Origin of the sequence: Amycolatopsis sp. NPDC005232, from assembly GCF_040607795.1 — a bacterium.
GTDB lineage: Bacteria > Actinomycetota > Actinomycetes > Mycobacteriales > Pseudonocardiaceae > Amycolatopsis.
In genome coordinates, this window is record NZ_JBEXHL010000001.1 from 618,259 (window position 1) to 674,382 (window position 56,124).

At 70.5% G+C, this 56,124-nt stretch carries 54 protein-coding genes and 1 riboswitch (2 of these 55 cut by a window edge); of the genes, 31 read left to right on the plus strand and 23 right to left on the minus strand.

What is annotated here, in order from left to right:
- Positions 1-91: the start of a hypothetical protein gene (locus tag ABZU76_RS03040; protein ID WP_354864475.1), read on the minus strand. It extends 101 nt beyond the left edge of the window; only the first 91 of its 192 coding nucleotides appear in the window; it begins with the start codon at positions 89-91; the stop codon falls past the left edge of the window.
- A gap of 342 nt (positions 92-433) precedes the next feature.
- Between ABZU76_RS03040 and ABZU76_RS03045 the strand changes: the two genes are divergently transcribed.
- Positions 434-754, plus strand: coding sequence for a hypothetical protein (locus ABZU76_RS03045; protein ID WP_354864477.1), 321 nt, complete (start codon positions 434-436; stop codon positions 752-754).
- A 7-nt stretch (positions 755-761) separates the two neighbouring features.
- On the opposite strand, the gene ABZU76_RS03050 is transcribed toward ABZU76_RS03045, so the two are convergent.
- On the minus strand, positions 762-1,196 hold the full coding sequence (locus tag ABZU76_RS03050) for a hypothetical protein (RefSeq protein WP_354864479.1): 435 nt from the start codon (positions 1,194-1,196) through the stop codon (positions 762-764).
- 421 nt (positions 1,197-1,617) lie between these two features.
- Positions 1,618-1,905, minus strand: coding sequence for a 4a-hydroxytetrahydrobiopterin dehydratase (locus ABZU76_RS03055; protein ID WP_354864481.1), 288 nt, complete (start codon positions 1,903-1,905; stop codon positions 1,618-1,620).
- Between the two features lie 33 nt (positions 1,906-1,938).
- A riboswitch (TPP riboswitch) is annotated at positions 1,939-2,052 on the plus strand.
- A 23-nt stretch (positions 2,053-2,075) separates the two neighbouring features.
- On the opposite strand from ABZU76_RS03055, the gene ABZU76_RS03060 reads away from it, so the two are divergent.
- From ABZU76_RS03060 to ABZU76_RS03070, 3 genes are read left to right on the plus strand one after another with little or no spacing between them, the layout of a single operon-like run.
- On the plus strand, positions 2,076-3,134 hold the full coding sequence (locus tag ABZU76_RS03060) for a thiamine ABC transporter substrate-binding protein (RefSeq protein ID WP_354864483.1): 1,059 nt from the start codon (positions 2,076-2,078) through the stop codon (positions 3,132-3,134).
- Positions 3,110-4,750, plus strand: a complete 1,641-nt coding sequence (locus tag ABZU76_RS03065; RefSeq protein WP_354864485.1) for an iron ABC transporter permease — start codon at positions 3,110-3,112, stop codon at positions 4,748-4,750. Before ABZU76_RS03060 ends, ABZU76_RS03065 begins: the two co-directional genes overlap by 25 nt.
- Positions 4,751-5,761 (plus strand): ABC transporter ATP-binding protein, encoded by a 1,011-nt coding sequence (locus ABZU76_RS03070; protein WP_354864487.1) that lies wholly within the window; start codon positions 4,751-4,753, stop codon positions 5,759-5,761.
- A 12-nt stretch (positions 5,762-5,773) separates the two neighbouring features.
- Here the strand turns inward: ABZU76_RS03070 and ABZU76_RS03075 are convergent, their stop codons facing one another.
- The 3 genes from ABZU76_RS03075 to ABZU76_RS03085 are packed head-to-tail and all read right to left on the minus strand — an operon-like array spanning position 5,774 to position 8,800.
- On the minus strand, positions 5,774-6,652 hold the full coding sequence (locus tag ABZU76_RS03075) for an ABC transporter permease subunit (protein ID WP_354864489.1): 879 nt from the start codon (positions 6,650-6,652) through the stop codon (positions 5,774-5,776).
- Between the two features lie 34 nt (positions 6,653-6,686).
- A complete protein-coding gene (locus tag ABZU76_RS03080; RefSeq protein WP_220244069.1) occupies positions 6,687-7,700 on the minus strand; it encodes an ABC transporter ATP-binding protein in 1,014 nt (337 codons plus the stop codon).
- A complete protein-coding gene (locus ABZU76_RS03085; protein WP_354864491.1) occupies positions 7,697-8,800 on the minus strand; it encodes an outer membrane lipoprotein carrier protein LolA in 1,104 nt (367 codons plus the stop codon). The genes ABZU76_RS03080 and ABZU76_RS03085 overlap by 4 nt, the downstream gene beginning before the upstream one ends.
- Positions 8,801-8,945: 145 nt before the next feature.
- On the opposite strand from ABZU76_RS03085, the gene ABZU76_RS03090 reads away from it, so the two are divergent.
- Genes ABZU76_RS03090 through ABZU76_RS03100 form a run of 3 tightly spaced genes read left to right on the plus strand, consistent with a single transcriptional unit; the run spans position 8,946 to position 11,400 of the window.
- The gene (locus tag ABZU76_RS03090; protein WP_354864493.1) at positions 8,946-9,656 is read left to right on the plus strand and encodes a response regulator transcription factor; all 711 of its coding nucleotides are present in this window, start codon (positions 8,946-8,948) and stop codon (positions 9,654-9,656) included.
- Positions 9,653-10,984 (plus strand): ATP-binding protein, encoded by a 1,332-nt coding sequence (locus ABZU76_RS03095; RefSeq protein ID WP_354864495.1) that lies wholly within the window; start codon positions 9,653-9,655, stop codon positions 10,982-10,984. Before ABZU76_RS03090 ends, ABZU76_RS03095 begins: the two co-directional genes overlap by 4 nt.
- Positions 10,985-11,007: 23 nt before the next feature.
- Positions 11,008-11,400 (plus strand): (deoxy)nucleoside triphosphate pyrophosphohydrolase, encoded by a 393-nt coding sequence (locus ABZU76_RS03100; protein WP_354864497.1) that lies wholly within the window; start codon positions 11,008-11,010, stop codon positions 11,398-11,400.
- 60 nt (positions 11,401-11,460) lie between these two features.
- Here the strand turns inward: ABZU76_RS03100 and trpS are convergent, their stop codons facing one another.
- On the minus strand, positions 11,461-12,426 hold the full coding sequence (trpS, locus tag ABZU76_RS03105; protein ID WP_354864499.1) for a tryptophan--tRNA ligase: 966 nt from the start codon (positions 12,424-12,426) through the stop codon (positions 11,461-11,463).
- A 207-nt stretch (positions 12,427-12,633) separates the two neighbouring features.
- Between trpS and ABZU76_RS03110 the strand changes: the two genes are divergently transcribed.
- Complete coding sequence (locus ABZU76_RS03110) at positions 12,634-12,933, plus strand: YciI family protein (RefSeq protein WP_220244063.1); 300 nt, start codon at positions 12,634-12,636, stop codon at positions 12,931-12,933.
- Between the two features lie 126 nt (positions 12,934-13,059).
- Here the strand turns inward: ABZU76_RS03110 and ABZU76_RS03115 are convergent, their stop codons facing one another.
- On the minus strand, positions 13,060-13,227 hold the full coding sequence (locus ABZU76_RS03115) for a hypothetical protein (RefSeq protein ID WP_220247896.1): 168 nt from the start codon (positions 13,225-13,227) through the stop codon (positions 13,060-13,062).
- A gap of 230 nt (positions 13,228-13,457) precedes the next feature.
- On the opposite strand from ABZU76_RS03115, the gene typA reads away from it, so the two are divergent.
- Both typA and ABZU76_RS03125 read left to right on the plus strand, forming a co-directional pair.
- Positions 13,458-15,386: a translational GTPase TypA gene (gene typA, locus ABZU76_RS03120; protein WP_220244062.1), complete on the plus strand. Its 1,929-nt coding sequence runs from the start codon at positions 13,458-13,460 to the stop codon at positions 15,384-15,386.
- A 260-nt stretch (positions 15,387-15,646) separates the two neighbouring features.
- Entirely contained in the window at positions 15,647-17,371 is a 1,725-nt protein-coding gene (locus ABZU76_RS03125; protein ID WP_354864756.1) for an ABC transporter family substrate-binding protein, read from the plus strand.
- A gap of 11 nt (positions 17,372-17,382) precedes the next feature.
- Here ABZU76_RS03125 and ABZU76_RS03130 read toward each other — a convergent pair whose 3' ends face one another.
- The 6 genes from ABZU76_RS03130 to ABZU76_RS03155 form a co-directional block, all read right to left on the minus strand.
- On the minus strand, positions 17,383-17,835 hold the full coding sequence (locus ABZU76_RS03130) for a hypothetical protein (RefSeq protein ID WP_354864501.1): 453 nt from the start codon (positions 17,833-17,835) through the stop codon (positions 17,383-17,385).
- A gap of 77 nt (positions 17,836-17,912) precedes the next feature.
- Complete coding sequence (locus ABZU76_RS03135; protein WP_354864502.1) at positions 17,913-18,944, minus strand: oligopeptide/dipeptide ABC transporter ATP-binding protein; 1,032 nt, start codon at positions 18,942-18,944, stop codon at positions 17,913-17,915.
- The gene (locus ABZU76_RS03140) at positions 18,944-20,035 is read right to left on the minus strand and encodes an ABC transporter ATP-binding protein (protein ID WP_354864503.1); all 1,092 of its coding nucleotides are present in this window, start codon (positions 20,033-20,035) and stop codon (positions 18,944-18,946) included. The genes ABZU76_RS03135 and ABZU76_RS03140 overlap by 1 nt, the downstream gene beginning before the upstream one ends.
- Positions 20,032-20,985, minus strand: coding sequence for an ABC transporter permease (locus ABZU76_RS03145; RefSeq protein ID WP_354864504.1), 954 nt, complete (start codon positions 20,983-20,985; stop codon positions 20,032-20,034). The genes ABZU76_RS03140 and ABZU76_RS03145 overlap by 4 nt, the downstream gene beginning before the upstream one ends.
- Positions 20,978-21,958, minus strand: coding sequence for an ABC transporter permease (locus ABZU76_RS03150; RefSeq protein ID WP_354864505.1), 981 nt, complete (start codon positions 21,956-21,958; stop codon positions 20,978-20,980). The genes ABZU76_RS03145 and ABZU76_RS03150 overlap by 8 nt, the downstream gene beginning before the upstream one ends.
- A gap of 193 nt (positions 21,959-22,151) precedes the next feature.
- Complete coding sequence (locus ABZU76_RS03155) at positions 22,152-23,900, minus strand: ABC transporter family substrate-binding protein (RefSeq protein ID WP_354864507.1); 1,749 nt, start codon at positions 23,898-23,900, stop codon at positions 22,152-22,154.
- 544 nt (positions 23,901-24,444) lie between these two features.
- Between ABZU76_RS03155 and mshB the strand changes: the two genes are divergently transcribed.
- The 3 genes from mshB to ABZU76_RS03170 are packed head-to-tail and all read left to right on the plus strand — an operon-like array spanning position 24,445 to position 26,462.
- On the plus strand, positions 24,445-25,272 hold the full coding sequence (gene mshB, locus ABZU76_RS03160) for an N-acetyl-1-D-myo-inositol-2-amino-2-deoxy-alpha-D-glucopyranoside deacetylase (protein ID WP_354864509.1): 828 nt from the start codon (positions 24,445-24,447) through the stop codon (positions 25,270-25,272).
- 34 nt (positions 25,273-25,306) lie between these two features.
- Positions 25,307-25,672: a hypothetical protein gene (locus tag ABZU76_RS03165; protein ID WP_354864758.1), complete on the plus strand. Its 366-nt coding sequence runs from the start codon at positions 25,307-25,309 to the stop codon at positions 25,670-25,672.
- A complete protein-coding gene (locus ABZU76_RS03170) occupies positions 25,665-26,462 on the plus strand; it encodes a hypothetical protein (RefSeq protein ID WP_354864511.1) in 798 nt (265 codons plus the stop codon). The genes ABZU76_RS03165 and ABZU76_RS03170 overlap by 8 nt, the downstream gene beginning before the upstream one ends.
- A 36-nt stretch (positions 26,463-26,498) precedes the next feature.
- Here the strand turns inward: ABZU76_RS03170 and ABZU76_RS03175 are convergent, their stop codons facing one another.
- The gene (locus ABZU76_RS03175) at positions 26,499-27,257 is read right to left on the minus strand and encodes a site-2 protease family protein (protein ID WP_354864760.1); all 759 of its coding nucleotides are present in this window, start codon (positions 27,255-27,257) and stop codon (positions 26,499-26,501) included.
- Positions 27,258-27,577: 320 nt separating this feature from the next.
- Between ABZU76_RS03175 and ABZU76_RS03180 the strand changes: the two genes are divergently transcribed.
- Both ABZU76_RS03180 and ABZU76_RS03185 read left to right on the plus strand, forming a co-directional pair.
- Positions 27,578-27,835, plus strand: a complete 258-nt coding sequence (locus ABZU76_RS03180; protein ID WP_220247102.1) for a WhiB family transcriptional regulator — start codon at positions 27,578-27,580, stop codon at positions 27,833-27,835.
- Positions 27,836-28,472: 637 nt separating this feature from the next.
- A complete protein-coding gene (locus tag ABZU76_RS03185; protein ID WP_354864513.1) occupies positions 28,473-31,832 on the plus strand; it encodes a glycosyltransferase in 3,360 nt (1,119 codons plus the stop codon).
- A 112-nt stretch (positions 31,833-31,944) separates the two neighbouring features.
- On the opposite strand, the gene ABZU76_RS03190 is transcribed toward ABZU76_RS03185, so the two are convergent.
- A complete protein-coding gene (locus tag ABZU76_RS03190; protein ID WP_220244053.1) occupies positions 31,945-32,373 on the minus strand; it encodes a metallopeptidase family protein in 429 nt (142 codons plus the stop codon).
- Positions 32,374-32,488: 115 nt separating this feature from the next.
- Between ABZU76_RS03190 and ABZU76_RS03195 the strand changes: the two genes are divergently transcribed.
- The 8 genes from ABZU76_RS03195 (at position 32,489) to ABZU76_RS03230 (ending at position 40,898) form a co-directional block, all read left to right on the plus strand.
- Complete coding sequence (locus ABZU76_RS03195) at positions 32,489-32,839, plus strand: DUF3499 domain-containing protein (protein WP_354864515.1); 351 nt, start codon at positions 32,489-32,491, stop codon at positions 32,837-32,839.
- Between the two features lie 75 nt (positions 32,840-32,914).
- Complete coding sequence (locus ABZU76_RS03200) at positions 32,915-34,270, plus strand: phosphomannomutase/phosphoglucomutase (protein ID WP_354864517.1); 1,356 nt, start codon at positions 32,915-32,917, stop codon at positions 34,268-34,270.
- 86 nt (positions 34,271-34,356) lie between these two features.
- On the plus strand, positions 34,357-34,593 hold the full coding sequence (locus tag ABZU76_RS03205) for a Trm112 family protein (protein ID WP_220244051.1): 237 nt from the start codon (positions 34,357-34,359) through the stop codon (positions 34,591-34,593).
- Entirely contained in the window at positions 34,577-35,671 is a 1,095-nt protein-coding gene (locus tag ABZU76_RS03210; protein ID WP_354864519.1) for a hypothetical protein, read from the plus strand. The genes ABZU76_RS03205 and ABZU76_RS03210 overlap by 17 nt, the downstream gene beginning before the upstream one ends.
- A gap of 107 nt (positions 35,672-35,778) precedes the next feature.
- Positions 35,779-37,011, plus strand: a complete 1,233-nt coding sequence (gene manA / locus ABZU76_RS03215) for a mannose-6-phosphate isomerase, class I (protein WP_354864762.1) — start codon at positions 35,779-35,781, stop codon at positions 37,009-37,011.
- 182 nt (positions 37,012-37,193) lie between these two features.
- On the plus strand, positions 37,194-38,108 hold the full coding sequence (locus ABZU76_RS03220) for a cation diffusion facilitator family transporter (RefSeq protein WP_354864521.1): 915 nt from the start codon (positions 37,194-37,196) through the stop codon (positions 38,106-38,108).
- Positions 38,109-38,293: 185 nt separating this feature from the next.
- The gene (locus ABZU76_RS03225; protein ID WP_354864523.1) at positions 38,294-39,844 is read left to right on the plus strand and encodes an amino acid permease; all 1,551 of its coding nucleotides are present in this window, start codon (positions 38,294-38,296) and stop codon (positions 39,842-39,844) included.
- 334 nt (positions 39,845-40,178) lie between these two features.
- The gene (locus ABZU76_RS03230; protein WP_354864524.1) at positions 40,179-40,898 is read left to right on the plus strand and encodes an LPXTG cell wall anchor domain-containing protein; all 720 of its coding nucleotides are present in this window, start codon (positions 40,179-40,181) and stop codon (positions 40,896-40,898) included.
- A gap of 95 nt (positions 40,899-40,993) precedes the next feature.
- Here the strand turns inward: ABZU76_RS03230 and ABZU76_RS03235 are convergent, their stop codons facing one another.
- Positions 40,994-43,267 (minus strand): hypothetical protein, encoded by a 2,274-nt coding sequence (locus tag ABZU76_RS03235; protein ID WP_354864764.1) that lies wholly within the window; start codon positions 43,265-43,267, stop codon positions 40,994-40,996.
- 98 nt (positions 43,268-43,365) lie between these two features.
- Here ABZU76_RS03235 and ahcY point away from each other — a divergent pair, with 98 nt between their 5' ends.
- Together ahcY and ABZU76_RS03245 are read left to right on the plus strand one after the other, a co-directional pair.
- Positions 43,366-44,838: an adenosylhomocysteinase gene (gene ahcY, locus ABZU76_RS03240; protein WP_354864526.1), complete on the plus strand. Its 1,473-nt coding sequence runs from the start codon at positions 43,366-43,368 to the stop codon at positions 44,836-44,838.
- Between the two features lie 314 nt (positions 44,839-45,152).
- The gene (locus tag ABZU76_RS03245) at positions 45,153-46,040 is read left to right on the plus strand and encodes an acetoacetate decarboxylase family protein (RefSeq protein WP_354864528.1); all 888 of its coding nucleotides are present in this window, start codon (positions 45,153-45,155) and stop codon (positions 46,038-46,040) included.
- A gap of 39 nt (positions 46,041-46,079) precedes the next feature.
- Here the strand turns inward: ABZU76_RS03245 and ABZU76_RS03250 are convergent, their stop codons facing one another.
- Together ABZU76_RS03250 and ABZU76_RS03255 are read right to left on the minus strand one after the other, a co-directional pair.
- Entirely contained in the window at positions 46,080-46,376 is a 297-nt protein-coding gene (locus tag ABZU76_RS03250; protein WP_220244044.1) for a hypothetical protein, read from the minus strand.
- A 96-nt stretch (positions 46,377-46,472) separates the two neighbouring features.
- The gene (locus ABZU76_RS03255) at positions 46,473-47,465 is read right to left on the minus strand and encodes a hypothetical protein (RefSeq protein ID WP_354864766.1); all 993 of its coding nucleotides are present in this window, start codon (positions 47,463-47,465) and stop codon (positions 46,473-46,475) included.
- 253 nt (positions 47,466-47,718) lie between these two features.
- Between ABZU76_RS03255 and ABZU76_RS03260 the strand changes: the two genes are divergently transcribed.
- Positions 47,719-48,090, plus strand: a complete 372-nt coding sequence (locus ABZU76_RS03260; protein ID WP_354864530.1) for a hypothetical protein — start codon at positions 47,719-47,721, stop codon at positions 48,088-48,090.
- Here the strand turns inward: ABZU76_RS03260 and ABZU76_RS03265 are convergent.
- Entirely contained in the window at positions 48,087-48,713 is a 627-nt protein-coding gene (locus ABZU76_RS03265) for a TetR family transcriptional regulator (RefSeq protein ID WP_354864532.1), read from the minus strand. The genes ABZU76_RS03260 and ABZU76_RS03265 overlap by 4 nt on opposite strands.
- A gap of 94 nt (positions 48,714-48,807) precedes the next feature.
- On the opposite strand from ABZU76_RS03265, the gene ABZU76_RS03270 reads away from it, so the two are divergent.
- A complete protein-coding gene (locus ABZU76_RS03270; protein ID WP_354864534.1) occupies positions 48,808-49,365 on the plus strand; it encodes an aldo/keto reductase in 558 nt (185 codons plus the stop codon).
- 13 nt (positions 49,366-49,378) lie between these two features.
- Positions 49,379-50,029: a dTMP kinase gene (locus tag ABZU76_RS03275; protein ID WP_220244040.1), complete on the plus strand. Its 651-nt coding sequence runs from the start codon at positions 49,379-49,381 to the stop codon at positions 50,027-50,029.
- Positions 50,030-50,033: 4 nt separating this feature from the next.
- Here ABZU76_RS03275 and solA read toward each other — a convergent pair whose 3' ends face one another.
- The 3 genes from solA to ABZU76_RS03290 all read right to left on the minus strand — a co-directional run bounded on the left by solA (position 50,034) and on the right by ABZU76_RS03290 (position 54,490).
- Entirely contained in the window at positions 50,034-51,209 is a 1,176-nt protein-coding gene (gene solA / locus ABZU76_RS03280; RefSeq protein WP_354864536.1) for an N-methyl-L-tryptophan oxidase, read from the minus strand.
- Positions 51,206-53,485, minus strand: a complete 2,280-nt coding sequence (locus ABZU76_RS03285) for an FAD-dependent oxidoreductase (RefSeq protein ID WP_354864538.1) — start codon at positions 53,483-53,485, stop codon at positions 51,206-51,208. Before ABZU76_RS03285 ends, solA begins: the two co-directional genes overlap by 4 nt.
- A 219-nt stretch (positions 53,486-53,704) precedes the next feature.
- Entirely contained in the window at positions 53,705-54,490 is a 786-nt protein-coding gene (locus ABZU76_RS03290) for an IclR family transcriptional regulator (protein WP_354864540.1), read from the minus strand.
- 167 nt (positions 54,491-54,657) lie between these two features.
- Here ABZU76_RS03290 and ABZU76_RS03295 point away from each other — a divergent pair, with 167 nt between their 5' ends.
- The 3 genes from ABZU76_RS03295 to mtrB form a co-directional block, all read left to right on the plus strand.
- Complete coding sequence (locus tag ABZU76_RS03295) at positions 54,658-54,999, plus strand: bifunctional 3-phenylpropionate/cinnamic acid dioxygenase ferredoxin subunit (protein WP_354864542.1); 342 nt, start codon at positions 54,658-54,660, stop codon at positions 54,997-54,999.
- Between the two features lie 180 nt (positions 55,000-55,179).
- The gene (gene mtrA / locus ABZU76_RS03300; protein ID WP_139099890.1) at positions 55,180-55,857 is read left to right on the plus strand and encodes an MtrAB system response regulator MtrA; all 678 of its coding nucleotides are present in this window, start codon (positions 55,180-55,182) and stop codon (positions 55,855-55,857) included.
- A 94-nt stretch (positions 55,858-55,951) separates the two neighbouring features.
- On the plus strand, positions 55,952-56,124 hold the 5' end (the start) of the coding sequence (gene mtrB / locus ABZU76_RS03305; RefSeq protein ID WP_354864768.1) for an MtrAB system histidine kinase MtrB. It continues 1,525 nt past the right edge of the window; the window shows 173 of its 1,698 coding nt (coding positions 1-173); the start codon lies at positions 55,952-55,954; its stop codon lies off the right edge, out of view.

Here is a 56,124-nt window from a genome sequence, read left to right on the forward strand (position 1 = left end):
GCGCGATCGCCGCGGTGTGCTCTTCGACGGCGGCCTCGAGCGCGGCCACGCCACCCGGCGCCGGGTACGAGCACCACGCCGGCCGCGACACCGTTGGGCTCGTCGAAGGAACTGGCTCGCCGGTGCATCCGGACACCAGGGCGAGCAGAGCAACGGCGACGAAGGCGAGGGCGGTCGCCGGCCTTTTTCGCGCAGCCACGAAAACGCCGTGCGCCACCACGGTCCGCCGGACCAGTCCGCAACGAGTCCGCAAAAGCTTCGTTTTCGGCCAACTACGGCCGTCACTAGCAAACGCTGAGATCCGCAGATCAGAGCCGGTTTCCGGGTGATTCCCCACGTCGACGCCGGGTGCGTCAACGTTCAGGTTCAACGTCTGAGCCTGCTCTCCGTAAATCCGGTCCTTGTTCCGGCACGAAAACTCTAAACTGACCCGGTGATCCGCGAACTGGAGACCGCCCTCGCCGAGCACCGCGCGGCGCCGTTCCCAGCTCCCGAGGTCGTGCGGGGCCGGGACGACGGCTCGGTGTGCGCCGTGATGATCGACGCCGACATCTACGCGCTGTCGGAGCGGGTGTCTCGCGGAGAATTGCTGGCGGATGGCCGGTGGAACTGGCTCGCGGAATGCGAGGCGAGACTGCAGGACTCGCTCGCCGAGTTCCCCGAAGCCGGGCGGCCGTACTACGCGCAGCTCCTGCGGATCGCCGAACTGGCGTTCCAGCGCATGGAGGAGCTGGTACAGACCAACGCCAGTTGACCGGAGGTCAGCATTCGTTCTTCGGAAGCTGGCCCTGTTCGCACAGCCACTCGCGCTGGGTTTCGCCGGAGGTTTTGCCGCGGCCGGGGCCGCCGGGGTCGAGGTAGCCCTGGTATTCCTTGCAGCTCGGGTTGAACTTGCGGGCATTGACGGCTCGTTGGCCGCAGCCGGGGCGGGTGTCGCGGATCTTGGGTTTGGGCGATGTCCGGGTGGTCCGTGGCGTCGAGGTCGACTGGGGTGGTGCGGAGGCCCGCGTCGGTGAAGGTGGCGGCGAGGTCGCCGAAAGCGGAGCCGCGGGAGGCGACACCAGCGCCCGCTGCGGGGCGGTGGGAGGCGACGCCGAGGTCGACACCGGCGCCGGCTGTGGGGCGGCGGGCGCCGCGCACGACGCGGCAGCCAGGAGCACCACGGCTGCCGCGCACGCGACGGACGAACGGTTCATGCCGAGTCGTCGGCACCGAACCGTCCGGTGTTCCCAAAAGTGAAAAAGAAGGGGCTCAGCCGAGCAGGCCGAGCACCACCAAAGCGGCCAGCGTGAACGCCGTCGCGAACATCGTGATCCAGGCGCGCTGGGTGGCCGAGAGGGTGGTGGGCGAGTTGTTCATCGCGTGTCCTAGCGGGGGGCGGGGCGGGCGGATTCCGCTGGGATAGCGCGCTGATCAAGGGTGGTGTTACGGCCTGTGGTCGAGATCACGGTGGGCGCGGAAAGTGCGCCACAGGACCGCGCCGGCGGAGGCGACCATCAGGGTGAACGCGATGGTGCCGACGACGATTGCCTGGGTCATGGAAAGGGGTCCCTCCTCGTGGAACGTACGAAGGGGGGACGTGTCAGACCGCGGAAGGTGTCGTGACAGTCGGGCGCGTCACACGGTGAGCGCGGCGTCGATCTGGCCGGCGAGCGCGAAGTCCTTCGAGGTGAGGCCGCCTTCGGAATGGGTGGAGAGGCGGAAGGTCACCGTGCGCCAGCGGATGTCGATGTCCGGGTGGTGGTCGGCGGCCTCGGCGAGTTCGGCGACGCGGACGACGTAGGCCACGGCGTTCGGGAAGGAAGACAGGGTCACCGAACGGGTGATCGTGGCGCCGTCGCGCTGCCAGTCGGGGACGGTGGTCAGGGCGGATGAAATCTCGGAGTCGCTCAGTAGTTGCGCCATGTGTCCAATGGTGAACCCGTTTGGGCTACGCTGCACGGTTGCCACGGGAGTCCGGTACGCCGGGCTGAGAGGCGGGTGCCCGAGACCCGCGACCGTTCGCACCTGAATCCGGATCATGCCGGCGCAGGGAGGCCTGCTCTCCTTGCTCACGGCGAAGTGCAGGAGGGCAGATGATTCCGCGGACCGCACGCACGGTGCTGGGCCTGGCCACGGTCACGGTGCTGGCGAGCGCGTGCTCGCTGTCCGGCGGCAGCTCGGGCGGCGACGCCCAGCAGACCCCGACGGTCACACTCGTCACCCACGACTCGTTCGTCGCGCCGCAGGACGTGCTCGACGCGTTCCAGCGCCAGTCCGGGATCAAGCTCAAGATCCTCAAGTCGGGCGACGCGGGGGAGCTCACCAACAAGCTGGTGCTCACCAAGGCCAACCCGATCGGCGACGTCGCGTTCGGCGTGGACAACACGTTCGCCTCGCGAGCGCTGAACGAAGGCGTCTTCCAGGCGTACACGAGCCCCGAGGCCGACCGCGGGCCGCAGCGGTACTCGGTGGACCCACAGCACCGCCTGAGTGCCGTCGATGTCGGCGATGTCTGCGTCAACATCGACCCCGCGTACTTCGCGAGCAAGCACCTGCCGGAACCCAAGACGTACGACGACCTCGCCGACCCGAAGTACAAGGACCTCACCGTCGCCGAGAGCCCCGCCACGGCGTCGCCCGGGCTGGCGTTCCTGCTGGGCACCGTGGCGAAGTACGGCGAGCAGGGCTGGCACGACTACTGGGCCAAGCTCAAGGCCAACGGCGTCAAGGTCGACAGCGGCTGGGAAGAGGCCTACACGAAGGACTTCTCCGGCTCCTCGGGCAAGGGCCCGCGCCCGATCGTGGTCTCGTACGCGTCCTCGCCGGCCGCCGAGATCGGCGACGACGGCAAGCCGCGCACCAAGGCGCTGCTCGACACGTGCTTCCGTCAGATCGAGTACGCCGGCGTCCTCGCGAACACCAAGCAGGTCCCGCAGGCCCAGAAGGTGGTCGACTTCCTGCTCTCGCAGCAGTTCCAGTCGACGGTCGCGGCCAACATGTACGTCTACCCGGCCCGTGAGGGCGTCGACCTGCCCGCCGGCTGGGCCGCGGCCGCGCCGCTGCCGCAGGACCCCGCGACTCTGCCCGCCGACCAGATCCAGGCCGGCCGTGAGAAGTGGATCGGTGAATGGCGCTCGCTCATGGGCGCGTAACGCAGGCGCAGACCGCGCGCACGGCGGGCCTGGCGCTGCTCGGCCTGCTGCCCGTCGCGTTCCTGGTCGTGTTCTTCGCTTGGCCGGTCGTCGCGATCCTCGGCCGTGGCTTCTCGGCGGGTGGTGTGGACACGGTCCTGGCCGACGCGCAGACGTGGCAGCTCGCCGCGTTCACGCTGGTCAGCGCCGCCGCTTCGACGGTCGTCGCCGTGGTCGCGGGGCTGCCGGTGGCATACGTGCTCGCGCGCGTGAAGCTGCCCGGCGTCGGGCTGGCGCGCACGCTGGTGCTGGTGCCGTTCGTGCTGCCGACGGTGGTCGTCGGGCTCGCGTTCCGCGCGTTGTGGCCCGACGGCGGCGTGTTGCCGCTGGTCCTGGCGAACGCGTTTTTCAACGTCGCCGTGGTCGCCCGGACCGTGGCCGGGCTGTGGAGCCACCTCGACCCGCGGGCGACGGAGGCCGCCCGCGCGTTGGGTGCCTCGCCGTGGCGGGCCTTCCGCACGGTGACGTTGCCCGCGCTCGGCCCGGCCGTCGCGTCGGCCGCGGCGGTCGTGTTCCTGTTCTGCGCCACGAGTTTCGGCGTGGTGCTCATCCTCGGCGGCGGCCGCTACCGCACGCTCGAGACCGAGATCTACCTGCGCACGGTCGACCTGCTGGACCTCTCCGGAGCGGCCGCGCTGTCGCTCATCCAGTTCGCCGCCGTCCTCGCCGCGCTCGCACTCGGCGCGATCGCCCGAAAGCGCCGCGAGAACTCCGTGAAGCTCAAGCAGTCCACTCCTCGCCGGCCGAGAAAAGGCGAATGGTGGACGGTCGGTGCCGCCACGGTCGTGATCGCGCTGCTGATGACGCCGATCGTCGCGCTGCTGGTGGAGTCGGTGTCCACACCGGACGGGTGGAGCCTCGCCGGGTTCCACGCGCTCGCCGGCACCGGCACGGACGACGCGCTGCAGGTCAGCGGCTGGGTCGCCGCCAAGAACTCGCTCGCCGCGGCCACCGACGCGACGCTGTTCGCGATGACCGTCGGCGTGCTGGCCAGCGTGGTGCTCGTCGCCCTGCGCCGCGCACCTGGCCGCCTCGCCCGCGGCATGGGCGAGACGATGGACGCCGCCCTCATGCTGCCGCTCGGCGTCTCCGCCGTGACGGTCGGCTTCGGTTACCTCGTGACGCTCGACGCGCTGCCCGGCGACCTGCGCACGTCACCGCTGCTCGTGCCGCTCGCGCAGGCGCTGGTGATCATCCCGTTGGTCGTGCGGATGATCCTGCCGGTGCTGCGCGCCGTCGACTCGCGGCTGCGCCAGGCCGCGTCGACGCTCGGGGCGAGCCCGGCGCGCGTGTGGCGCGAGATCGACCTGCCGCTCACCGCGCGTTCGCTCGTCGCGGCCGCCGGGTTCGGCTACGTGGTGGCGCTCGGCGAGTTCGGCGCCACGAGCTTCCTCGCCCGGCCCGACGCGCCGACGTTGCCCGTGGCCGTCGCGACGCTCATCTCGCGCCCAGGCGAGCTCAACAACCAGATGGCGTATGCCGCGTGCGCGCTGCTCATGATCGTGACGGTGGCGGCCGTCGCGCTGATCGACCGGTTCGGCTCGGTTCGCGGGCACGGCACGGTGGGGGAGTTCTAGATGGCGCTCACAGTGCGGGACCTCACGGTCCACTACGGCTCGTTCGCCGCGGTGCGCGACGCGCGCCTCGACATCACCGACGGCGAAGTGCTGGCCCTGCTCGGCCCGTCCGGCTCCGGCAAGTCGACGCTGCTGCGCGCCATCACCGGCCTCGAGCCCATGACGTCCGGTTCCGTGAGCTGGGACGGCACCGACCTCGCCGCCGTGCCCGTGCACCGGCGCGGGTTCGGGCTGGTGTTCCAGGACGGCCAGCTCTTCCCGCACCGCGACGTCGCCGCGAACATCGCGTTCGGCCTGCGCATGCACGGGATCCCCAAAGCGAAACACCGGGCACGCGTCGAAGAGCTGCTGGAACTGGTGGGGCTCAAGGGGTTCGAACGCCGGCGCGTCACCGAGCTGTCGGGCGGCCAGGCCCAGCGTGTGGCGCTGGCCCGCGCTCTCGCGCCCGAACCGCGGCTGCTGCTGCTCGACGAACCGCTCTCCGGCCTCGACGCGGGGCTGCGTGAGCAGCTGGCCATCGACCTCGCGGACCTGTTGCGGCGCAGCAAGATCACCGCGCTGCTGGTCACCCATGATCAAGAAGAGGCGTTCACGCTCGCCGACCGCGTGGCCGTGCTCGACGCCGGTGAGATCCGGCAAGAGGGCGCCGTGCGGTCGGTGTGGCGCAACCCGGCCGACGACGACGTCGCGAAGTTCCTCGGCGCCACGTCGTTCGTCGACGGGGTGGCCGCGGGAGGGGTCGTGCACACCGATCTCGGTGAGGTCGTGCTCCCGGAGCCCGAAGACGGTCCGGTGCGGCTCGGTTTGCGGCCACACGCGTTGCGGGTGGCCGAAACCGGCGTGACCGGCGAGGTGACGGCCGCGGTGCACCGGCGGGAGCACCTCAGGCTGGTCGTGCGACTGTCCGAAAAGGACACCGTGGATGCCGTCGCCCCCGTCACGGCCGACTTGCGTGCGGGCGATCCCGTCCGGCTCGCACTGGACCCGGACGGGATCGCGATCGTCGGCTGAGACCCCTCGAACTCAGCCGTCTCGAGTGGCGAGCCGGCCGTAAGCCAGCGACAGCCCCACGATGATGTAACAAGCGGCCCGCAACGCACCTTCGGTGAGCATCGAGCCCGAGATCGGGTCGGCCAACACTTCGGTCGGGGCCTCACTCCAGTTGCGCGTGAGCAGGAACGGGTGCAGCCAGTCGAGCGAGGTCAGGAACCCGAGGATCGTGAACACGATGTCGCCGGCCAGCACCGACGCCACCACGAGCATCGGGTGTTCCGTCCAGCTCGACACGGCCAGCGCGACCGCGCCGACGGCCCACAGCTGCAGCACGATCCAGCCCGCCACGAGCAGGATCCGGCCCAGCGCCGCGCCGAGCGACAACGTCGTGCCCGACAGCGTGAACAGCGATCCGGTGCCGTTGATGATCAGCCCGGTCACCACGCCCGTGACGCACATGGCCAGTACCGCGACCACGCACACGACCGCCACGCCGATGGCCTTCACCACCAGCAGCCGGCCGCGGCTGACAGGCGCGACGAGCCACGCACGCAACGTGCCGTGGGCGGCTTCGCCGGCGAGCGCGTCGGCGCCGGCCATGGCCGAGGCCAGCGGCAGCAGCAGGGCCAGCGTCATCGTCAGCGCGGCGATGGGCAGCACCAACGCGTTGTTCACGGCCGACGCGAGCAGCGCCGCGTCGCCGTCGGCCGGGCCGCCGTCGGGCCCGCTGTCGCCGACGAGCGTGAGGCCGATGCCGATCACGATCGGCACCACGGCCAGCAGCCCGAGCACGGCCAGCGTGCGCGGGCGCCGGAAGATCCAGCGCAGCTCGGCCGCGACGAGCCGCGGCAGCGGCACCGTGTCGTGGCCCGTGCGGCTCACGGGTGCCGTGAGCGTCGCGGTAGTCATGCCGCCTCCGCGGAAGTGAGTACGTCGGCGGTGGTCATGCTTCCCCCTCGGATTCGGAGCCGACCGACCCGTCAGAGCCTTCGGTGAGCCGCGCGAACAGGTCCTCCAGCCCGGTTCGCGCGCGAGTCGCCTCATGCACCTCGACGCCGGCGCCCACGAGCACCTGCAGCACCCGCGGCGCGGGCGTGGCGGTGAGGTCCGCGCGGACGCCGTCGGGCGTGAGCCGCGCCCCGATCCGGTTCTCCCGCAACACTTCCACGGCGTGCTCCGCGTCGGGCGTGCGCACGAGCAGCGCCGCGTTGCCCGACTCCAACAGCTCGGCCAGCTCGCCCTGAGCCACGACCGTGCCCGACTGCAGCACGGCGACGTGGGTGCACGTCGCCTCCACCTCGGCGAGCAGGTGCGAAGACACGAGCACGGTGCAGCCGTCGGCGTGCAGCTCGCTGATGATGCGGCGGATCTCGCGCGTGCCGGCGGGGTCGAGGCCGTTGGTCGGCTCGTCGAGGATCACCATCCGGCGCGGCACGAGCAGCGCCGCGGCCAGCCCCAGCCGTTGCTTCATGCCGAGCGAATAGCCCTTGTAGCGGCGGCGCGCGGCGACCGTGAGGCCCACGCGTTCCAGCGCCCCGTCCACGGCGGCGGGGATCGCCCCCGACGCCAGCCGCGGCTCGGCGGCCGCGAAGCGCAGCAGGTTGTCGCGCCCGGACAGGAACGGGTGGAAGCCCGGGCCCTCCACGAGCGCGCCGACGTCGGGCAGCGCGTGCGGCGCGCCGTCGGGCATCGGCCGGCCGAGCAGCTCGACCTCGCCCTCGGTGGGCCGCACGAGGCCCAGCAGCATGCGGATCGTGGTCGTCTTGCCCGAGCCGTTGGGCCCGAGCATCCCGAGCACGGCCCCTTCGGGCACGTCGAGGTCGACGTGGTCCACCGCGACCGTGCCGCGGTAGACCTTGCGCAGCCCGCGCGTGCGCGCGGCGAGCGGGACCGCCGGGGCGGACACCTCCTGGGAGATGCCCGCCCCGGCTACCAGCGCACTGGTCGTGTCGGTCACTTCTGGCCCAGCGCCTCGTACAGCACCTGCTCCGGCACCGCACCGGCGGCGAACCGCCCGTCGTCGGTCAGCACCGCGCCGCCGACCTTGGTGGTGAACAGGTAGCCGCTGCCCCAGGTGCCGTTCACGCGCTTGGCGAAGCGGCTGAGCAGCTGCTGCGGGTCGACGTTGCGCCCCTCGGCCCCGGAGGCACCGGCCGGCTTCTTGCCGGACAGCGCGTCGGCCGGCACCTTGCCCGTGATGACGGTGTCCCAGCCGTCACCGACGAGCTTGGTGTCCTGCATGGCCTCGTCGGCCTTCGCCTTGGTCTGGTCGTCGACCTTCGCGGTCTTCTCCGTGACCTTGGCGCCCTGCGGCGGGGTGAAGGTGAACAGGTCGGCCGACTGCGGCGCGAACTTCACGTCGTCGAACGCCACCTGCAGCGCCGGCGCCGTGGTTCCGTTGCTCAGCACGGAAAGCCGCAGCGGCATGCGCGTCTGCGAGTCCACGGCCACGCGGATTTCGCGCAGCAACGTGCGTTCGGTCGGCTTCGGGGTGAAGACCAGCTCGTAGGCCGGGCGGTCGGCGACGTTCGCCGTGCCGTCTACGGAGACGGTGCTGTTCTCACGCACCTTGGCCAGCAGTTCCTTGGTCGCCGTGGCCGGGTCGGCCAGCTCGCCCGCGCCCATGTCGTGCTGGGTGGCGACGTCGGCCGGGATGGTCGTCTTCGTGGCCGAGTTGGTGCTGGAGTGGTAGTCCCACACGGTGGTGCCGTCGCGGACGATCGTCTCCTGCGATGCACCGTTGGTCAGCGAGATCTTGGCCTTGCCGGTGCCGTCGCTGAACACGTGCGCGGAGTCGACGTTCAGCGCGCTCATGCCCGGGACCGCGCCGCCGACCGCGCCCATGGCCGGCAGGCCGAGGTCGTTGCTCACGCTGACGGTGCCGTCGAACGGACCGGGGTTGGCCGTCATGACCGACTGCACGAGGTCTTCGGCGCTGATCGCCGGCAGCTTGGGCGCGTCTCCGGCCGAAGCCGGCATCGCGACCACCACGAGCCCCCCGACCCCCAGAGCGGTGCCGACGACGGCCGCGGTGATGGCCTTCTTCTTCGGATCCATGTCGTCTCTCCCTGTGTTTCCGAGCCCCAGTGTGCTCGGCTCCCGGAACCGACGCTTCCCTCTCGAGGCTGAGATACCCCTGAATGCTCGGCCTCCGCGGCTGAGATCGCGCTGAGAGCTCGCGCACGACCTGCGCAAACCGGCCATGATGAAACTCGTGAAACCTCGGGTGCTGGTGGTCGACGACGAGCCGGGCGTGCTCAAGGCGCTGCAACGCGGCCTGCGCGCGGAGGACATGGACGTGGTCACGGCGGCCGACGGGCCGTCCGGGCTGCGGCTGGCGCGCACCGGCGCGTTCGACGTGGTGCTGCTCGACATCATGCTGCCCGGTCTGTCCGGCTACCGCGTGCTGCAGCAGCTGCGCGCGGAGAACGTGACGACGCCGGTCCTGCTCGTGTCCGCCAAGGACGGCGAGATCGACCAGGCCGACGGGCTCGACCTCGGTGCCGACGGTTACCTCGTGAAGCCGTTCTCGTTCGTCGTGCTGGTCGCACAGGTGCGCGCGGTGCTGCGGCGCGCCGGGCCCGAAGCTTCGCGCGGCACGCTGCGGCTCGGCTCGCTTGAGGTGGACCGAGCGTTGCGGCAGGTGCGCTGGGACGGCACCGAGGTACCGCTGTCACCGCGGGAGTTCGGGCTGCTGGAGGTGCTCGTGAGCCGCGCCGGCACGGTCGTCACGAAGGACGAGCTGCTGCGCGCGGTCTGGGGCGAGGAGCAGGCCGTGACGCGCAACCTCGTCGAGGTCTACGTCGGTTACGTGCGGCGCAAGCTCGATGCGGTCGGCGCCGGCGCGCTGCTGCGGACCGTGCGCGGCCACGGCTACCTCGCGTCCGACGCGCAGCTGGACGAGGTCATGTGATCGGCACACCGTCCTGGTGGCGGGGCCGTTCGCTGCAGGTCCGGATCACGGTGCTGGCCACCACGATCACGCTGGCCTGCCTGCTCGGACTCGCCACGCTCGCCGCCAGCCGGCTCGAACCGCTGCTCGTCGACTCCGTGGACCACGAGCTCACGGCCGCGCTCGGACCCGCGTCGGCCTCGGTCGCGGCGGGCCGGCCGCCGGCGGGCGCGGACCCGGTTTCGGTGCGGGTGCTGGACATCTCGGGCGCGCCGGTCGACGGTCAGCCGCGGCCACCGTTGAGCGGCGACGCGATCGGGCAGCTCAAGGCGGGCGTGCCCGTGCAGACCGACGGCGACCGCTGGCGAGGCCAGGTCGTGAGCGGACCGGACGGCAGCCAGCGGCTGGTCGTCGCGGGCGCGGGCCTTGTCGGGTTCGCCGCGGCCGTGCACTCCGGTGGGTTGTGGCTGGTGATCGTCGCGCTGGTCGGCGCCGTGGTGGCGGGGCTCGCGACCTGGCTGCTGGTGCGCTTCGCGCTGCGGCCGGTGGCCCGGATGCGTGGCCTGGTGCGCTCGTTGCCGCCGGGTTCGCGGTTGCCGCTGCCGACTTCGCACGACGAGCTGCGCGCGCTCGCCGAGGAGTTCAACGCATTGCTCGCCCGACAAGAAGAAGTGAGCAGCCGGCTTCGCCGCTTCACCGGCGACGCGGCGCACGAGCTGCGTTCGCCCGTCGCGTCGATCCGCGTGCAGGCCGAGGTGGCCGTGACGAACCCGGATCCGGAGCTGGCACAGGAGACGCTCACGGACATCCTCGCCGAGGCCGAACGCCTGTCGGCCCTGCTCGGCGGCCTGCTGTCACTGGCCCGTTCCGACGCCGGCGAGGTGCCACCCGCCGAGCCGGTGGAGCTGGTCACGGAGGTGCGGGCGGCCGTGCACCGGCTGCCGGCCGGCGCGCCCCAGACGCGGGTGAGCGCCGCCGTCGCGCAGGCGTGGGCGCTGGCGACGCACTCGGAGGTGGAGCTGGTGCTCGACAACCTCCTGCGCAACGCCTGCCGCTACGCCACCGGCCAGATCGTGGTGTCCGTGCTCGCCTCGCGGTCGGATGTGCGCGTGGTGGTGGACGACGACGGGCCCGGCATCGCGCCCGAGCACCGCGCCAAGGTGTTCGACCGCTTCTACCGCGTGGCCGACGATCGCGCCCGCTCGTCCGGCGGAACCGGCCTGGGCCTGGCGATGGTCGCCGAAGCCGTGCGCCGGCGGGGCGGGCGCGTGCGCGTGGGGGAGTCACCGGACGGCGGTGCGCGCTTCGAGGTCAGGTGGCGCGCGGATCGGGCCGCGGCAACCGGGTGAACGCCGTGCGGGACACTGGGCCGATGGACGGGGTCATCGTCGGAGCGGCGCTGGTGCGTGACGGGAAGTTGCTCACTCAGCAGCGGGCGTGGCCGCCGCACCACGCGGGACAGTGGGAGTTGCCGGGCGGGCGCGTCGAAGAAGGCGAGACCGACTCGTACGCGCTGGCTCGCGAGTGCCAGGAGGAGCTCGACGTCGCCGTCACTGTGGGCGGGCGCGTCGGTGACGAGGTGCCGTTGCCGGGCGGGAAGGTGCTGCGCGTGTACTCCGCCGGGCTGATCTCCCCGGGCGACGAACCGCGGGCGGTCGAGCACACGGCCTTGCGCTGGGTCGGTCCGGACGAGCTCGACGACGTCGACTGGCTGCCGGCGGATCGCGGGCTGATCCCGGCGTTGCGCGCGTTGCTGATCGGCTGACTTTCACCCACGGCCGGGGCGGGTTTCCCTTGGGGTTCAAGGAAAACCCGCCCGAGCTCTTCAGCCGGCGCCGATGAGGCGCAGCGCCGAGGACAGCCGGTGGTCGCCGCGTTCGGCGGCGCGGATGGCGCCGGCCTTGCGGACGCGTTCGAGCTCCGCCGTGTCGGCGAGCAGGGCCATCGTGCCTTCACGAACCGGGCGCAGCTCTTCGATCACGGCGTCGGCGACGGCGTCCTTGAGCACTCCGTAGGACGGGTACTCGTCGGCCAGCCGGTTCGGATCGCGGCCGGTGCAGGCGGCGAGGATGTCCAGCAGGTTCGCGATGCCCGGCCGGCTTTCCGGCGCGTACGCGGGCACGGACCCGCCGTCGGTGCGCGCGCGACGGATCTTGCGGCGCACCTGGTCCGGCTCGTCGAGCACGAAGACCACGCCCGCGGCGTCGTGCGCGGACTTGGACATCTTGCGCGTCGGCTCGGCCAGGTCCTTCACGCGCGCGCCCGTGGGCGGCAGCACGGCCCGCGGCACGGTGAACACCTCGCCGTAGGTCGAGTTGAACCGCTTGGCCAGTGCGCGGGCGAGCTCCACGTGCTGGCTCTGGTCCTCGCCGACCGGCACGTCGGACGCGCCTTGCAGCAGGATGTCCGCGGCCATCAGCACGGGGTAGGTGAGCAGGCTCAGCCGGACGCCGGCCTGGCCTTTCGCCTTCTCCTTGAACTGGATCATCCGCGCGGCCTCGCCGTAGGAGCAGGTGCACTCGAGGATCCACGTCAGCGCGCCCAGCTCCTTCGCGATGTCGGACTGCACGAACACGCGCTCGGGGTCCACGCCGGTCGCCACCATCACGGCCAGCTGCTCCGTCGCCAGGGCGCGCAGCTTCGCGGGGTTGTGCGCGGTGGTCATCGCGTGCAGGTCCGAGACGAAGAACAGATCGTCCGGCTCGCTGTCGGACGCGAAGCGGCGCAACGCGCCTAGGTGGTTGCCGAGGTGCACATGGCCGGACGGGGTGATGCCGGATAACTGGACCACTGGGGTTCCTCTCCTGGGTGTGTGCCCCGGGAGGAGACCCGCCTGACAAGCGAGAAGGCCGCCCACCGGGGCGGCCTTCGCTGGAGTTCAGCGCAGAGCAACGGGGCCGCCGGAGGGCAGCCACCACTGGGTGCTGTGCGCGAACATGGTGAACACCTTAGAACACTTGCGGGTGCCGTGGCGCGGAACCGGGTTTACCGTCGAGACATGTTCGTCGTCTTGCTCACCTACACCGCGCCCATCGAGGAGATCGACCTGGCGCTGCCGGACCACGCCGAGTGGCTCGGCAAGCAGTACGACCACGGTCATTTCCTGGCCTCCGGCCGCCAGAACCCGCGCACGGGCGGCGTCATCATCACGCGCCCGATGGCTCGCGGGAAGCTCGACGCCATCCTGGCCACGGACCCCTTCGCGACGCAGCACCTCGCGCACTACGAGGTGATCGAGTTCTCACCGACGAAGACGGCACCCGAGTTGCGCCTGGTCAACGAGGCCGTGGCGCACTGATCAGGGTGTTCGGCGGCAGGAGATTTCGGTCACTCTGAATCGGGGCGAACGGGCCGTTGCGGGGAGAAGCCGGGCCGCGAACGGCGGGTGAAGCCTCTCGGAACACTTGCCGCTGGGAGCAAACGCTCAAGCCGCTTTCGCGAGGTCCGTTTTCGCCTTCTTCAACGCGAGCACCGGACACTTCTTGCACCTCGAGGACGACCGGCAGCACTTCTTCTTCACCTTGCCGGCCTTCATCAGCTTGCGGACGACCCCAGCAGGGGTGTCCGGCTGCTTCTTGTCCTTTTTGCCCACGGTGGGCTCCCACGTCCTCGGCGGCACTTCCTGAGGTTCAGGTTAGGTGAGCCTAACCGATCATGGGGCGTGGCGGTCCTCACACTTCGGCAACAGGTATCCTTATGAAGTCCGCGTGTGGCCAAAGCCGGTCACGATGCCGGTTGAGGTGGCGAAGCCGTTTTGGCAGAGGTCACCGCTCCGCCCGCGACGCGGCCACCCACCCGCCTTCGTAGTTCAGGAGTCTTCGCGTGCCCGCAGCCAGCGCCACCGCAGTCGAAACCGGCCGCGCGTCCGGCAAGACCCGGCCCGACCTGCGCAACGTCGCCATCGTCGCACACGTCGACCACGGCAAGACGACCCTGGTCGACGCCATGCTCAGGCAGTCCGGCGCCTTCGCCGAACGCGCCGAGCTCGTCGATCGCGTCATGGACTCCGGTGAGCTCGAACGCGAAAAGGGCATCACCATCCTCGCGAAGAACACCTCCATCCACCGCCAGACGCCCGACGGCCAGGTCACGATCAACGTGATCGACACCCCGGGCCACGCCGACTTCGGCGGCGAGGTCGAGCGCGGCCTGGCGATGGTCGACGGCGTGGTGCTGCTCGTCGACGCGAGCGAGGGCCCGCTGCCGCAGACCCGCTTCGTGCTCCGCAAGACCCTCGAGGCCGGCCTGCCGGTGATCCTGGTCGTGAACAAGACCGACCGCCCGGACGCCCGCATCTCCGAGGTCGTCGAGGAGACCCACGACCTGCTGCTCGAGCTCGCGAGCGACATCGAGGACGCCGACCACGACGCGATCCTCGACCTGCCCGTCGTCTATGCCTCCGCGCGCGCCGGCAAGGCCGGCCTCGAGCAGCCCGCCGACGGTGAGGTCCCCGACAGCGAGAACCTCGACCCGCTGTTCGACACGCTGCTCCAGCACGTGCCGCCGCCCGCGGCCGACCTCGACGCGCCGCTGCAGGCGCTGGTCACCAACCTCGACGCGTCCAACTTCCTCGGCCGCATCGCGCTGATCCGCATCCACGCCGGCAAGCTGCGCAAGGGCCAGACCGTGGCCTGGATGCGCGAGGACGGCTCGGTGCAGAACGTGCGTATCTCCGAGCTGCTCGTCACCGAGGCGCTCACCCGCGTGCCCGCCCTCGAAGCCAGCGCCGGCGAGCTCGTGGCCATCGCGGGTATCCCCGACATCACGATCGGCGACACGCTGGCCGACGCCGAGACCCCGGTGGCGCTGCCGCGGATCACCGTCGACGAGCCCGCGATCTCGATGACCATCGGCGTGAACACCTCGCCGCTGGCGGGGCGCAACGGCGGCGACAAGGTCACCGCGCGCCTGGTCAAGGCGCGTCTCGACCAGGAGCTGATCGGTAACGTCTCGATCCGCGTGCTGCCGACCGAGCGCCCCGACACCTGGGAGGTCCAGGGCCGTGGCGAGCTGGCGCTGGCCATCCTCGTCGAGCAGATGCGGCGCGAGGGCTTCGAGCTCACCGTCGGCAAGCCGCAGGTGGTCACCCGCGTCATCGACGGCAAGCTGCACGAGCCGTTCGAGCGCCTGTCGATCGACTCGCCGGAAGAGCACCTCGGTGCGATCACGCAGCTCCTGGCCTCGCGCAAGGGCCGCATGGAGCACATGGGCGGGCACGGTTCCGGCCGCCTGAAGCTCGAGTACGTGCTGCCGGCGCGTGGCCTCATCGGCTTCCGCACCGACTTCCTGACCGAGACCCGCGGCACCGGCATCGCGAACCACGTGTTCGAGGGTTACTTCCCGTGGGCGGGTGAGATCCGCACCCGTCACAGCGGCTCGTTGGTCGCCGACCGCACCGGCCCCGTCACCGCGTACGCGATGATCCAGCTGGCCGACCGCGGCACCTTCTTCGTCGAGCCGGGCGCCGAGGTGTACGAGGGCATGGTCGTGGGCGAGAACCCGCGCTTCGAGGACCTCGACATCAACATCACCAAGGAGAAGAAGCTGACCAACATGCGTCAGTCCTCCGCCGACGTGATGGAGACGCTGGCCCGCCCGCGCAAGATGGGCCTGGAAGAGGCCCTGGAGTTCTGCTCGGTCGACGAGTGCGTCGAGGTCGCGCCGGAGGTCGTCCGCGTCCGCAAGGTCACGCTGGACATCGGCACCCGCGCCAAGGAGCGTTCGCGCGCCAAGAGCCGCGAAAACGGCTGACGGTTTTTCTCGAAGGGCGCCTCTCCCCTCGCCGGGGCGGGGCGCCCTTCGGCGTTCACGGGCGGGTCGCGCGCCGGTCACGATGCCGCGCCGCTGATCACGAACGGGAACCAGGTGGGGTTCCCGCACGTCCACCGGTTGGCGGTATCCACTCCGGTGTCGGCCGGTCCGGCCGGATGTGGGAATCTCGGTGCCGAGCAGCCTCCGGCGTGGCAGCATGTCGGCTCGGACCGCGGGAAATCGGGAGGGTACGCGTGCGGATGGGACGCAAGGCGGCGCCGGTGCTGGCGCTCGCGGGGGCGCTCCTCGCCGCGTGCTCGAACACGCCACCGCCTCCGGTGGTGACCTCGGCGCCGACGTCGAGCACCCCAGCGCAGCCCACGGCGTCGCAGATCGTGGTGGGCGTCGACGACGTGGTGGGCGGCTACAACCCCCACACGCTCGCGGACTCGTCCACGGTCACTTCGGCGCTGTCGCAGCTGCTGTTGCCCTCGGTGTTCCGCCAGTCCGACGACGGCAAGCGCACGCTCGACAAGACGCTGATGACCTCGGCCGAGGTCGTGTCGCAGATGCCGTTCACGGTGAAGTACGAGATCCGCCCCGAGGCCTCCTGGTCCGACGGCGCGCCGATCGCCACCGAGGACTTCACCTACCTCGCCGACGCCATGAAGTCGCAGCCCGGCGTGATCGAGCCCGCCGGTTACCGGCTCATCAGCGACATCGAGTCGCGCGACGGTGGCAAGGGCGTCGAGGTCACCTTCAGCAAGCCGTACCCGGCCTGGCAGACGCTGTTCGACAACCTGCTCCCGCAGCACCTGCTGAAGGACTCACCGGGCGGCTGGCAGGCCGCGCTGGCCACGAGCTTCCCGGCCGTAGCGGGACCGTTCGCGATCAAGACCATCGACACCGCCCGCGGCGAGGTGACGCTGCAGCGCAACGACCGCTATTGGGACAAGCCCGCGGCCGTCGACACGCTGATCCTGCGCCGCTCCGACCCGTCGGGCATCGCGACCGCGCTGCGCAGCGGCAACGACCAGTTCTCCCTCACCCGCACCGACGCCAACGGCCTGCAGCTGCTCAACGACCTCGGCTCCGCCGTGAAGCTCACGACGCTGCCGCGGCCCATGGAGGCCACCGTCCTGCTGCGGCCCGTGAGCGCGGTGCTGTCGGACAAGCAGGTGCGCCAGGGCGTCGCGGCCCTGCTCGACCGCGGCAAGCTCATCACGGCGGGCGCCATGGGCGGCCCCGCCGCCGCGCTGAAGGCCGACGCGCAGGTCATCCCGCCCACCGGCGCCGGCTACGCGCCTACGATCCCGGCCGGGCCGCCCGCCACACCGGACCTGGCGAAGGCCGAGGGCTACTTCAAGGCCGCTGGCTACACCAAGGAAGCCGGCGTGTGGCGCAAGGGCACCAAGACGTTGTCGCTGGTCATCGCGTCGCCAGGCGAAGAGGAGCCCTACGCGTCGATCGCGAAGGAGCTCTCGGACGAGCTCATCGCGGGCGGCGTGCAGGTCAACACCATCAACCCCGAGCCGCGTGACCTGTTCTCGACGCTGCTCGCCATGCCCGTGCTCAACGGCCAGCAGCAGGCCGGCCCCGACGCCAACGGCAACGTCGGCGTCGACATCGCCGTGGTCGGGCAGCCCGTCGGCGGAGACCCGGCCACGGTGCTCGCGTCCACCTTCGGCTGCGCCCCCGACCAGGCCACGACGGACCCGACCAAGGCCGTCGTGCCCGCCAACTCGGCCGGCCTGTGCGACGAAAGCCGCCAGGCCTCGATCGACGCGGCCCTCACCGGCTCGACGACGCTGGCGGACGCGCTGAAGACACTGGAACCCGATCTCTGGTCGGCCAACGTGGTGATCCCGCTCTTCCAGGAAGCCGAGACCCTGGCCGTCGGCAAGGGCATCTCGGGCCTGACGCCGGGGCCGCCGATGCTGGGGCCCTTCGGCTCCGCGGTGAACTGGACGCGCGGCACGAGCTGAGTGGCCGCCGGTCAGCGCAGCCGGTCCGCGATCTGCTGGAGGCCTTGCCGGATCAGCTGCCCGTACTCGTCGTCGCCGAGCGCGCTGATCGTCGCTTGCGCTTCGCGCAGGTGCGCACGGGCTCGGTCGAGGTCGCCGAGCTTGCGGTGGCACTCGGCCAGATTGAGGTGCAACGACGGAGACAACCCGGCCGCAGACAGCGTCAGTCCGGCCTCCGCCATGCGGGCGTCGGTCAGCTGCCCGGCGGCCGCCAGCGCGCGCTCGTCCCAGAGCAGTTCCTGCCGAACGTCGTCCTGCACGTCGGCCATCGAGTGCGCGAGCGTGCACCGGTGCAGCGGATCCCCTTGCGTACCACCGATTTCGGCCCAGATCTCGGCGAACACCCGGCGTGCGCCCTCCCGGTCGCCGCTGTGACCGAGCTGCACGGCCTCGCCGATCCGGGTGAGCGTGGGGTCCGTGATCACGAGTTACTCCTTTGCCTCACAACGAAAACGCCCCGGCGCGCGCAAGCGGCACCGGGGCGTTTCTCGTCAAGACGGGCTCAGATCAACTGCAGGCTCTCCGCGAAGTGGCAAGCCGTCGGGTGGCCCTGGCCGTGGTCGACCAGCAGCGGCTCTTCGGTGCTGCACTTCTTGCGGCCCGCGTCGTCGATCTCGTTGGCGAACTTCGGGCAGCGGGTGCGGAAGCGGCAGCCCGAGGGCGGGTTCGCGGGGCTGGGCACGTCGCCGGTGATGACGATGCGCTGGCGGGTGCGTTCCTTGCGCGGGTCCGGCACCGGGATCGCCGAAATCAGCGCCTGGGTGTACGGGTGCGTCGGGCTGTTGAAGAGGTCCTCGGAGGCCGCGGTCTCCACGATCTTGCCGAGGTACATCACCGCGATGCGGTCGGACACGTGGCGCACGACCGACAAGTCGTGCGACACGAACAGGTAAGACAGCCCGAGTTCCGCCTGCAGGTCCTTCAGCAGGTTGAGAACACCGGCCTGGATCGACACGTCGAGCGCCGACACCGGCTCGTCGAGCACCAGCACCTTCGGCTTGAGCGCGAGCGCGCGGGCGATGCCGATGCGCTGGCGCTGGCCGCCAGAGAACTCGTGCGGGAAACGGTTGCCGTGCTCCGGGCGCAGGCCCACGGTCTTCATCAGGTCACGGACCTGCTGGCGGCCGCCGTTGTCGTAGAGGCCGTGGATGCGCAGCGGTTCGGCGATGATCTCGTTCACCGGCAGCCGCGGGTCCACCGACGCGTACGGGTCCTGGAACACGATCTGCATATCGCGGCGCAGGCGCTGCAGCTCGCGCTTCGACATCTTCGCCAGGTCGCGGCCTTCGTAGGTGACCTTGCCGTCGGTGAGCGGCTGCAGGGCCAGCGCGATGCGTGCGGTGGTCGACTTGCCGCAGCCCGACTCGCCGACGAGCGCGAGCGTCTCGTGCGGGTAGATGTCGAACGACACGCCCGACACGGCCTGAACCGCTCCCGTCGTGCGGCGGATGACTCCGCCGCCGCGGATCGGGAAGTGTTTGACCAGGTTCTGCGCGGAGAGGACGGGCGTCCGGGTCGCCGTAACCTCGCTCATCAGATCGTCTCCGTGTCGGTCGCGGCGTCGACGGTGACCGGGACGGCTGCCGTGTCGGCCGAAGTGGCGCTGAACAGCTCGGCCGGGTCGCGGCCGATGACCTGCTCGGTGAAGTGGCAGGCCGCGAACTGCGAGCCGGGGCCCGCCACCAGGGGCGGTTCCTCTTTGTCGCAGATGTCCTGCGAGATCGGGCACCGCGGGCTGAACGGGCAGCCCGGCGGCATGTTCGTGGTCGCGGGCGGCGAGCCGGTGATCGGCGTGAGGCGTTCGGTCTTCACGTCGAGCCGGGGCAGGCTGCCCAGCAGGCCCAGCGTGTACGGCATCCGCGGCGTGTAGAAGATCTCGTCGACGGTGCCGGACTCGACCACCTTGCCGGCGTACATCACGTGCACGCGGTCGGCCTGGCCGGCGATCACGCCGAGGTCGTGGGTGATGAGCACCATCGCCGCGCCCGTCTCCTTCTGCGCCGCTTGCAGCGCTTCGAGGATCTGGGCCTGCACGGTCACGTCGAGCGCCGTGGTGGGCTCGTCGGCGATGATGACGTCCGGGTTGTTGGCCATGGCGATCGCGATCACCACGCGCTGGCGCATACCACCGGACAGCTGGTGCGGGTACTCGTCCGCACGCTGCTTCGGGTTCGGGATGCGGACCAGGTCGAGCAGGTCGATCGCCTGCTTCTTGGCCACGTCCTTGCGCACGTTGTGGTGCGCGGTGATCGCCTCGGCGATCTGGTCGCCCACGGTGTACACGGGGTTCAGCGAGGTCATCGGGTCCTGGAAGACCATCGCGATGCCCTTGCCGCGGACCTTGTTGAGCTCCTTCTCGCTGGCCTTCAGCAGCTCGACGCCGCCGAAGCGGATGGAGCCGGAGATCCTGGCGGTGCGCGGCAGGAGACCCATCACGGCCATCGACGTCACGGACTTGCCGGAGCCGGACTCGCCGACGATCCCGAGCACCTCGCCGCGCTGCAGGTGGTAGCTCACGCCGCGCACGGCGTTGACCACGCCGTCGTCGGTCGGGAACTGGACGGTCAGGTCCTCCACCGTGAGGACGGGATCACCGCCGCTACCGTTGGAGCTGTACTCGGTCATGCGCGCACCTTCGTCTGCTGGGGGTCGAACGCGTCGCGCAGGCCGTCCCCGATGAAGTTGATCGTCAGCGCGATCAGGATGATGAACACGCCCGGGAAGTAGAACAGCCACGGGCGGGTGTCGACCGCGGTCTGCGCGGTGCTGACGAGCAGGCCGAGTGACGTGTCGGGCGAGGTCACGCCGAAACCGATGAACGACAGCGCGGTCTCGAGCAGGATGCCGATCGACACCAGGATCGTCAGGTTCACGATGATCGCGCCGAGGGCGTTGGGCACCAGGTGCCGGAAGATGATCCGCGCGTCACTCGCGCCGAGGGCCTTCGAGGCCTCCACGAACTCCTTCTCGCGCAAGGAAAGCACGACACCGCGGGCGACGCGGGACACGTAGGCCCAGTACAGGCCGGCGATGACCACCGCGATCAGCCACCACGTGCCACCCACCTGGTGGGCCAGCACCGCGGCCACCGCGAGCAGCGGCAGGGTGAGAATCAGGTCGGCGATGCGCATCAGGACCGTGTCGATCCAGCCGCGGTAGTACCCGGCGATCGAGCCCCAGATGGTGCCGACGACCGTCGCGAAGATCGCGATGAGCACGGAGATCTGCAACGAGATCTGCGTCCCGCGCATCACCTGGGCCAGCGTGTCGTGGCCGACGGCGTCGGTGCCGAACGGGTGCGTGCCCGACGGCGGCGCGGAGTTGTCCTCGGAGATGTAACCAGGGGTGAACTTCCACACGAGCGGGCCGATGTAGGCGAACAGGACGATCAGGATGAACACGACGAGGCTGATCATCGCCAGCCGGTGCTGCAGGAAGCGCTTGAAGACAACCTGGGCCTGGCTGCGTTCCTTGACCGTGAACTCGCGCTCGGGAACGGTGTCCCGCTGGGTCGCGACGTCGAGGCGAGAGTCCGCGCCGGTGGGCAGTTCTTCGGTCGTCGATTCGTCAGGCATAGCGGATCCTCGGGTCGAGCAGGCCGTAGAGCAGGTCGGCGATGAGGTTGAGCAGGATGATGAACGTGGCGGCGATGAGGAGCCACGCCTCCACGGCGTAGACGTCGCTCTGCTTGATCGCGGTCAGCAGGAACGTACCCGCGCCCTGCCATTGGAACACGGTCTCGGTCACCACGGCACCGCCGAGGATCGCGCCGATGTCCAGGGCCGTCACGGTCGTGAGCGGGATGAGCGCGTTGCGCAGCGCGTGGCGGCGGGTCACCGTCCAGCGGGGCAGGCCCTTCGCACGGGCCAGCCGCACGTAGTCCGAGTTGAGGACTTCGAGCATCGACGCGCGCTGGAAGCGGCTCCAGGCCGCGTAGCTCGTCAGCGCGAGCGAGATGGTCGGCAGGATCAAGTGGCCGGCGACGTCACCGAGCTGTGCCCCGAACCCGTCGGGTGTGATCACCGACGAGGAGCCGATCGTGTAGAAGATCTGGTCGCCCACCGAGGTGTTGATCCCGATGCCGATCTGCTTCAGCACGATGGCGAACCAGAACGACGGCATCGACAGGAACAGGAAGCCGAAGAAGGTCGCGGTGTAGTCGAACTTCGAGTACTGGCGGGCCGCGCTGATCACGCCGATGACCACGGCGAGGATCAGGGCCACGATCATGGCCAGCACGATCAGGCGCAGGGTCACGCCGAAGCGGACGAAGACCTCGTGGCCGATGTTCAGGTTCGACTGCACCGACGGGCCGAAGTCGCCGCTGAAGACACCGGTGATCCAGTGCCAGTACCGCTCGAAGATCGGCTGGTCGAGGTGCAGGCGGATCCGCTCGAGCTCGATCGTCTGCGGGGGTGGTGGCGGGTTTCTCTGGATCAGATAGCTCAACGGGTTGGCCGAGAGCGACACCATCACGAAGACGAGGAACGTCGACACGATGAGGATCGGCACCGAGACGAAGAGCCGGCGCAGTGCGAAGGCAAGCATGGAGGTCTTCCTGCTCTGGTGGTTCTGCCGCGGACCCGCCGCTTGTGGTGGCAGGGCCGGGGCGACGAGAGAGGCAAATCTGGAGTTCGGGATGAAGCGGACTTGACGGTTCGGACATGCGGTGAGGGGCCGGCTATGTGCCGGCCCCTCACCGGTCCTGCGCGAATCTACCCGCGAATCTACCGGGTGGTGATCACTTGCGGAGGCCCCACTCCGCCATGTTGTAGACCGGGGCGTCGAGCGTCGAGTTGTTGCGGATGTTCCCGATCTTGTCGGACGACGCGATGAAGGTCGGCTTCTGGTACAGCGGAAGCACGTACGCGTCGTCGGACATGATCTGATCGGCCTGGTTCAGCAGGTCCGTGGCCTTGGCCTGGTCGGTCTCGGCGTTGGCCTGGGCGATCAGGCTGTCGACCTGCGGGTTGGAGTACTTGCCGTAGTTGCTGCCCTGACCGGTGACCCAGTTCTGGACGGCGCCCGCGAACGGGAACGGCGAGGACACCCAGGCGAACACGATGATGTCGTAGTCGCCCTTGGTGGTGGTGTCACCGAGGTCGTCGGTCGGCGAGACGTTCACGGTGATGCCCAGCTGCTTGGCAGCCGCGGCGAACAGCTCGCACTCGTCCTGGCGGATCTGGTTGCCGACGGTGTAGCGGATGCGGTACGGGCCGACGTTCTTGCCCGACGGGTCCTGCAGCTGCGTGCCGTTGAGCTTGTAACCGGCGTCCGTGAGCAGCTTCTTGGCCTTGTCGATGTCACCAGTGCCCTGACCGGTCGACGACACGACGTCCTTGAAGCCCGACTGCTGCGGCATGAAGTTGTGGTTGTTCAGCGGCTCGACCTTGTTGGTGAACTGGCCGACCGTCTTCGCGATCATGTCCTTGCGGTTGATCGCCGTGAACATCGCCTGACGCAGCGCCTTGTTGTCGAGACCCGGCGACTTCAGGTTGAAGTCGAAGTGCTCCCAGGTCAGGCCGAGGCCGATGTAGGAGGAGATGTTCGGCATGTTCTTGACCTGGTTCACGAGGTCGACCTGCGGCTGCGGGTAGATGACCTGGACCTCGTTGTTCTGCAGAGCGGTCGGCTCCTGCGTGGCGTCGGTGATGACGCGGAAGATCACGCTCGACAGCAGCGGCTTGGTGCCCCAGTACTTGTCGTTCGGAACCTCGGTCACCGACTGGTTGTTCACGAACTTCGAGATCTTGAACGGGCCGCCGGACCAGGTCGGGACGGTGTCGCCGAACCACTTGTACGACGAGGCGAGGCCGGCCGGGGTGGCGGTGTCACCGTGCTGGGCTGCCAGGTGCGCCGGGTACATCGCGCCCGAAGAGCTCCACAGCTGGCGCCAGTCGGTGAACGGCTTGGAGAAGGTGGCGGTCACCGTCTTGCCGTTGTCCGAGCCGACGACCGAGGAGACCTGGTCGTAACCGGAGGTCGAGGCCGGGGCGCAGTCGGGGCAGTCCTTGCCGTTCTGGACCTTCCAGTTGTAGATGAAGTCGTCGGCAGACAGCGGGGTGCCGTCGTCCCAGGACGCCTTCGGGTTGAGCTTGTAGACGACCACCTGCGGGTTGGTGCTGGTGACGTCCGCGGACTCCACGAAGTCCTTGTTCAGGACCGGCTTGAGGTCCGGCGTCGCGTAGAAGGTGTAGGGCAGGATGCCCTTGGTGACCATGCCCGTTTCGAAAACGTTGCCCTCGGCCGAGGTCACGTTCCAGTTCGGGATGTTCTTCTCGATGGCGTACGTGACGTCGCCGCCCTGCTGCAGCTGGTCAGCCTGGACCGAGTTGCAGCTGTTCGGGTTCTTGTCGCAGTCGGCGAATGCCTGCCCGGTCTGCACCGCGCTGTTGCCGCCGCCGCCACCGCCACACGCGGAGAGCAGAAGGGCCGCACCCGCGACGAAGGCACCGAGCTTCGCGGCGCGCGACCTTGTCGTCACTAACATTCATTCTCCTTGCTCGACGCCGTCGCGGGTTTGCGAGGCGACCTCTTCCTGACCGCAAGCTTCGATGTAATCGAGTTAGCTCACCGTAGTCGTGCAACCTAGGCAGTGGACAGCCGTCAAAACCATCGATCCGGACACTCTGAGTGAGATCGTGATGGAACAGCAATCTCGTCTTGCCTATCTCCACCTCGGGTTCTGCGGTTGATCGACTACTCACGGTAGCTAATCTTCGATCATCGCAGTCCTCGTTCGGGGACGGCCACGGCTAGGTGGGTCATTCGGCTCGGGGGACAATAACCGACGCCATCCTCTTTGTGGACCCCGCGAATGGACTAGTCGCACAGCCGTGACAAACCGGAAGTGACAAGGAATTAACCTGATCTCGTGAACGGTGGCGACCGTTTACCGGAGTGCGGGCCGGAGGGCGTGTCCCGCCCTTTCCGAGGCGGTCCCGCGGGGTGGGCGGAACCCCTGCCGCGGAACGTTCCGGGATCGGGAACGGCGGGGCCCCGGCCCCGCGGCCGGAGTTCATTAACCTGGTGGCGTGATCCGAAAGCTCCTGCTCGTCCACGCGCACCCCGACGACGAGACCATCACGACCGGCGGCGCCATCGCCCGGTACGCCGCCGAGGGCGCCGAGGTCTCGGTGGTCACGTGCACTCTCGGCGAGGAAGGCGAGATCGTGCCGCCGCGGCTGGCGCTGCTGGCCTCGGACGCCGCGGACCAGCTCGGCGGCTACCGCTCGGGCGAGCTCGCGGCCGCCTGCGCCGCCCTCGGCGTGACGCGCCACGAGTACCTCGGCGGGATGGGCCGCTGGCGTGACTCGGGCATGGCGGGCACGCCGGCGGCCGAGCACCCACGCACGTTCGCCGGCGGCAGCCTCGACGAGCAGGCCGCCCAGCTGGCCGAGCTGCTCGACGAGGTGGCGCCCCAGGTCGTGGTCACCTACGACTCCTTCGGCGGCTACGGCCACCCCGACCACATCCGCGCCCACGACGTCACCATGGCGGCGGCACCGCGCGCGACCTCGGTCGAGCGCGTCTTCCACGTGGTGCACTCCCGGGCCGCGGTCGACGCGGGGCTCGCGCGGCTGCGCGCGAATGGCGGCTCACCCTTCCGGGTACCCGAAGACGACGAGCTCCCCGGCACCGCGGATGAGAAGGTCACGACCGTGCTCGACACCTCGGCCCACCTCGCGGCGAAGATCGCGGCCCTGCGCGCCCACGAGACGCAGCTGACGGTCGTCGACGGAGAGATCGTGCACTTCGCCCTCACCAACGACATCGCGCAGCCGATCCCGCCCGCCGAGTACTTCGTGCTCGCCCACGGCGACGCGGCCGGCGCGGACACCGACCTGTTCGGAGGGCTGTGACGTGCCGGCCCCGTTGAGCCGCGATCAGCGCCTGATGCTGGTGGTGCTGTGCCTGGACGCGCTGCTGCTGGCGTTGCTCGAAGTGTTCTTCCTGCCGCTGCGCGTCGGCACGCTCGGGGAGGTGCCGCTGCCGCTGACGGTGCTCGTCGGCGCGGTCGCCACGCCGTGGCTGGTGCTGACGGCCGCGAAGCTCGTGCGCCCGGGGTTGTCGTGGGTGCCGCTCGTGGTGTGGGTGGTCGTGGTGTTCGTAATCGGCTTGGCCGGACCCGGCGGCGATCTCGTGCTCGTTCAGGACTGGCGGGCGATCCTGCTGCTCGGCGCAAGCGCCGTGCCGGCGGCGCTCGTGCTCGGCGGCGGGCTCGGCCGCGCGGCCTCGGCGAAGGGCAAGCTCCGTGGCTGAGCCCATTTCGGACCGTCAGGTCGTGGCGGTGCTGCGCCCGTTCGTCCGGGCCTGCGCGCCGATGCTCGACGCGCTGCGCGAGTCGGACCCGTTCGGCCTGCGGGCGCGGGCCCGCAAGACCGAGGCGGCCGAGGAGTTCGGCGACGACGGCTTCAAAGAGAAGGTGCTCGGCGCGGTCACGTCGGTGAAGGTCCCCGGCACCGCCGCGTGGGCCCGCATGGACATCGACGAGCGCTGCGGCTGGTGGGTCAACCGTGTCGGCCGGTTCACGGCGGCGCTCACCTCGATCCCGGGCCTCGGCGGCGCGCTCGCCGACCGGCTGCCGGTGCAGGACACGCTCGGCGCCGCGTCGCAGGGGCTGCTGCTGTGCGCGATCGCGGGGGAGTACGGCGTGACCGACGTCGGCAGCCGGGTGCGGCTGATCGCGTCGGTGCTGTTCGAGCGAGACCTCGACCCGGTGCTCGCCGCGGGCAAGCCGGCCGACGAGTCCGCAGAGGACAGTGCGGCCGCGCAGCTCACCGAAGAACTGACGGAATCCGAACGCGCCCACGGCAAGGTGACGGTGAAGGCCGTCGCCGGGACACTGTGGCGGCTCGGCCGATCACTGTGGGGGATCACCGACGAGCTGGAGAAGCGCCCGCGTGGCCGCTTCTACCACCGGGCCCTCGGGCTGATCCCGGTGGTCGGCGCGGCGGGCGACTACCTCGGCGAGCGCTGGGGGCTCAAGCAGATCTGGAAGCGCGCGCACGGGTGGCTGATGACCAACTCGCACTGGGCTTCTTTCTCTTGAGCTCAACCGCTTGAACCCTGAGCCGGACCGCGGCCGTCAGCGCCAGAAGAGGAACGCCGACTGCCCGATCTGCGCGGCCAGGTTGCTGCCGCCGAACGCTTCGAAGATCAGGCCGGCGACGTACCAGAGCGCGTCGGACAGCGGGCGGAACGCGAAGAACAGTGCGAAGAGCACCAGCGGTGCCCACGGCCGCACGCGTGCGCCGAACGCCCGCGCCTGCGGCGAGAGGTACGGCTCGATCGCGCCCCAGCCGTCGAGGCCGGGGATGGGCAGGATGTTGATCAGGAACGTCATCACCTGCAGCAGCGCCAGGTAGGACAGGCCGAAGAACAGGCCGGTCGACATCGGCACCAGCGCTGCCACGAGACACAGCGCGGCGCCCACCCCGAGGTTCGACAGCGGGCCGGCGAGCGAGACCCACGACGACGTCGCGCGGTTGCGCAGCGCGCCGCGGTTGATCCACACCGCGCCGCCGGGCAACGGGATGCCGCCGATGATGAGGAAGATCAGTGGGAGCAGGATCGACAGGACGGGGTCGGTGTAGCGCCGCACGTCCAGGGTGAGGTAGCCCTTCTGGGCGACCCCGGTGTCGCCGCCGCGATAGGCCACGAAGGCGTGGCCGAACTCGTGCAGGGTCAGCGAAGCGATCCATCCGCCGGCCACGAGGAGTACGACACCGGTGACGTAGAGCGGGTCCTTGTCACCCGTCAGACTCAGTGAATCACCGTACGCGGCCAGGATTCCGCCGAGGACGGCGACCGCGAGGATGCCGATGAAGACCGGGCTGGGCCGCACTGCTGATCTCTGCACTCCACCAGTCTTCCGTATGCCCGGTGTGAAGTCTTCGGCGTGTCCCCTTGCGCAACGCGCGAGAGGTATCCCCCGAACTCGCTACTCCGCTTGACCTGACCGCACTACACGGGTGTAATCACAGTGATGTCATTCGCTGTCGAGAGGGGACAGCGGATGTCGTTTCACCACCGCCAGCCTGGGGAGTGCGTAGGAGCGAGGAGGCGGACGTGCGGTTGGAAGCGGAAGGCTCGAGGACCGACTCGAGGCCTGAAAAGAGGGAGTGGGGGCACGTCGTGGGTTGGGGCGAGAACCCTGAGCAGGAGCTGGGGGATCTGACCGACCTCTTCGATGCCACCGAGGAGGAACAGGATTGGCAGGAGCGCGCCTTGTGCGCGCAGACGGACCCCGAGGCGTTCTTCCCCGAGAAGGGCGGCTCGACCCGTGAAGCCAAGCGGATCTGCCTCGGCTGCGAGGTCAAGGACGAGTGCCTGGAGTACGCCCTGGCGCACGACGAGCGCTTCGGCATCTGGGGCGGTCTGTCCGAACGCGAGCGGCGGAAGCTGAAAAAGCGAGCGATCTGACCGCTGGTTCGGGGCGAGGTGTGTCCGCGGAAAGCGCGGACCATCTCACGCGGTCAGTGTCTTCTGGGGGTGCAACCCCCAGACCCCGCCCGGGGGCAAGCCCCCGGACCCCCGGCTGTGGTCGCCTTTCGAGTTCGGCGTGTGTTCTGTGAGGGGTGAGGTGGGTTCGTGCGTAGCGCGGCCCCTCTCGCGTTTGTGGTGTCTTCGCTGGTATAGCGCCGGATTGAGCTACCGGATCAAGCTGCGGCGCCCCCGTGGGGCGGGGGCGCGGCCGGGGTTGTGGATCTTTCTGAACTTCGAGGTTTGGGCGCGCAACCGCGTGGGTAGCCAGGCGTCAATGGAGTGTGCGTGGGGAACTTGCCGCTGTGGCGGGGTTTCGGCGCGGACCAATCCCAGCCTGGCGGTGGGGATCGAAGTGGGCGACGACGGTAGTTGTGCCGTCGTCGTGTGTCGCATGTGGTCGGTGCGTCCCGAAGCGTGGACGCGTGTGGTGGAGACGTCAGTGTGATCCACACGGCGTTCGGCGCGAAGCGTTCGACGCCGCGACGGCGAAAAGGCGGGTGCGGGTCCGGCGCCGCGTGCGCGGGTCAAGCCGTAGGGTGACCGCACCCGCCCGCAGCCTGACCAGGAGTGGTTGTTGACCCGCACCGTCGCACCGTCGCTCGTGAGGACGCTGCCCGTTCTGGCCATTGTGGTCTGTCACGACGGCGAAGAGTGGCTGCCGCTCGCGCTTTCTTCCTTGCGGCGCAGCACGGTCCGGCCGCGGCACGTGCTCGCGGTCGACACCGGGTCCACCGACTTGACCGCGAAGCTGCTCGCCGAGGCGGCTGAGCCCGGCGGGGTCGCGGCGGGGCCCGATTCGCAGCCGGTGCTGTCCGGCGTCATCACTCTTTCGAGTGAAACTGGCTTCGCTGCGGCGATTGCGGCCGCCGTGGCGCAAGCGGTGGAACGGTGGGGCGACCCGGGTGCGTGGCTGTGGCTGCTGCACGACGACTGCGCGCCCGAACCCGACTGCCTCGAGCAGCTCTTGCAGGCCGCCGAAGCGGCGCCGTCGGCGAAGGTGCTCGGGCCGCTCGGGCTCGACTGGGCCGAGCCGCGCCTGATCGTCGAGGCGGGGCTGTCCACGGACGCGTCCGGACACCGCCAGCAGATGGCCGCGCCCGGCGACGAGCCCGGTGAGGTGCTCGCCGTGCCGAGCGCGGGATCGTTGGTGCAGCGCGAACTCTGGGACACCCTCGGCGGCTTCGACGAGGACTTCTCCTTGCTGCGCGAGGATCTCGACTTCGGCTGGCGCGCCAACGCCGCCGGCGCGCTCGTGCTCTCGGTGCCCGCCGCCCGCGTCCGCCACGCACGCGCCCTCTCGACCGGCCGGCGCGCGCCCGACGCGGCGGGCCGCTCGCTCGCGGCCGTGAACCGCGCGCACGGGCTGCGCGTGTTCCTCGTGAACTGCTCGCCGTTCTCGTTCTGGTTCGGACTCGTCCGGCTGCCCCTGCTCCTGCTGCTGCGCGTGCTCGTCTTCTTCGTCCTGAGGCGCGCTCCCGAAGCGCGCGCGGAACTCTCCGCGCTCGCCTATCTCACGAGCGGCCGCGGAAAACTCCGGGCAGCGCGGGCGAACCGGCGGGAATCACCGCGTCCCGGCACGGTGCGGGGATTGTTCGTCGGCCGGTACACGCGGCTGCGCAACGCCTTGCGCGCCGGCGTCGTCGGGCTCGTGCGCCGTGGCGTCGAGAGCGACGTCGCGCTCGGCACGGTCCCCGAAGGCCTCACCGAGGAGCCGGCCTGGATCGCGCCGGAAGCGCTCGGCGCCGCGGACCGCCGGCCCGTCGGACCCGAAGCTTTGCCCGCAGGAGCCTTGCGCGGCTTGAGTTCCCGTGGTTCGGGGTTGCGCCGGCCGGGCACCGTCGTGGCCGTCGCCGTGCCGCCGGAACCAGACACAGCGCTGGAACAAGACACAGCGCCGGAACGCGAGGAAGTTCCGGAGGAAACCGTCGCCGAGCCCGGCGACGGCCCGAAGCCCTCACCCACACCGCGACCGGCGCCGGCCCGTGAACCCGGACTCGTCTTCGTCGAGGTGAACCGCCGCCGCGTGCTGGCCGCGACGATCTTCGCCCCGCCCGTGGTCCTCGTCGTGCTGCTGACGGCCCTGGCCTTCGTGGTCAACCGCGGCCGCCTCGGTCTGGACCTCTCCGGCGGCGGGCTGCTGCCCGTCGGCAGTCTCGGCGATATCTGGTCCACCTACCTCGCGCCGTGGCACGCGGTCGCGGGCGGCACCGGCGCGCCCGCTCCCGCGACACTGCCCGTGCTCGGCACCATCGGCGCGATCTTCGCGCCCCTGGGCGGCCCCGCCGCGCTCGTGGCGATCCTGCTCATCGGCGACATCCCGCTCGCCGCGCTGAGCGCGTTCGCGGCCACGCGCAAACTGCCCGTGCGCCGCTGGGTGCGCGCGGTCGTCGCGGCGACGTACGCGCTGCTGCCCGCCGCCACCGCGTCGGTCGCGCAGGGGCACCTCGACGTCGTGGTGGTCCACCTCGTGCTGCCGCTCGTCGTCGCCGGGATCGCGCGGTTGCTGACGCGCCCCGGCACACGCTGGCTGCACGTGTCGGCGCTCTCGGCCTTCGGCGTGGCGGTGCTCGGCGCGTTCTCGCCGCTCGCGCACGCCCTCGCGCTCGTGGGCCTGTTGCTCGGCTTCGTGGTCCTCCCGGCGCCGACGGGGCTCGCGCGCCGCGCCGCGTCGGTCGGGATCGTGGTGATCCTGCCGCTCGTGCTGCTCCTGCCGTGGCCGACGGTGCTGCTCAAACACCCCGAACTGCTCCTGCACGGTCTCGGCGGTCCCGCCGCGCCCGCGTCCGGCGCGGACCTGGCCGGGCTGACGCCGGGTGGCCCGGGAGCGTGGCCCATCGGTGTCGCGGTGCTGGCGGCCACGCTCGTCGCGCTCGTGGTCCGGCCGACGAAGCAGGTGGCCGGCGGCCTCGCGCTCGCCGTGCTCGGTGTCGCCGCGGTGGTGCTCGTGCGGCAGGTTCCGGTGACATCGATGCAGGGCGGTCCCGCCGCCACCGGCTACACGGGCGTGCCGCTGCTGGTCGTCGGCGCCGGGCTGCTGTGGGCGGTCCTCGCGACCTGGCAACGCGGCGGCTCGGCGAGTGTGCCCGCGCCGTGGCTGCCCAAGGTCGCGGGTGTCGCCGGGGTGGTGGTGCTGATGGCGTTGGGCGTCAGCGCCGTCGGCACCGGCCACAACGGCCCGCTCACCGCCCAGCCGCGCCCCGCCCTCGCGCCCGAGGTGGCCGCCGACCTCGTCGGCAGCGGCCGCGCGGTGCTCGACCTGGGTCAGCTCACCCGGCAGACCGGCGGCCGGCTCGCCCTCTTCGGCGACGACCAGCTCGCCCCGACCCCGGGCACGCCCGAGCGGCTCGCGGACTGGCGCCGCGACCTGCTCACGGGCGACGCGAGCGCGGTCAAATCAGCCGTCGCGGCCGCCGCGGTGTCCGGCGTCGAGTACGTGATCCTCCCGCCCGGCAGCACTCCGCAGGCCCTCGTCTCGCTCGCCGGTGATCTCGTCGCGCCGACGGCCTCGATGTCCGACGGCCGGCCCGTGGTGAGGCTCCTGCCGAAGGCCGGTGAGGTCACGCTGATCTCCCCGGAGCTGGCCAAGGCGGCCGTCACGGGCGGCGGCGCGCCCGGCGCGTCACCCGGGGTCTCGCCCGTGGACGCGCGGCTGCCCGACGTCCGCGTGCGGGCCTCCGACGGCCCGACCGGCCGGCTGCTGGTGCTGGCCGCCGAGCAGGAGGCCGGCTGGACGGCGAGCGTGAACGGCAAGGCCGTGCCGATCGTGCCCGCCTGGGGTCACCAGGTCGCGGTGTCGATCCCGCCGCAGTCATCGGAGGTTTCGCTCGCGTTCCCGGGCACCGAGCGGGGTCTGCTGCTGCTCGCCCAGCTCGCCGCGGTGCTGTTCACGGCGCTCACCGCGGTGCCCGCACGCCGCCAGGCCCCTCGCCCCTGACGTCCCCAATGTGGCATTGGGTGCGTTGAGCGCACCGAATGCCACATTGGGTGCGTTGAGCGCAACCAACGCCACATTGGGGTGCGGTGGGCCGGGAGGGAAGGGAGCGGCGTCAGTCGCCTTCGATCACGTCCGGTTCGACGCCGAGGTAGCCCGCGACCTGCTCCACCAGCACGTCGTGCACGAGCTCCGCCAGCTCACCGGGGTCCTTGGCGCGCGCCTCGAGCGGCCGCCGGTAGAGCACGATCCGCGCGCGAGTCGGCAGCCCCGCTCGGTCGACCCCGGCCGGGACCAGGCGCGACAGGGGCACGGAGCCGTCGTGGAGCACGCCTTCGGCCGGCGCGCGGCCGTCCGGGCGGACCTCGGGGACCTCATCCACCGCCACGTCGAGCTTGGTCAGCTCGTGACGCCAGCGCGCTTCGATGGGTTCGAGCGCGTCGAGCACGAGCGCGTCGAACTTCTCCGCCCGGCTCGCGGCGGCGGGCAGGGACGCGGGGTAGAGCGCTCCGCGCAGGCCCCGGCCGTGCCGGTCCCTCCGCATTCGCTGCCGCTGTCGGTAATCACGAGCCGTCGCCACCGCGCAAGTCTATGCGGTCGCCGGGGTCACGCGCGTGTCGCCGGGGCCCCCTTGCGGCGACGCGCTATCGTTCTGGATCGTGCGGAGCGTACGGAAATGTTCGCGAACGGGTTGTCCAGAGCCCGCTGTCGCCACGCTCACGTATGCGTACAGCGATTCCACCGCCGTCGTCGGTCCCCTCGCCACCGCCTCTGAGCCGCATTCGTACGACCTGTGCGAGGCCCACGCGCTGCGGCTGACCGTCCCGAAGGGCTGGGAAGTCGTGCGCCACGAGGGCACGTTCGCCACTCCTGAGCAGTCGGCCGACGAGCTGACGGCGCTGGCCGAGGCCGTCCGCGAGGCGGGCCGCTCGGACCGGCCGCCGCCGCCCGAGCCGGAGGGCCCGTCCGGCAGGCGCGGCCACCTCCGCGTGCTCCCCGGGCGCGCCTGAGCACTGCTCCCGCCGGTAGGCTTTCCGCGCGGCGCGACCGGCGCCGCGACGAGAAACTGACGGCGGGGAGACGGCGTGCCAGATCTTTCGGGCATCGTGAAGGCCTACGACATCCGCGGCGTGGTCGGCGAACAGCTCGACGCGTCGCTGGTACGCGACTTCGGTGCCGCGTTCGCGCTGCTCATCAAGGCCGAGTCGCCCTCGGTGGTGATCGGCCACGACATGCGTGACTCGTCCCCGCAGCTGTCGGCAGCGTTCGCCGAAGGCGTGACCTCGCAGGGCCTCGATGTCGTGTCGATCGGCCTGTGCAGCACGGATGAGCTGTACTTCGCCTCCGGCTCGCTGAACATGCCGGGCGCGATGTTCACCGCCAGCCACAACCCCGCGAAGTACAACGGCATCAAGATGTGCCGCGCGGGCGCCAGCCCCGTCGGGCAGGACACCGGGCTCACGGAGATCCGCGACACCGTCGAGCAGGGCGTGCCCGAGTTCGAGGGCAAGACCGGCAGCGTGAGCGAGCGCGACGTACTGGGCGACTACGCCGCCTACCTGCGCAACCTCGTCGACCTCACGCACTCGCGGCCGCTGAAGATCGTGGTCGACGCCGGCAACGGCATGGGCGGCCACACCGTGCCCACGGTCTTCGCCGGGCTGCCGATCGAGATCGTGCCGATGTACTTCGAGCTCGACGGCACCTTCCCGAACCACGAGGCCAACCCGCTGGACCCGGCCAACATCGTCGACCTGCAGGCCAAGGTCCGCGAGGTCGGCGCCGACGCCGGCGTGGCCTTCGACGGCGACGCCGACCGCTGCTTCGTGGTCGACGAGCGCGGCGAGCCCGTTTCGCCGAGCGCGATCACGGCGCTGGTCGCCGTGCGCGAGCTGGCCAAGGAGCCGGGCGGCACGGTCATCCACAATCTGATCACGTCGAAGGGCGTGCCGGAGATCGTCTCCGAGCACGGCGGCAAGCCCATGCGCACGCGCGTGGGCCACTCGTTCATCAAGGCGGAGATGGCCCGCACCGGCGCGATCTTCGGCGGCGAGCACTCCGCGCACTACTACTTCCGCGACTTCTGGCGCGCCGACACCGGCATGCTGGCCGCGCTGCACGTGCTCGCGGCGCTGGGTGAGCAGGACGGCCCGCTGTCCGCGCTCACGCAGGACTTCTCGCGCTACGCGGCCTCGGGTGAGATCAACTCGACCGTGTCCGACCAGGTCGCGCGCATGCTGGCAGTGAAGGACGCATACGCGGACAAGTCGGGCGTCGAGATCGACGAGCTCGACGGCCTGACCGTGCAGCTCCCGGGCGGCGCGTGGTTCAACCTGCGCCCGTCGAACACCGAGCCGCTGCTGCGGCTCAACGTCGAGGCCGCCGACCGCGCCGCCGTCGAGGCGCTGACCGACGATGTACTGGCAATTGTCCGGGGCTGAGCAAGCCACGCTGATGGGGACCGACCGAGGCGAACTGTGTCCGGAAGGTGCCGTTGCGACCCACCTACGCGTGGTATGGAGGAACCATGGCCATCACGCTTGACGCCCAGCTGCTCGAGATCCTCGCGTGCCCATCGCCGGATCACGCACCGCTGCGTCCCGGCACGCCGGACGACGCGGATGCCGAAGCGCTGACCTGTACCGAGTGCGGCCGGGTGTACCCGGTCCGTGACGGGATTCCCGTACTGCTTCTCGACGAAGCGGTACTCAGTGGTGACCACACTCCCGGTGAGCCGGATGACAGCCATGCCGACAGTGCTTGACGATTCGCTGCTCGACGACCCCGCGCGCCTGGCCGAGGCCGACAGTGCGGGGCTGCTGCGTGCCGCCGCCATGGCCGGGGCCCAGGTGCGGGCCACTGCCGAGGCCGCGGCCGAGCTGGAGCTGAGCGACCGGCTCGACCTGGGCCGCCCGCGTTCGCTGGTGCTCATCGACCGGCCTGGCGTCAGCCGCACGCTCACGCGGCTGCTGGCGGCGCTGCTCGCGCCGACGTGCCCGGTGCCGGTCGTGGTGGCCGAGATCGTGCCGTCGTGGATCGGCGCGCTCGACGTGGTGTTCGCGCACACCGACGACGCGGGTGACCGCGAACTGGCCGCGTCGCTGGAGCGCGCGGCCCGGTTCGGCGCGACCGTGGTGCTGTCCGCTCCGGCGGAGGGTCCTGTCGCCGCTTCGGTGGCCGGCAAGGGCGTGCTGCTCGCGCCGCGCATCCCGGTGCCGCCGGAGCTCGCGTTCCCGCGCGGGCTGGCCGCCGGGCTGCTCACGGCCAACGCGCTGGGCCTGCTGGTGGCCGACGTGCAGGCGTTGGCCGACCAGCTCGACCTCGAAGCCGAGAAGGACTACCTGGCGCGCGAGTCGTTCGCGAACCCGGCCAAGGCGCTCGCGCTGCGCGTGGCCGACCGCGTGCCGCTGCTGTGGGGTCTCGACCCGGTGGCGGTGGCCGTCGCGGAGCACGCGGCGCACGCGTTCGCGGCTCACTCGGGCATGGTGTGCGACGCCGAGGACTTCAGGCAAGCGCTTGCGCGGCCCGCACTTCGTAGAGTTGCGCAATCGGGCGGCCAAGAGCGTGACATCTTCGCCGATCCGGACGACTCACCCGGTGGAACCGCCACGAGGGTGCTGTTGCTCTCGGTGCGGACCGGGCCCGCCGCTGAGGCGGCCCGCTTCCAGGCCGAGGAGTTCTTGCCGGACGCGGACGTGATCGCGCCCGCGGAGGAGTTCGAAGCGGACGAGATCGTCCGGGCCGCGGTGCTCGCGCTGCGGTTCGAGCTCGCCGCGGTGTACCTCGGGCTCGCGGCGGGCCGCATCGGTGGCGCCGGGAGGTACGAGCCGGCCACCGCTTGACGGCTCACGGGATCAGGGGGAGGAAGTGCGGACGGGCGCTGTGGGGACGGCACCGCCTGCACGACATCGGCTCCGGCCGATGGGAAGGATTGGGAGTTGAGGTGACAGTGGAGCTGTTGCGCAACGCCGTACGGCCCTACGCGTGGGGATCGCGCACCGCGATCCCGAAGCTGCAGGGACGTCCGGTGCCGGCGCCGCACCCCGAGGCCGAGCTGTGGATGGGTGCCCACCCGGGCGACCCGTCCCGCGTGCTCGCCCCGGACGGCACCGAACGGAGCCTGCTGGAGCTCGTGGACGCCGATCCGGTCGGCCAGCTCGGCGAACGCTGCGCGAAGCGCTGGGGCGGTCGTCTGCCGTTCCTGCTGAAGATCCTGGCGGCCGAGGAGCCGCTGTCGATGCAGGCGCACCCGTCGGCCGCGCAGGCCGCCGAGGGGCACGAACGCGAGGAGCGCCTCGGCATCCCGCGCGACGCGCCCAACCGCAACTACCCGGACCCGACCGCGAAACCCGAGCTCGTCTGCGCGCTCACGGAGTTCCACGCGCTGGCCGGGTTCCGCGACCCGCAGCGCACGGTGAAACTGCTCAAGGCCGTCGAGACGCCGGGGCTGGCGAAGTACACCGGCCTGCTCGAAGCGCAGCCGGACCCGGCCGGGCTGCGCGCGCTGTTCACCACGTGGATCACGCTGCCGCAGGCCTCGCTCGACGCACTGCTGCCCGAGGTCCTCGACGCGTGCGTGCGCCACATCGCCGACCACGGCGAGTTCGGGGTGGAGTGCCGGACCATCTTGGAGCTGGGCGAAGCGCACCCGCGTGACGCCGGCGTGCTGGCCGCGCTGCTGCTCAACCGCCTCACGTTGCGCGCGGGCGAGGCGATCTACCTGCCGGCCGGCAACCTGCACCTCTACCTGTCCGGCACCGCCGTGGAGATCCTGGCCAACTCCGACAACATCCTGCGCTGTGGCCTCACGCCCAAGCACGTGGACGTGCCGGAGCTGCTGCGTGTGGTCGACTTCGCGTGCGGCGAGATGCCGGTGCAGCAAGGCGCGTGCGCGGGTCAGCGCATGGCCGTCTACCACACGGACGCACCGGAGTTCGAGCTTTCGCGCGTGCGGTGGGAGGCCGACGACGACACCGAGCTCGTGGTCGACTGCACCGGCCCGCAGATCCTGCTCTGCACCGACGGCGACCTGCTTGTGACGGCCGACGACGGGGAGCAGGTCGAGCTGCTGCGCGGCCAGTCGGTGTGGCTCCCCGCGGCCGACCCGGCCGTCTCGGTTCGCCCGCTCGCCGGCCGGCCGGCCCAGCTGTTCCGCGCCACCGCCGGCACCTGCGAAGACTGACTTCCGACGTTGCCGTGAAGGGCACCTCGAGGGACTCCGGGTCCCGCAAGGTGCCCTTCACGGTTCGCGGGGTTCGAGCACAAAACGTTCACGTGGCCGAAGCGACGGCGTGGTGATCGGTCCTCTAGGCTCCCGATCGGGCATTTCGGGAATCCATTGCGCAACAGGCAGGGGAGCACGCCGTGTCAGCAGGTGGCGGTACCAAGGCGATCATCGCGGCGCTCGCGGCCAACGCTGGGATCGCGGTGGCGAAGTTCGTCGGGTTCCTGGTCACGGGCTCGTCGTCGATGCTGGCGGAGTCGGTGCACTCGCTGGCCGACACGTCCAACCAAGGCCTGCTGCTGCTCGGGCAGAAGACGTCGCGCCGGCGCGCCACGAAGGAACACCCCTTCGGTTTCGGCCGGGAGCGGTACTTCTACTCGTTCATCGTCGCGCTGATGCTGTTCACGCTCGGTTCGGCGTTCGCGCTGTACGAGGGCATCCACAAGATCATCGAGCCCGAGCCGCTCGAATCGCCGATCGTGGCCGTGATCATCCTGCTGGTCGCGATCTGCCTGGAGGGCTACAGCTTCCACACCGCCATCGGCGAGTCGCGGAAGATCAAGGGCAACGCCGGCTGGTGGCGTTTCATCCGCCAGGCCAAGGAACCTGAGCTGCCCGTCGTGCTGCTGGAGGACACCGGCGCGCTCATCGGTCTGGTGTTCGCGCTGCTCGGCGTCGGCCTGTCCACGCTCACCGGCCACCCGGTGTGGGACGGCATCGGGACCGTGATGATCGGCGTGCTGCTGGGCGTGATCGCGGTGATCCTCATCGTCGAGATGAAAAGCCTGCTCATCGGCGAGGGCGCGACCGACACCGATCTGGAGAAGATCGTCGACGAGCTGGCCGCCGGCAAGGTCGAGCGCGTGATCCACATCCGCACGCAGTACCTCGGCCCCGACGAGCTGCTCGTGGCCGCCAAGCTCGCGCTGGTGCCCGGCCTGGACACGTCCGAGGTCGCACTGGCCATCGACGACGCCGAGGCCCGCGTGCGCGCGAAGGTCCCCGTCGCATCGCTCATCTACCTCGAACCGGACCTCGACCGCGACGCGCGGTGATCAACTCCCACCGCGCCACTCCGGGTATGCCCCTCGTGACCAATCCGACCAAAAGTAGGCGGGTACCCAACGCGACGTGGCCGGACTCAGCGCGCGTTCCCGCCGTGGCTGTGGTCGGATTGGTCACGAATAGCACTGTAGGGTGATTCACCCAGTTTTGACGCAGGTCATCCGAGGAGGTCGCGGTGCCTGGGCACGGTTTGTGGCGCACGAAGTCGATCGAGCAGTCCATGGCGGACACCGACGAGCCCGATACCAAGCTGCGAAGAAACCTGGGCGCTTGGGATCTGACCGTGTTCGGCGTCGCGGTCGTCATCGGCGCGGGCATCTTCACGCTCACCGCGCGGACGGCGGGTGACTTCTCCGGCCCGTCGGTGTCGGTCGCGTTCGTGTGCGCCGCGATCGCGTGCGCGCTGGCGGCGCTGTGTTACGCCGAGTTCGCCTCGACCGTGCCGGTCGCGGGCAGTGCCTACACCTTCTCCTACGCCACGTTCGGCGAGTTCATGGCGTGGATCATCGGCTGGGACCTGATCCTGGAGCTCGCCGTCGGCGCGGCCGCCGTGTCGAAGGGCTGGTCGGTCTACCTCGAGACGGTGCTCGGCTACCTGTTCGGCGAGGGCGCCAAGACCACGTTCGACCTCGGCTGGGTCACCATCGACTGGGGCGCGCTCGTGGTCGTGGTCGCGCTGACGACGCTGCTGGCCATCGGTACGAAGCTGTCTTCGCGGTTCTCCATGGTGATCACGGGGATCAAGGTTGCCGTGGTGCTGTTCGTGATCATCCTCGGCGTCTTCTACATCAAGGGCGCGAACTACACGCCGTTCATCCCGGAGGCCAAGCCCGGCGGCCCGGGCGACAGCGGGGTCGACCAGTCGCTGTTCTCGGTGATCCTGGGTGGCGGCGGCAGCGTGTTCGGCATCTTCGGTCTGCTGGCCGGTGCGTCGCTGGTGTTCTTCGCGTTCATCGGGTTCGACATCGTGGCCACCACCGCGGAGGAGACGCGCAACCCGCAGAAGTCCGTGCCGCGCGGCATCTTCGGCTCGCTGGCCATCGTCACGGTGCTGTACGTGGCCGTGTCGCTCGTGGTCGTCGGCATGGTGCCCTACACCGACTTGGCGACCGAGGCGGGCGACGGCAGCCACAAGACGCTCGCCACGGCCTTCTCCGTCAACGGCGTCGACTGGGCCGCGAACATCATTTCCGTCGGCGCGCTGGCGGGCCTCACGACCGTGGTGATGGTGCTGATGCTCGGCCAGGTGCGGATCATCTTCGCGATGTCGCGCGACGGCCTCATGCCGCGCGGGCTGGCCAAGACCGGCGGCCACGGCACCCCGAAGCGCGCGACTCTGCTCGTCGGCGGCCTGGTGGCCGTGGCGGCCACGTTCTTCCCGGCCGACAAGCTCGAGGAGATGGTGAACGTCGGCACGCTGTTCGCGTTCATTCTCGTGTCCGCGGGTGTGCTGGTGCTGCGCCGGACGCGACCCGACCTGCCGCGCGCGTTCCGCGTGCCGGCGGTGCCGCTGATCCCGATCCTGGCGATCCTCGCGTGCCTGTGGCTGATGCTGAATCTGACGGTGCTGACCTGGCTGCGGTTCATCGTCTGGATGGTCCTCGGGGTCGTCATCTACTTCGTCTACAGCCGGCGCCACTCGCTGCTCGGCAAGCGGATCGCCTCGGGTGAGGAACCGGCCGCGAAGTCCGCTTCGTCGGAGTCTTCGGCGCCTACAGAGGACTGAACCACTGCTCGTCACGGCCCGTCGTCCCGCTCGGGGCGGCGGGCCTTTTCGCGCTCCTGACCTGGGGAATCACCGGGGAGCGCGAAGGTTGCGTGAGGTTGCCGAGTTGTCATCTAAGTCAGAATGATCACGAGAAGGTCACCTCCGCGTCTCGGTTTGGATCACGCTCTCGAACGCAGGGTGATCGCGTGAGCGGTATGCGATACCGTCCGGCTCTGCTTCCCTCTGGTGGGTTAATCACTCGTGTGTCATTCATGCGGTAAGTGGTGGTAATTCCCACGGAGAGTGCACAGACCTTCCTCGCTATCCCCCGTTCGGTACAGGAGTTCTCTGAATGCCCACCATCACCAGACTGCGTGCGGGTTTCACGGTCGCCGCGGTGGCCGGACTCGCCCTGCTGGGCACCGCGACGTCCGCCCTCGCGTGCACCTCCGACGACGGCCGTGCGAACCCGACCCAGGGCAAGGCCCCCGACTGCTCCCAGATCAAGGGCGTCAGCGGCCAGAAGCTCGACCAGGGCGACTTCACCTTCACCGGTGGCGACAAGAGCAAGTCGTTGAACATCACCGCCGTCAAGGAAGGCGTGAAGGTCGAGGCGATCGTCGTCGTCGGCGGTGACGACGGCTGGGCCCTCTACGCCCCGGGTGTGAAGGGCGCCAAGGGCAAGATCCTGGACAAGGATCTGCCGTGGAACGACCTCATCGCGCCGCACAACTACAACGGCAGCCAGCCGAAGATCGACAGCTGGTACGCCTGCGGCACCAAGACCGCGCCTGAGACGACGCAGCCGACCAAGCCGGCGGAGACCCCGACCACGCAGCCGACCGACACCGCGTCGGTGCCGACCACGTCGCAGGCCGCCCCGACCGAGGCGCCGACCAGCACCTCGGCCGTCGTCGCCGCCCCGGCCGGCAACGAGACCGGCGGCACCGGCGGCCAGCTCGCCAACACCGGCTTCGACAACGCGTGGCTGATCTACATCGCCGCCGCGCTGCTCGTCGTCGGCGGTGGCCTGCTCGCGCTGCTGAAGTTCCGCCGCAGCAGCACCAACTGATCTGCTTTTCGGGTTCCTGAAACCGGAGGGGATCCTCGCCCGTTTGCCCACGGGTGGGGATCCCCTCCGATCTTTTTGTTACAGGGCAAGGGTTTTCAACGCGGGCGCGGCAGGTCGCCGAACAATGAGCCCTGCTCGCCGAGCAGCCGCGAGAGTCCATTTGGGCGGCCGAGCCCCGCGGCCATCGCCAGCGCCTGGTCCCATTCGGCGTCGGCCAGGTAGTCGGTGTGCTTGAGCACGCCCGGGGCCCAGCGGTGGCGGCCGTCGGGCGCGCGCAGCGGGTCGGGCAGCCAGTGGTCACCGCCGAGCACGAGCACGCCGGACTCCTCGGGCGTCGCTTCGAGCGCGCCCGAGCCGCCTTCGGGCAAGTACCCGTCGCCGATGAGGTGGCGGCCGGAGACGTTGTGCCGCCAGGTCGTGACGCCGCCGCCGAAGATGTCCGTGCCGCGGCACAGTGCGCGCCAGCGGCCGTCGAGGTCGCCGAACAGCGTCGCGAGCGAATCCTGCGGCAGCACCGCGGGGAACGCGCGCTGGTAACCCCACTGCAGGGGCGACCCCGCGGTGAGCAGGCCGACGCGGTCGCGTTCCTCGGGCGTCAGCTCCGTGAACAGGCGCGCGGCCGTGAGCACGGTGAGCAGGCTGCCGAGGTTCTGTCCGGACAGGACCACGCGCGTGCCCGGTTCGGTGAGGTGTTCCTTCACGCGTTCGGCCAGTTCGGGCACGACCTTCAGCGCGTAACACGGCGGCACGGTCGGGTGCGCCGCGCGCGGCCAGAACGACACGAGGTCCGACAGTGCACCGAGGTGCCGGTTGCGTTCCGGTGTGCGCGCAGCGGAGTAGACCACCCGCAGCAGGCCCGCCGCGAACGCGCCGAGCGCGAACACGCCGACGGCCGACACCGGTGTGAACCACGCGGGCCGCAGGTTGAAGCCGAAGCGCACGACCAGCAACGCGAGCCCGGCGACGCCGAGCCCGATGGCCACGATCATCGCCAGCTGGTGCAGGTGCCGGCGTTCCCACGCGGAGCGCGCCCAAGCGCGAGCTGCGACCTTCTCCTGCTTCGCGTCGGGCTGCACCAGCTCGACCAGCGCCGGGATCCCGCGGCGACGCCGGCGCAGCGGCACCGCGATCGCGTACCCGGCCACGGCGAGCACCGCGATCAACGCGAGCCCGGCGCCCCACAGCACGGTGATCAGCTCGTAGGTGTCGGGCAGCCGCAGCCCGCTCGTGCCCAGCAGCCGCCGGACGGCGATGCCCAACCCGGCGCCGAAGCCACCGCCGAGCAGGCCCGCGAGTGTGACGACGGGAGCCGCTGCCCAGCCACCGAGCCACGGACGCAGCCGTTTCGGCCGCGTCTTCCAGGTCGTTCGCGCGAGCAGCGCCATCGGCACGAGGGCCAGTGCGAACAGGACGGTGATCGCGACCAGCGCCGCGCCGAGTCCTTCGACCATGCCGTCGGTGCCGCGCAGGCCGCCGCGCGCGGGCAGCGGCGCGGCGAGCACGGCCGCGAAAACCACCAGCGCCGCGGCGAAGGTCATCAGCGTGCGCCGGGCGATGCGTCCGGGGTCGCTCCCGATCGCCGCGCCGACGATCACCGCGACCACCAGCCCCAGCCCGCAGATCCAGCCGATCAACCGGGGCACGTCGTCGGGCACGTGCAGTGGTCCGCCGAGCAGCAGCAACGCGACGCAGGCCAGGGCCGCGACCGTGTGCGTCGCGGACATCCCGGGTGCCTCCGGGTCGGCGAGCAGCTGCAGCGGCGAGCCGCGCCGGGCGCGCGGTTCAGGGGCCTTGACCTGCCAGTTCGAAGACGAGATCCGGTGCAGCAAGAGGATCACCGCGAACAGCACGGCGACGCCGATCGTCAGCCGCGCCGGGTCCGAGCGCAGCCACGACGGCACCCACGGCAGGCAGCCGCTGCCCGGCGCGAGGCACTGTGTGGCGAACAGGTCGAGCGCGGTCGCGGCGACCTGCCCGATCAGCAGCATCGTGAGCAGCACGGCGACCACGCGCAGCAGCCCGCGGCACAGCCCGCCGAGCCACCGGGCGCGGTGCACCGGCGGCAGCATCCAGAACGCGACGTTGGCCAGCGAGAACGGGAACAGCAGCGCCCACGTGGCCTTGGCCGCGCCGCCCGAGGTCATGCGGCTCCACAGGTATCCTTCGAGCGTGCGTGGGATGGACCGGCCCAGGGCGGGCACCATCGGACCGGGGGCCGGGCGCCGCAGCCGGTCCGCCGGGCGCACGACCCTGCCGATCCCGTCGCCGGCGACGTCGACGGTGGCCACGGCGTCCAGCAGCGTCTCGCCGCTCGTGCCCGCGAGTCCGGCCACCCTGAGCTCGACGATGCGGGTGTCGGGGCCGGGCAGCGGGGCGGGCACGGTAAGGGTCTCCTAAGCCGGTCGGGGGCACGTCAAGCCGACAACGGTACTGTTCAGATGCCATCAATCCTTGGAGGAACCGCACTATGACCCCCGAATGCGTTGCCAAGCGGCACGACACCCGGGGCGGCATCGAGTTCGCCGTCGCCGACCTCGAGGCCGCCGAGTTCGGCCGCAAGGAGATCCGCCTCGCCGAGCACGAGATGCCGGGCCTGATGTCGCTGCGCCGTGAGTACGCCGAGGTCTACCCCTTGCGGGGCGCGCGGGTCTCCGGGTCGCTGCACATGACCGTGCAGACCGCTGTCCTCATCGAGACGCTGGTGGCGCTGGGTGCCGAGGTCCGCTGGGCCTCGTGCAACATCTTCTCCACGCAGGACCACGCGGCCGCCGCCGTGGTCGTCGGCCCGCACGGCACCACCGAGGAGCCCAAGGGCGTACCGGTGTTCGCCTGGAAGGGCGAGTCGCTGGAGGAGTACTGGTGGTGCACCGAGAAGATGCTCACCTGGGACGGCGAGGGTCCGAACATGATCCTCGACGACGGCGGCGACGCCACCATGCTCGTCCACAAGGGCACCGAGTACGAGAAGGCCGGCGTCGTGCCGCCCGCCGACGAGGACGACTCGGACGAGTGGAAGGTCTTCCTGGAGCTGGTCCGCGCGTCCGTCGCTGCCGACAACTCCAAGTGGACCACCATCGGTGCGGGCATCCGCGGCGTCACCGAAGAGACCACCACCGGCGTGCTGCGGCTCTACCAGCTGGCCGCCGCGGGTGAGCTGCTCTTCCCGGCGATCAACGTGAACGACGCCGTGACCAAGTCGAAGTTCGACAACCGCTACGGCATCCGCCACTCGCTGATCGACGGCATCAACCGCGGCACCGACGTGCTCATCGGCGGCAAGGTTGCCGTGGTCTGCGGTTACGGCGACGTCGGCAAGGGTGCGGCCGAGTCGCTGCGCGGCCAGGGCGCGCGCGTGATCGTCACCGAGATCGACCCGATCTGCGCGCTGCAGGCGGCGATGGACGGCTACCAGGTCAAGACGCTGGAGAACGTCCTGCCCGAAGCCGACATCGTGATCACCACCACCGGCAACAAGAACGTGGTGATGGTCGAGCACATGGCGAAGATGAAGCACCAGGCGATCGTCGGCAACATCGGCCACTTCGACAACGAGCTCGACATGGCCGGCCTCGCGCGCTACCCGGGCATCCACCGGATCAACATCAAGCCGCAGGTCGACGAGTGGGTGTTCCCCAATGGCAACACGATCATCGTGCTGTCCGAGGGCCGGCTGCTCAACCTCGGCAACGCGACCGGGCACCCGTCGTTCGTGATGTCCAACAGCTTCTCGAACCAGGTCATCGCGCAGATCGAGCTGTTCACCAAGCACGAGGAGTACGACAAGGAGGTGTTCCGCCTCCCCAAGAAGCTCGACGAGAAGGTGGCGCGCATCCACCTCCAGGCGCTGGGTGGCGAGCTGACCAAGCTCACCAAGGAGCAGGCGGAGTACATCGACGTGGACGTGGAAGGCCCGTTCAAGGCGGATCACTACCGCTACTGAGCGTTCAGCACAGCCGAAGCGGCGCCCGGAGTGTTTTCCGGACGCCGCTTCGGTGTTCCGGGAGCGTCGGCCATCCACAGTGGACGCCCGGCTGGTTCGGACCACCCCCTAGTGCACTCCGGTTCCCCGATCGGTGACAAGTCCCCGACGTCCGATGTGCCCGAAGATCCGCTTCGGTTCTGCCTCCTGGGCTCCGGCCTCTTCGCGTCCGGACCTGTCCGGAGCCCTCCCGTGGTTCCTTCGAGGAGGAGCGGCCGCGTACGGCGGCCGGGGGATTGTCGAAGTGAAGGGGATCTGCCTTGTCCGCAGGAGAAGTGGGTCGAAGAGGGGTACTCGCCGGAGGGCTGGCCGCGGTGGCGGCGGGGGCGATGACCACCCCCGCGTTCGCCGAGAGCACCACGACCACACCGGTGAACGAACGGCTCAAGGGCTACAGCTATCCGCTCAGCGCCCGCGGGGTGGCCAACCTCGCTCCGACGCCGCCGTGGCACTACGTGGGTGACGTGGTCGGCGTCGAGTTCTGGACCACGCCGGCCGCGGCGGCCGCGTCGCTGCCGACCGGTCTGGACCCGGACCCGGCGAGCTCCGGGCACGGCTACGCGCTGTTCATCGACTGGCAGTTTTCCGCCAGTGACAACGAGTACCTCGACCCGGTGCGCAGCCAGTACAGCGAGTTCCTCGTCCTGCTCGACGCCGTGCACAAGGGTTCGCCCGTGGCGTGGTGCCCGTTCATCTACGTGGACAACGACGAGGCGCTGGCCCGCGGCTGGATCCAGGGCTTCCCGAAGAAGATCGGGGCCGTGCACCAGACCCGTGCGTTCGGCGTGCCGAGCCAGGCCGGCCCGGTGGTCGGCCCCGGTGGCCGGTTCGGTGCCACGTTGTCGTCGAACGGCCGGCAGCTGGCCGAAGCGCGCGTGACGCTCGAGAAGACCGCGCCGACCATCCCGGCGCTGGGGCGGCCGATCGTGAACCTGCGCTACTTCCCGCGGCTCACGGCCGGGCAGCAGCAGAACCCCGCCGTGCACGAGCTGACGCAGTCCGTTTTGGACACTCCGCAGGTGGCCGGTACGTGGACCGGCACCGGTGAGCTGTCGTTCTTCCCGGCGCAGGCCGAGGAGCTGGCCGACCTGGCGCCGCAGCGCACCGGCGCGGGCTTCCGCGGCTCGTTGTCCTACAGCGTCACGGATCTGATCATCCTCTGACGCGGTGGCGGCCGGGTCGCCCGCGCGGCGCCCGGCCGCTCAGAGCCGTTCGTCCCGCATCACCTCGAGGTTGTGGAACACCGGCGGTCCGTCGCACAGCTTGCCGATCCGCTCTGCGAACTTCGCGGTCTCCGGCAGCTCCGAGTTCCGCATCGCCTCTTCGTACGACGGGAACTCGACGAACTCCATGTACGTCCCGGGGTTGTCGCGGTCGCTCATCACCACCGCGTGGGTGGCCGTGCGACTGCCCTGCGTCGCGGTTTTCCACTCGTCCATGAGCTCGTTCAGCTCGTCCGGGTGTGAGGTCTTGAACTCGATGACTTGTACGAAACTCATATCCGGCTCCCGATGAGGCTGCCCCGAAAACTCATCGTGCGCGCGGCACCGGGGCCCGTCAACGCAGGTCGGGGGCCCCGTTGTTCACCGGTCGCCTCAGTTCCACTCGACGGCGATGCCGGCCAGCCCCGGTCCCGCGTCGCGGAAGTAGCCGCTCGTCACGCCGCCGTTGTCGAGCGGGAGCTCTTCGGCCTCGACAGGCAGGGCGTCGTCGCGCGCGCGGACCTGGCGGGTGCAGCGCGCGGGCATCGCGGTGGGCGCGAACTGCAGCTGCAGCAGGTAGCTCGCGGCCTGGTCGCGCAGCATGCGGTAGTAGCCGGGGAACAACGCACTGGAGTCGTCGCGCACCTCGAAGCAGAAGACGTGGATGTCGCCTTCGCCGAGTTTGCGGTCGAAGAGCAGCTCGGTCGCCATCGTCTCGCCGCCGGGGTGGCGCCGGATCCGCCCGACGCGGCAGCCCTCGGCGGTGATCAGCTCGACGTCGTCGATCTTGCAGCCGGGGTCGCCGTTGTACACGGTCACGTAGCGGTCGGGGCCGTGCCGCCGTGCGCGCGTGACCAAGCGCGTGCGGATGCTGACCTGGCGACGGCGCTCGTCGACCGTGATGCGGTCGTGGACCGAGAGCAGCTCCAGGTCGGCGTTGGAGTGGTTCGACGAGGGCAGCACGCCCAGTTCGGCAAGCAGCTGGTCGACGATCGAGCCCATGTCGCCCGAGCGCAGGTCGTGGAACGACACCGCGGCCTGGTGGCCGCGCGGGCGGGAGGTGCGCGGGCCGATCAGCACCACCAGCGAGTCGGACGGCAGCTGCAGCACCGACTCCAGAGCGCGCACGGCCGGCAACGCTTTGGGTACCTCGGGCTGGCGCAGCCCCCGCTGCCAGTAGCTGAGCGTCGACTGTCCAATCTGGACGCCGCGCAGCGCCAGGTGGGCGCGCAGGCGGGCCAGTGACAGTCCCCGGTGCGAGATGGCCGTGCGCAGGGCGTGGTGGAACTCGCCGGTGCGCAACGCGTCGGCCAGCTCCGCGGGCAGATCGCCCGAGCCACGGCGAACAGGTTCGATGATCAGTGCGCCTTCCCCGTCTCGAGACACCGCTTGTCCCTTCACCAGACCAGTGTGGAGATCACTGCGTGCGCCGGCCGTGAACACCGCGGAACGTTCACGTTAGCAGCGCACGGTAGCCGCTCCGACCCCCGTTCGGGGTGGTTGGCCACGCAAGGGTGCCCATTCCGTGTTCCAGGACTGACCCGGAACGCGTTGATCACCGGAAGAGCATCTTGCTCCGCGTGACCGCACTGTTCACCGTTGTGACGACCGTGGGTCACGTCGTGGGGGTGGGGAGTCCATGCCGGTGTTCGCCGAGCAGTTGCACATCACCACCCGGGCGGCCGTCCACCGTGGCCGGGTCCGGATCGAGAGAGTACGCACCACAGGCCGGGTCCTGGCCCTCGTGGTGCTCGTCGGCATGGCGTTGCTGACGTCGGCACCGGGCGCGAGCGCGGCGCAGCCCTCCGGCGTCGGCAACGCCCACCTCGTCCCGCAGTCGGCCACCGGTGAGGCGCACACCGTCCGCCTCGTCGCCGACGTCCTGCCGCGCGGCGACACCCCGCCGCCCGAGGACCACGACTCGGGCTGGCTGCCGCTGCTCATCCTCGCGGGCCTGCTGCTCACCGGCGGCGGGGGTTACCTGCTGCACGCGCGGCGCGAGGCCGCCTAAGGCGTACCGGCCGGCCCGGCGGTGCCGTCCCTCCCGCCGGGCCGCCGGTCGACCACCGTCTCGTCCGGCGCGACGGCCACGGCGTCGAGCGCCGCGCGCAGGTAGGGGATCAGGCCTTCGGCGTCGGGGCCGGTGAACACCGTCGAACCGAGCAGCATGCGGTTGAGCAGCATCCCGGCGCAGATGGCGATCAGCAGCGCCGAGCGGCCGGTCGCGTCGGTTCCGGGGAGCGCGTCGGCGAGCCGGCTCTGGTAGTTGCGCTCGATGCTCTCGCGCATGATCGCCGCCGCGCGCGGGTTGGCGACCGAGCGCAGGGTCAGCAGCAGCCCGTCGGACGCGTGCTGGTCGTCGCCGGTCAGCAGGGCGCGCGCCGCCTCGGCGTTGAGCTCGGGCGTCATCATCATCGACTTCTCGAACGCGACCTCCACGACCTCGGCGAAGAGCCCTTCCTTCGAGCCGAAGTACTTGCCGATCAGCCGCGCGTCCACGTCGGCCGCGCCGGCGATCTCGCGGACGCCGGCGCCGTCGTAGCCGCGTTCGGTGAACGCCTTGCGGGCGGCGTTCAGGATCGCCGCGCGCGTGGCCACGGGGTCCCGGCGCTTCGGCGTCGAATCAGGGCTCATGGTCGCCAGCGTACGAGCCCTGGCCCCGGCTTCGGGGCAAGTGCGGGGTGCTAAGTCCTCAGTTGTGGACTTATGGTGGTCCACAGGTGCGGACTTGCCCGCACCGACGAGACTTACCACCGCGACCCCCGACACGATCCGCCGCGCGCACGCCGTGCACCCGATCACCGCCGTGCAGACCGAGTGGTCGCTGTGGTCGCGCGACATCGAGGAGGAGGTGTTCCCGCTGTGCCGCGAGCTCGGCATCAGCGTCGTCCCGTACAGCCCGCTGGGCCGCGGGATGCTGACGGGCAAGCTCACTTCGTTCGACGACCTGCCGGCGAACGACTACCGGCGCAAGATGCCGCGGTTCGCACGGGAGGTGTTCGAGGCCAATCTCGCCGCCGTGGAGACCGTGCGCGACATCGCCGCGGCCCACGACGCCGCGCCCGGCCAGGTCGCGCTCGCGTGGCTGCTCGCGCAGGCGCCGGACGTGGTCCCGATCCCGGGCACGCTGCACGTCGGCCGGCTGGCGGAGAACGCCGGTGGCGCGTCTCTGGAGCTCACCGGCGACGAGCTGAAGCGGCTCGACGCGCTGACGGTCACCGGTGAACGCGAGGTCGCGCTGGACCACAACTGGTCCCACGGCGTCACCCCGCCGATGTCCCGGTAGCGCCTGTCCTAGGGTGAGCCCCGTGGGGCGACTGGTCGTGATCGAAGGTCTGGACGGTGCCGGCAAGCGCACCCTCGCGGACGGGCTCACCGCTGAGCTGCAGCGCGGGGGCGCGCGGGTCGGCAGCCTGGCGTTCCCGCGTTACGGCCGCAGCATCCACGCGGACCTGGTGCGCGAGGCTCTGCACCGCGGCCACGGCGACCTCGCCGACTCCGTCTACGGCATGGCCCTGCTCTACGCCCTCGACCGCAGCGGCGCGGCAGACGAGATCCGTGCGCTGCTGGCGGACAACGACGTCGTGCTGCTCGACCGCTACGTGGCGTCCAACGCCGCGTACGCCGCCGCGCGCCTGCGCGAGAACGCCGACGGCGACGTCGTGCGCTGGGTGTGGGGCATCGAGGTCGACCGCTTCGCGCTCCCGCGGCCCGACGCGCACCTGCTGCTGCGAGTGTCCCCGGAGGTCGCCGCCGAACGCGCCGTCCGCCGGGCCGCCGCGGACAGCGAGCGCGCTCGGGACGCGTTCGAATCCGACGACGCCCTGCAGCAGCGCTGCGCCGCCGTGTACGACGAGCTGGCCGCGGCCGGCTGGCTCGCGCCGTGGCACGTGCTCGACGGCGTGGCCGGTGTCGACTTGCCGATGCTGGCCAAGTCGCTGCTGTCCTGAGCGGTCAGCGTTCGTCGAAGCGCGCGGGTTCGAAGCGCGCGGGTTCGAATCGTGCCGGGTCGAAGCGTGCTGGGTCGAAGAGGGCGATCGGGTGCGTTGTGCTCCCGTCGACGATCAGATCGGCCACGATCTCCCCGACCACGGGCACGAACTTGAAGCCGTGCCCCGAAAACCCGCACGCCACGACCACACGCGGGTGCGCCGGGTGCCGCGCGATCACGAAGTCCTCGTCGGGCGTGTTCGTGTAAAGGCAGGTCGCGGCGCGGCGGAACGCGCCCAGCGCCGGCAACCGCGAGCTGACGAGATCGGTGACGGCGCCCACCTCGTCGTCGTGCACGCGGCGGTCGATCGTGTCGGCGGTGCACGGCGTGCCGGCGAGGTGCGAAGCCACCTTCACGCCCTGCGGTGAGTGGGCGGGAAAGCCGTAGAACTGTTCGCCCTGCTCGGTTTCCCACAGGTACACCGGGTGCCGGTCGGCCGCGAACGCCGCCGCGTCCGCCGGTTCGAACCAGTACTGCACCTGCCGCTGTACCTCGAAGTCCACGCCGAGGTCGGCGAGCAGCGACGGCGCCCACGCACCGGGGCACAGCACCAGCCGCGAAGCCGTGTAGTAGCTCGACGCCGTCCCCACGCGCACGCCGGACTCCGACGTGCTCCACGTGAATACCTGCTCCTCGTGGTGCAGCTCGGCGCCGTGGCGCGCGGCGAGCTGCAGGTGCGCGGCGACGCTGCCCTCCGGCGACACGAACCCGGCGCCCGGCTCGTAAAGCGCCACCTCGTCGTCGCGCGGGGCCATCGTGGGGAAACGGCGGCGGATCTCCGGCGCGTCGAGCAGCTCGTGCGGGATGTCGAACTTCTCGGCCGAGAGCACACTGCCGGTGATCGTGCGCGAGTCCGGCGGCCCGGCCATCAGCCCGCCGCAGCGCGTGAACAGGTGCCGGCCGGTGTCGCGTTCGACCTCGTCCCACAGCTCGTGCGCGCGCAGCAGCAACGGCACGTAGTCGGGGCCTTCGAGGTAGGCCTGGCGCGTGATGCGCGAACCGCCGTGGCTGGAGCCGAGGTTGTGCACGGGCGCGAACTGGTCGATGCCGAGCACCCGTTGCCCACGCTGCGCGAGCCGGTACGCCGCTGCGCTGCCCATGCCGCCGAGGCCGATCACGATCACGTCGTAGTGCGTCAAGCGGTTCTCCTCGTCCGTTCCGCCGAATCGGCCACCACCGCGGACACTCGTTCGCCGAAGTATTCGATCTCCACCGGTGTACCAGGTTTCGCGCATTCGACGGGAAGCCACGCGTACGCGAGGTTCTCCCCGACGGTGTGGCCGCGCGCCGCGCTCGTCACGTAGCCCGCCGGGTGGCCCTCGAAGTACACGGGTTCCTTGCCCCGCACCAGATCGCCGGTGACCAGGGATGTCAGCTCGCGCCCGACGGTGGCGGCCGATCGCCCGAGCAACGCGTCGCGGCCGAGAAAGTAGCCCTTGTCCATCCGCACGGCGAACCCGAGCCCGGCCTCGTACGGATCGTGCTCCGCGGTGAAGTCGACGCCCCACGTGCGTCGGCCGTCTTCCAGCCGCAGGCTCGTGAGAGCCTCGTGCCCGGCCGCGACGATCCCGTGCGGTCGCCCGGCTTCCCACAGGGTGTCCCAGAGCAGCCGGCCGAGGTCCGCGCTGGTGTGCAGCTCCCAGCCGGGTTCGTGGGGCAGGCGCAGCGCGAGCACCGGCACGTTGCCGACGTGCGTGTCGAAGGCACCTTCGTCTACTGTGGACAGTGCTGGGAGAACCTGCGGCACGAGCGGTCCCCGCAGGCCGAGGCAGCAGGTGCCGCCGGTGGTTTCGTGGATCTGCACCGTGCCGTCGCCGGGCAGGTGGCGGCGCAGCCAGTCGACGTCGAGTGCGCTGTTCGCCCCGACGTGGAACCGGTCGGAGCCCAGGCGTGCCACCGTGAGATCACTGCGGACACCACCGTCTTCGCCGAGCAGCAACGTGTACGTGACCGCGCTCGGAGCATGGCCGAGCTGGTTGGTGGTCATCGTCTGCAGGAACGGCAGCGCACCCGGTCCGGTGACCTCCAGCCGGGTCGCCGGGGTCAGGTCGAACACCGCCACCCGCTCGCGCGCGACGATCGCCTCGGCACCCGCTGTCCGCGCTTCGGCTGACGGCACGCGGGAGAGCTCAGGCAGGGTTTCGTTGGCGGAGAACCAAATCGGGCGCTCCCAACCGCCGGTTTCCGCGAAGCACGCACCCAAGGCGACGTGCCGCTCGTAGAACGGCGAAGTGCGCAACGGCCGCCGCGGCTCGTCGTGCCGCGTGCCCGCGAACGTCCGGATCGCGCGTTCCCGAACGTGGTCCGGCGCGAGTTGCACCCGCTCGAACCGGGCGAGATCGCTCGTGTGCAGGTCGAGCCGGGGCTGCCCGTCGACGAGCCAGCGCGCCACCTCACGCGCGACGCCGGCGGTATGCGAGAAGGCCACGGCCTCGGCGATCCAGAAACCGTCGAGCTCCGGGTGCTCGCCGACCAGCGGCCTGCCGTCCGGGGTGGCCGCGACCAGGCTGGTCACGCCGTGTTCGACTTTGGCGTCGCCCAGCGCGGGCAGCAGGCGCGCGGCCTGGGCCCAGGGCTGCTCGAAGTCGGCCCGGGCAAACGGCTCGGCCGTGCGGGGCGCGGCGTGGCCGATGCCGAGGCGGTCGACGTGCTCGCGCACGGTCAGCCCGCCGTGGCGCAGGACCGGCTTGCCCGCCTCGGTGAAGTCATCGTTGTCACCGGCGAGCGAGGGCAGCGCAGTGGTGCGCGCGTAGTGCTGCGCCACGGGCACGAGCGGCACGGTGAGGTCCACGAGTCGTCCGATCTCCGGCGCGCCCACGCCCGCGCACGAGACCACCACGTCGGCGCGGAAGCGATCGGTCCCGGTGACCACGCCGGTCACTCGCCCGGCATTGCGTTCGACGGCCGTAACTCGTTGTCCCGTCAGGAAACGCGCCCCGCGTCCGGTCGCCCGGCGGGCCTGCGCCTCGGCTGCGCGCCGGGGTTTCGCCAGACCGTCGCCCGGGGTGTGGAGCCCGCCGAGCACCTTCGCCGCGTCGAGAAGCGGGTGCAGTTCGGCGCACTCGGCCGGCGAGCGCAGGTAGCTGCGCACGCTCCACGAGGTGGCCCAGCCGTGGCGCCGCTTGAGCTCGGCGAGCCGCTCCGGCGTGGTCGCGAGCTCCAGGCCGCCGACGGGCTGGAAGCACCAGCCGCCGTCGAGCGTGAGCGCGCTGTACTTGGCCACGGTGTACTGGGCGAACCGCGTCAGCGTGCGGTCGGGATCGGTCTGGAACACCAGGCCCGGCGCGTCGGCGCTCGCCGGTCGGCCCTGGTCCAGCACCGTGACGTCGGTCCAGCCGCGTTCGGTGAGCTCGTCGGCCAGTGCGCAGCCGAGCAGCCCGGCCCCGATGACGACCACTCGCGGTCGGGCTGCCATCGCGGTACCTCCTGGCCGGGGTTCACCGGGCACGCCGAACGACCCGCCGGGCACGGGCCAGGTTGCGGATGGGGGTGTGTGTTCCGTCTTCTGCAACAAAGTGCGGGATCGCGGGGGTACGTGTCAAGACTGCGCGCGGAAGGGGTTTTTCGCTTGCGCCCAGGCAGGTGAAGCCCGTAACGCGAACGTCGGCAGAGGCGATCCGACGCCGGGGGAGTATCAGCCGGCGTAGTAGCCCAGTTGTGCCGAAAGTTCTTTCGCCGCCTCGGTCATCGGCCGCACGATCTGCTTGATCCGCTGCTTCGACAGCCGGTACGACGGCCCCGAGGCGCTCATCGCCGCCACGACCTCGCCGCCCGGGCCGTGGATCGGCACCGCGACCGCGTGCATGCCGAGCTCCAGCTCCTCGAAGCAGGCCGCGTAGCCGTCCTCGGCCACGCGCTCGACCTCCGACTCGAGCTCGTCGGGGTCCACGGTCGTGCGCGGCGTGTACTGCTCGAGCCCGTGGCCGAGCACGCGCTTGCGGTCGGCCTCGGTCATCGCGGCCAGCAGCACCTTGCCGCTGGAGGTCGCGTGCAGCGGCGTGCGCTGCCCGGTCCAGTTCTGCGTGGTGATGGCGGCCGCGCCGCGGGCCTGGCTGATGTTGATGGCCACGCCGTCGTCGGCGATCGCGATGTTCACGGTCTCGCCCAGCTCCTCGGCCAGGGCCTGGCAGGTCTGGCGGCCGAGTTTCGCGAGGTCCATGCGGCCGGTGGCCGCGCCGGCGAGGCGGACGATGCCGAAGCCGATCGCGTATTTCCCGCGCTCGCCCAGCTGCTCGACAAGCCCGTGCTGTTCCAGGACACTCAGCAGCCGGGACGCCGTCGACTTGTGGACCCCGAGCTCACCGGCGATCTCCGTGATCCCCGACTCCCCGTTGCGGGCGAGCAGTTCCAGCACGTAAATCGCGCGGTCGACCGACTGAACTTGGCTTCCCGTTGCGTTGCCCGAGTCCTGGTTCCGCATAGCGCAACACTAACGGCTGGGCGGCGATCTGTTCGGCTGAGCGGGCGAATCCCTTGACGACGGGGGCACCCGGGCCGCACTGTTGCGCACAGTGCACATTGACGCGTCATGCGCAACATTCACGAACCGCTCCCGGTTCCCGTGACCCGTTTCCCGGAGGCTGCCCGATGATCCGTGCCTGCGCCGTCGCCGACCTGCCCGAGGGTGAGTCCCTCCGCATCGACGGCCCGACCCCGATTGCCGTCTTCCACACCGCCACCGGCTTCTACGCCATCGGCGACACCTGCACCCACCAGGACGCCTCGCTCGCCGACGGCTGGCTCGAAGGCTGCTTCGTGGAGTGCCCGCTGCACGCGGCCCAGTTCGACCTGCGCACCGGCTCGCCGACGTGCCTGCCGGCGAAGGACCCCGTCCGCACCTACGCCGTGGTGGTCACCGACGGCGTGGTGTTCGTCGACGCGCCGGTGCCGGCGGTCGTCGGCGAGGGCAGCGCCCAGTTCAACGCCTAGCTCTTCCCACCCGAGGCCCGTGGGGGTTCCCGAGCGCGTGCCCGGGAGCCTTCACGGGCCGTCCAACACCTGCTCCGGAGCGCCCGGATGGAGCAATCCGGGCTCGCGATCTTGATCTTTCTGGTGGTCAAACGCGCGGGTCGTGCTCGACGGCGGCGCAAGTAGTGCGAACATGTGCTCATGAAGGCACGTGTCTTGGTGGTCGACGACGACCCTGCGCTGGCGGAGATGCTCACCATCGTGCTCCGTGGTGAGGGGTTCGACACCGCGGTGGTCGCGGACGGTTCGCGTGCGCTGCCGGCGCTGCGCGAGCTCAAACCGGACCTGGTCCTGCTGGACCTGATGCTGCCCGGCATGAACGGGATCGACGTCTGCAAAGCGATCCGCGCCGAGTCCGGCGTGCCGATCGTGATGCTGACCGCCAAGAGCGACACCGTCGACATAGTGCTGGGCCTGGAGTCCGGCGCCGACGACTACGTCGTCAAGCCGTTCAAGCCGAAGGAGCTCGTCGCCCGCGTGCGCGCCCGCCTGCGCCGCACCGAGGCCGAGCCCGCCGAGTCGCTGACCATCGGCGACCTGGCGATCGACGTGCCGGGCCACGAGGTCACCCGCGAGGGCAAGGCCATCCCGCTCACGCCGCTGGAGTTCGACCTGCTCGTGGCGCTCGCCCGCAAGCCGCGCCAGGTCTTCACCCGCGAAGTGCTGCTGGAGCAGGTGTGGGGCTACCGCCACGCGGCGGACACGCGGCTGGTCAACGTGCACGTCCAGCGTCTGCGGTCGAAGGTCGAGAAGGACCCGGAGCACCCCGAGGTGGTGTTGACGGTGCGCGGCGTCGGTTACAAGGCCGGCCCGCCGTGATGAGGCGATGACCGCTTCCGCGGCAGCCGGCCCACCCGCCGGGACGAAGAGTCACCCGAAGGTGGGACGGCTGACCGCTTTCGCCCGAGCCACGATGCGCTTCATGCGGCGCCTCGTGGTCTTGGCGCGCCGCCGGGTGGTGGCGTTCAACGAGCTGTGGCGCCACTCGCTGCAGTTCCGCGTGACGATCTCGACGCTCGCGCTGTCGGCCGCCGTGGTTTTCGTGCTGGGCATGGTGCTGCAGAACCAGATCACCGAGCGCCTGCT

What these genes read in the sequence shown, in the direction of transcription:
- ABZU76_RS03230 (WP_354864524.1), top strand. Translation starts at nt 40,179, where the DNA reads ATGCCCACCATCACCAGACTGCGTGCGGGTTTCACGGTCGCCGCGGTG.
- ABZU76_RS03050 (WP_354864479.1), bottom strand. Translation starts at nt 1,196, where the DNA reads ATGAACCGTTCGTCCGTCGCGTGCGCGGCAGCCGTGGTGCTCCTGGCT.
- ABZU76_RS03190 (WP_220244053.1), bottom strand. Translation starts at nt 32,373, where the DNA reads ATGCGGAGGGACCGGCACGGCCGGGGCCTGCGCGGAGCGCTCTACCCC.
- ABZU76_RS03140 (WP_354864503.1), bottom strand. Translation starts at nt 20,035, where the DNA reads ATGACCGAGTACAGCTCCAACGGTAGCGGCGGTGATCCCGTCCTCACG.
- ABZU76_RS03250 (WP_220244044.1), bottom strand. Translation starts at nt 46,376, where the DNA reads ATGAGTTTCGTACAAGTCATCGAGTTCAAGACCTCACACCCGGACGAG.
- ABZU76_RS03065 (WP_354864485.1), top strand. Translation starts at nt 3,110, where the DNA reads ATGGCGCTCGCTCATGGGCGCGTAACGCAGGCGCAGACCGCGCGCACG.
- ABZU76_RS03210 (WP_354864519.1), top strand. Translation starts at nt 34,577, where the DNA reads ATGCCGACAGTGCTTGACGATTCGCTGCTCGACGACCCCGCGCGCCTG.
- ABZU76_RS03070 (WP_354864487.1), top strand. Translation starts at nt 4,751, where the DNA reads ATGGCGCTCACAGTGCGGGACCTCACGGTCCACTACGGCTCGTTCGCC.
- ABZU76_RS03110 (WP_220244063.1), top strand. Translation starts at nt 12,634, where the DNA reads ATGTTCGTCGTCTTGCTCACCTACACCGCGCCCATCGAGGAGATCGAC.
- ABZU76_RS03150 (WP_354864505.1), bottom strand. Translation starts at nt 21,958, where the DNA reads ATGCTTGCCTTCGCACTGCGCCGGCTCTTCGTCTCGGTGCCGATCCTC.
- ABZU76_RS03260 (WP_354864530.1), top strand. Translation starts at nt 47,719, where the DNA reads ATGCCGGTGTTCGCCGAGCAGTTGCACATCACCACCCGGGCGGCCGTC.
- mtrA (WP_139099890.1), top strand. Translation starts at nt 55,180, where the DNA reads ATGAAGGCACGTGTCTTGGTGGTCGACGACGACCCTGCGCTGGCGGAG.
- ABZU76_RS03165 (WP_354864758.1), top strand. Translation starts at nt 25,307, where the DNA reads ATGCTGGTGGTGCTGTGCCTGGACGCGCTGCTGCTGGCGTTGCTCGAA.
- ABZU76_RS03060 (WP_354864483.1), top strand. Translation starts at nt 2,076, where the DNA reads ATGATTCCGCGGACCGCACGCACGGTGCTGGGCCTGGCCACGGTCACG.
- ABZU76_RS03090 (WP_354864493.1), top strand. Translation starts at nt 8,946, where the DNA reads ATGATGAAACTCGTGAAACCTCGGGTGCTGGTGGTCGACGACGAGCCG.
- ABZU76_RS03100 (WP_354864497.1), top strand. Translation starts at nt 11,008, where the DNA reads ATGGACGGGGTCATCGTCGGAGCGGCGCTGGTGCGTGACGGGAAGTTG.
- ABZU76_RS03085 (WP_354864491.1), bottom strand. Translation starts at nt 8,800, where the DNA reads ATGGATCCGAAGAAGAAGGCCATCACCGCGGCCGTCGTCGGCACCGCT.
- ABZU76_RS03145 (WP_354864504.1), bottom strand. Translation starts at nt 20,985, where the DNA reads ATGCCTGACGAATCGACGACCGAAGAACTGCCCACCGGCGCGGACTCT.
- ABZU76_RS03155 (WP_354864507.1), bottom strand. Translation starts at nt 23,900, where the DNA reads ATGTTAGTGACGACAAGGTCGCGCGCCGCGAAGCTCGGTGCCTTCGTC.
- ahcY (WP_354864526.1), top strand. Translation starts at nt 43,366, where the DNA reads ATGACCCCCGAATGCGTTGCCAAGCGGCACGACACCCGGGGCGGCATC.
- ABZU76_RS03285 (WP_354864538.1), bottom strand. Translation starts at nt 53,485, where the DNA reads ATGGCAGCCCGACCGCGAGTGGTCGTCATCGGGGCCGGGCTGCTCGGC.
- ABZU76_RS03295 (WP_354864542.1), top strand. Translation starts at nt 54,658, where the DNA reads ATGATCCGTGCCTGCGCCGTCGCCGACCTGCCCGAGGGTGAGTCCCTC.
- ABZU76_RS03055 (WP_354864481.1), bottom strand. Translation starts at nt 1,905, where the DNA reads ATGGCGCAACTACTGAGCGACTCCGAGATTTCATCCGCCCTGACCACC.
- ABZU76_RS03205 (WP_220244051.1), top strand. Translation starts at nt 34,357, where the DNA reads ATGGCCATCACGCTTGACGCCCAGCTGCTCGAGATCCTCGCGTGCCCA.
- ABZU76_RS03290 (WP_354864540.1), bottom strand. Translation starts at nt 54,490, where the DNA reads ATGCGGAACCAGGACTCGGGCAACGCAACGGGAAGCCAAGTTCAGTCG.
- ABZU76_RS03125 (WP_354864756.1), top strand. Translation starts at nt 15,647, where the DNA reads ATGGGACGCAAGGCGGCGCCGGTGCTGGCGCTCGCGGGGGCGCTCCTC.
- ABZU76_RS03135 (WP_354864502.1), bottom strand. Translation starts at nt 18,944, where the DNA reads ATGAGCGAGGTTACGGCGACCCGGACGCCCGTCCTCTCCGCGCAGAAC.
- ABZU76_RS03075 (WP_354864489.1), bottom strand. Translation starts at nt 6,652, where the DNA reads ATGACTACCGCGACGCTCACGGCACCCGTGAGCCGCACGGGCCACGAC.
- ABZU76_RS03265 (WP_354864532.1), bottom strand. Translation starts at nt 48,713, where the DNA reads ATGAGCCCTGATTCGACGCCGAAGCGCCGGGACCCCGTGGCCACGCGC.